At 58.8% G+C, this 55,088-nt stretch carries 58 protein-coding genes, 1 other RNA gene and 2 pseudogenes (2 of these 61 cut by a window edge); 42 read left to right on the top strand and 19 right to left on the bottom strand.

Features of this window, described 5'->3' with window-relative positions; translation table 11 throughout:
* A protein-coding gene (locus tag BVL55_RS13060; protein ID WP_075997268.1) for an FKBP-type peptidyl-prolyl cis-trans isomerase crosses the window boundary here: on the top strand, positions 1-14 show its end. It extends 421 nt beyond the left edge of the window; the window shows 14 of its 435 coding nt (coding positions 422-435); its start codon lies beyond the left edge, outside the window; it ends in the stop codon at positions 12-14.
* Here the strand turns inward: BVL55_RS13060 and BVL55_RS13055 are convergent.
* Complete coding sequence (locus BVL55_RS13055) at positions 11-1,918, bottom strand: propionyl-CoA synthetase (RefSeq protein WP_075997267.1); 1,908 nt, start codon at positions 1,916-1,918, stop codon at positions 11-13. The genes BVL55_RS13060 and BVL55_RS13055 overlap by 4 nt on opposite strands.
* Positions 1,919-2,118: 200 nt before the next feature.
* On the opposite strand from BVL55_RS13055, the gene BVL55_RS13050 reads away from it, so the two are divergent.
* Positions 2,119-2,511 carry a GFA family protein gene (locus BVL55_RS13050; protein ID WP_075997266.1) on the top strand — a complete coding sequence of 131 codons (393 nt, stop codon included), beginning with the start codon at positions 2,119-2,121 and terminating at the stop codon, positions 2,509-2,511.
* On the opposite strand, the gene BVL55_RS13045 is transcribed toward BVL55_RS13050, so the two are convergent.
* On the bottom strand, positions 2,495-3,268 hold the full coding sequence (locus BVL55_RS13045; protein WP_075998152.1) for an SGNH/GDSL hydrolase family protein: 774 nt from the start codon (positions 3,266-3,268) through the stop codon (positions 2,495-2,497). The genes BVL55_RS13050 and BVL55_RS13045 overlap by 17 nt on opposite strands.
* A gap of 131 nt (positions 3,269-3,399) precedes the next feature.
* Between BVL55_RS13045 and BVL55_RS13040 the strand changes: the two genes are divergently transcribed.
* Together BVL55_RS13040 and BVL55_RS17230 are read left to right on the top strand one after the other, a co-directional pair.
* Entirely contained in the window at positions 3,400-4,122 is a 723-nt protein-coding gene (locus BVL55_RS13040; RefSeq protein ID WP_075997265.1) for a VIT1/CCC1 transporter family protein, read from the top strand.
* Positions 4,123-4,231: 109 nt separating this feature from the next.
* Complete coding sequence (locus BVL55_RS17230) at positions 4,232-6,124, top strand: OmpA family protein (RefSeq protein ID WP_075997264.1); 1,893 nt, start codon at positions 4,232-4,234, stop codon at positions 6,122-6,124.
* Between the two features lie 92 nt (positions 6,125-6,216).
* Here BVL55_RS17230 and BVL55_RS13030 read toward each other — a convergent pair whose 3' ends face one another.
* Positions 6,217-7,245: a class I fructose-bisphosphate aldolase gene (locus tag BVL55_RS13030; protein WP_075997263.1), complete on the bottom strand. Its 1,029-nt coding sequence runs from the start codon at positions 7,243-7,245 to the stop codon at positions 6,217-6,219.
* A gap of 214 nt (positions 7,246-7,459) precedes the next feature.
* Between BVL55_RS13030 and BVL55_RS13025 the strand changes: the two genes are divergently transcribed.
* Complete coding sequence (locus tag BVL55_RS13025) at positions 7,460-8,662, top strand: cytochrome P450 (protein WP_075997262.1); 1,203 nt, start codon at positions 7,460-7,462, stop codon at positions 8,660-8,662.
* Positions 8,663-8,887: 225 nt separating this feature from the next.
* Here BVL55_RS13025 and BVL55_RS13020 read toward each other — a convergent pair whose 3' ends face one another.
* Entirely contained in the window at positions 8,888-9,583 is a 696-nt protein-coding gene (locus tag BVL55_RS13020) for an ArsR/SmtB family transcription factor (protein ID WP_075997261.1), read from the bottom strand.
* Positions 9,584-9,662: 79 nt separating this feature from the next.
* On the opposite strand from BVL55_RS13020, the pseudogene BVL55_RS13015 reads away from it, so the two are divergent.
* The 3 genes and pseudogenes from BVL55_RS13015 (at position 9,663) to BVL55_RS13005 (ending at position 11,232) form a co-directional block, all read left to right on the top strand.
* A pseudogene (locus BVL55_RS13015) lies at positions 9,663-9,991 on the top strand (NIPSNAP family protein).
* Positions 9,988-10,347, top strand: coding sequence for an antibiotic biosynthesis monooxygenase family protein (locus tag BVL55_RS13010; RefSeq protein WP_075997260.1), 360 nt, complete (start codon positions 9,988-9,990; stop codon positions 10,345-10,347). Before BVL55_RS13015 ends, BVL55_RS13010 begins: the two are co-directional and overlap by 4 nt.
* A 201-nt stretch (positions 10,348-10,548) precedes the next feature.
* The gene (locus tag BVL55_RS13005) at positions 10,549-11,232 is read left to right on the top strand and encodes a DUF2937 family protein (protein WP_075997259.1); all 684 of its coding nucleotides are present in this window, start codon (positions 10,549-10,551) and stop codon (positions 11,230-11,232) included.
* A gap of 185 nt (positions 11,233-11,417) precedes the next feature.
* Here the strand turns inward: BVL55_RS13005 and BVL55_RS13000 are convergent, their stop codons facing one another.
* The 4 genes from BVL55_RS13000 to tkt form a co-directional block, all read right to left on the bottom strand.
* Positions 11,418-12,611, bottom strand: a complete 1,194-nt coding sequence (locus BVL55_RS13000; protein ID WP_075997258.1) for a phosphoglycerate kinase — start codon at positions 12,609-12,611, stop codon at positions 11,418-11,420.
* Positions 12,612-12,620: 9 nt separating this feature from the next.
* Positions 12,621-12,833: a hypothetical protein gene (locus BVL55_RS12995; protein WP_075997257.1), complete on the bottom strand. Its 213-nt coding sequence runs from the start codon at positions 12,831-12,833 to the stop codon at positions 12,621-12,623.
* A gap of 115 nt (positions 12,834-12,948) precedes the next feature.
* On the bottom strand, positions 12,949-13,962 hold the full coding sequence (gene gap, locus BVL55_RS12990; RefSeq protein WP_075997256.1) for a type I glyceraldehyde-3-phosphate dehydrogenase: 1,014 nt from the start codon (positions 13,960-13,962) through the stop codon (positions 12,949-12,951).
* Positions 13,963-14,200: 238 nt separating this feature from the next.
* Complete coding sequence (tkt, locus tag BVL55_RS12985; RefSeq protein WP_075997255.1) at positions 14,201-16,192, bottom strand: transketolase; 1,992 nt, start codon at positions 16,190-16,192, stop codon at positions 14,201-14,203.
* Positions 16,193-16,618: 426 nt separating this feature from the next.
* Between tkt and BVL55_RS12980 the strand changes: the two genes are divergently transcribed.
* From BVL55_RS12980 to BVL55_RS12955, 6 genes are all read left to right on the top strand, one after another.
* The gene (locus BVL55_RS12980) at positions 16,619-16,903 is read left to right on the top strand and encodes a DUF4164 domain-containing protein (protein WP_075997254.1); all 285 of its coding nucleotides are present in this window, start codon (positions 16,619-16,621) and stop codon (positions 16,901-16,903) included.
* 8 nt (positions 16,904-16,911) lie between these two features.
* Positions 16,912-17,286, top strand: coding sequence for a cell division protein ZapA (locus BVL55_RS12975; protein ID WP_075997253.1), 375 nt, complete (start codon positions 16,912-16,914; stop codon positions 17,284-17,286).
* A gap of 155 nt (positions 17,287-17,441) precedes the next feature.
* Positions 17,442-17,598: non-coding RNA, 6S RNA (gene ssrS / locus BVL55_RS12970), on the top strand.
* 78 nt (positions 17,599-17,676) lie between these two features.
* Positions 17,677-18,255, top strand: a complete 579-nt coding sequence (locus BVL55_RS12965) for a 5-formyltetrahydrofolate cyclo-ligase (RefSeq protein ID WP_075997252.1) — start codon at positions 17,677-17,679, stop codon at positions 18,253-18,255.
* A gap of 56 nt (positions 18,256-18,311) precedes the next feature.
* A complete protein-coding gene (locus BVL55_RS12960; protein WP_075997251.1) occupies positions 18,312-19,133 on the top strand; it encodes a TIGR00282 family metallophosphoesterase in 822 nt (273 codons plus the stop codon).
* 111 nt (positions 19,134-19,244) lie between these two features.
* Positions 19,245-20,147: a VHL beta domain-containing protein gene (locus tag BVL55_RS12955; RefSeq protein WP_075997250.1), complete on the top strand. Its 903-nt coding sequence runs from the start codon at positions 19,245-19,247 to the stop codon at positions 20,145-20,147.
* Between the two features lie 73 nt (positions 20,148-20,220).
* Here the strand turns inward: BVL55_RS12955 and BVL55_RS12950 are convergent, their stop codons facing one another.
* The 3 genes from BVL55_RS12950 to BVL55_RS12940 all read right to left on the bottom strand — a co-directional run bounded on the left by BVL55_RS12950 (position 20,221) and on the right by BVL55_RS12940 (position 23,449).
* Positions 20,221-21,846, bottom strand: coding sequence for a BCCT family transporter (locus BVL55_RS12950; RefSeq protein WP_075997249.1), 1,626 nt, complete (start codon positions 21,844-21,846; stop codon positions 20,221-20,223).
* Between the two features lie 361 nt (positions 21,847-22,207).
* Entirely contained in the window at positions 22,208-22,897 is a 690-nt protein-coding gene (locus BVL55_RS12945; protein ID WP_156892548.1) for a thioesterase domain-containing protein, read from the bottom strand.
* A gap of 48 nt (positions 22,898-22,945) precedes the next feature.
* Positions 22,946-23,449: a GFA family protein gene (locus BVL55_RS12940; RefSeq protein WP_075997247.1), complete on the bottom strand. Its 504-nt coding sequence runs from the start codon at positions 23,447-23,449 to the stop codon at positions 22,946-22,948.
* A 193-nt stretch (positions 23,450-23,642) separates the two neighbouring features.
* Here BVL55_RS12940 and BVL55_RS12935 point away from each other — a divergent pair, with 193 nt between their 5' ends.
* Both BVL55_RS12935 and BVL55_RS12930 read left to right on the top strand, forming a co-directional pair.
* A complete protein-coding gene (locus tag BVL55_RS12935; RefSeq protein WP_075997246.1) occupies positions 23,643-24,398 on the top strand; it encodes a YebC/PmpR family DNA-binding transcriptional regulator in 756 nt (251 codons plus the stop codon).
* Between the two features lie 11 nt (positions 24,399-24,409).
* On the top strand, positions 24,410-25,324 hold the full coding sequence (locus BVL55_RS12930; RefSeq protein ID WP_075997245.1) for a DMT family transporter: 915 nt from the start codon (positions 24,410-24,412) through the stop codon (positions 25,322-25,324).
* Between the two features lie 22 nt (positions 25,325-25,346).
* Here the strand turns inward: BVL55_RS12930 and BVL55_RS12925 are convergent, their stop codons facing one another.
* On the bottom strand, positions 25,347-26,111 hold the full coding sequence (locus tag BVL55_RS12925) for a sulfite exporter TauE/SafE family protein (RefSeq protein ID WP_083649533.1): 765 nt from the start codon (positions 26,109-26,111) through the stop codon (positions 25,347-25,349).
* Between the two features lie 137 nt (positions 26,112-26,248).
* Here BVL55_RS12925 and ruvC point away from each other — a divergent pair, with 137 nt between their 5' ends.
* From ruvC to ruvB, 8 genes are all read left to right on the top strand, one after another.
* Complete coding sequence (gene ruvC / locus BVL55_RS12920) at positions 26,249-26,761, top strand: crossover junction endodeoxyribonuclease RuvC (protein ID WP_075997244.1); 513 nt, start codon at positions 26,249-26,251, stop codon at positions 26,759-26,761.
* Between the two features lie 18 nt (positions 26,762-26,779).
* The gene (locus BVL55_RS12915; RefSeq protein WP_075997243.1) at positions 26,780-27,670 is read left to right on the top strand and encodes a heme-dependent oxidative N-demethylase family protein; all 891 of its coding nucleotides are present in this window, start codon (positions 26,780-26,782) and stop codon (positions 27,668-27,670) included.
* A gap of 84 nt (positions 27,671-27,754) precedes the next feature.
* Positions 27,755-28,051 carry an AbrB/MazE/SpoVT family DNA-binding domain-containing protein gene (locus BVL55_RS16285; protein WP_083649532.1) on the top strand — a complete coding sequence of 99 codons (297 nt, stop codon included), beginning with the start codon at positions 27,755-27,757 and terminating at the stop codon, positions 28,049-28,051.
* On the top strand, positions 28,035-28,448 hold the full coding sequence (locus BVL55_RS12905; protein WP_075997242.1) for a type II toxin-antitoxin system VapC family toxin: 414 nt from the start codon (positions 28,035-28,037) through the stop codon (positions 28,446-28,448). Before BVL55_RS16285 ends, BVL55_RS12905 begins: the two co-directional genes overlap by 17 nt.
* The gene (gene ruvA / locus BVL55_RS12900; RefSeq protein ID WP_075997241.1) at positions 28,445-29,062 is read left to right on the top strand and encodes a Holliday junction branch migration protein RuvA; all 618 of its coding nucleotides are present in this window, start codon (positions 28,445-28,447) and stop codon (positions 29,060-29,062) included. The genes BVL55_RS12905 and ruvA overlap by 4 nt, the downstream gene beginning before the upstream one ends.
* Positions 29,063-29,145: 83 nt before the next feature.
* Positions 29,146-29,430 carry an AbrB/MazE/SpoVT family DNA-binding domain-containing protein gene (locus BVL55_RS12895; protein ID WP_075997240.1) on the top strand — a complete coding sequence of 95 codons (285 nt, stop codon included), beginning with the start codon at positions 29,146-29,148 and terminating at the stop codon, positions 29,428-29,430.
* 23 nt (positions 29,431-29,453) lie between these two features.
* A complete protein-coding gene (locus BVL55_RS12890; RefSeq protein WP_162841509.1) occupies positions 29,454-29,828 on the top strand; it encodes a type II toxin-antitoxin system VapC family toxin in 375 nt (124 codons plus the stop codon).
* Complete coding sequence (ruvB, locus tag BVL55_RS12885) at positions 29,825-30,892, top strand: Holliday junction branch migration DNA helicase RuvB (RefSeq protein WP_075997238.1); 1,068 nt, start codon at positions 29,825-29,827, stop codon at positions 30,890-30,892. The genes BVL55_RS12890 and ruvB overlap by 4 nt, the downstream gene beginning before the upstream one ends.
* A gap of 13 nt (positions 30,893-30,905) precedes the next feature.
* Here ruvB and BVL55_RS12880 read toward each other — a convergent pair whose 3' ends face one another.
* Complete coding sequence (locus BVL55_RS12880; protein WP_075997237.1) at positions 30,906-32,039, bottom strand: MOSC domain-containing protein; 1,134 nt, start codon at positions 32,037-32,039, stop codon at positions 30,906-30,908.
* Positions 32,040-32,094: 55 nt separating this feature from the next.
* On the opposite strand from BVL55_RS12880, the gene BVL55_RS12875 reads away from it, so the two are divergent.
* Positions 32,095-32,673, top strand: coding sequence for a YbgC/FadM family acyl-CoA thioesterase (locus tag BVL55_RS12875; RefSeq protein WP_280161409.1), 579 nt, complete (start codon positions 32,095-32,097; stop codon positions 32,671-32,673).
* Between the two features lie 19 nt (positions 32,674-32,692).
* Here BVL55_RS12875 and BVL55_RS12870 read toward each other — a convergent pair whose 3' ends face one another.
* On the bottom strand, positions 32,693-33,079 hold the full coding sequence (locus tag BVL55_RS12870; RefSeq protein ID WP_075997236.1) for a VOC family protein: 387 nt from the start codon (positions 33,077-33,079) through the stop codon (positions 32,693-32,695).
* A gap of 157 nt (positions 33,080-33,236) precedes the next feature.
* Here BVL55_RS12870 and soxR point away from each other — a divergent pair, with 157 nt between their 5' ends.
* On the top strand, positions 33,237-33,689 hold the full coding sequence (gene soxR / locus BVL55_RS12865) for a redox-sensitive transcriptional activator SoxR (RefSeq protein WP_075997235.1): 453 nt from the start codon (positions 33,237-33,239) through the stop codon (positions 33,687-33,689).
* A gap of 34 nt (positions 33,690-33,723) precedes the next feature.
* Positions 33,724-35,349: an arylsulfatase gene (locus BVL55_RS12860; RefSeq protein WP_075997234.1), complete on the top strand. Its 1,626-nt coding sequence runs from the start codon at positions 33,724-33,726 to the stop codon at positions 35,347-35,349.
* Positions 35,350-35,395: 46 nt separating this feature from the next.
* Here BVL55_RS12860 and BVL55_RS12855 read toward each other — a convergent pair whose 3' ends face one another.
* From BVL55_RS12855 to BVL55_RS12845, 3 genes are all read right to left on the bottom strand, one after another.
* Positions 35,396-36,274, bottom strand: coding sequence for a hypothetical protein (locus tag BVL55_RS12855; RefSeq protein ID WP_075997233.1), 879 nt, complete (start codon positions 36,272-36,274; stop codon positions 35,396-35,398).
* A 97-nt stretch (positions 36,275-36,371) separates the two neighbouring features.
* On the bottom strand, positions 36,372-36,677 hold the full coding sequence (locus tag BVL55_RS12850; RefSeq protein WP_075997232.1) for a DnaJ family domain-containing protein: 306 nt from the start codon (positions 36,675-36,677) through the stop codon (positions 36,372-36,374).
* A complete protein-coding gene (locus BVL55_RS12845) occupies positions 36,674-37,288 on the bottom strand; it encodes a LysE family translocator (protein ID WP_075998149.1) in 615 nt (204 codons plus the stop codon). The genes BVL55_RS12850 and BVL55_RS12845 overlap by 4 nt, the downstream gene beginning before the upstream one ends.
* Positions 37,289-37,525: 237 nt before the next feature.
* Between BVL55_RS12845 and tolQ the strand changes: the two genes are divergently transcribed.
* The 12 genes and pseudogenes from tolQ (at position 37,526) to glmM (ending at position 49,771) form a co-directional block, all read left to right on the top strand.
* The gene (tolQ, locus tag BVL55_RS12840) at positions 37,526-38,281 is read left to right on the top strand and encodes a protein TolQ (RefSeq protein ID WP_075997231.1); all 756 of its coding nucleotides are present in this window, start codon (positions 37,526-37,528) and stop codon (positions 38,279-38,281) included.
* Between the two features lie 48 nt (positions 38,282-38,329).
* On the top strand, positions 38,330-38,758 hold the full coding sequence (gene tolR / locus BVL55_RS12835) for a protein TolR (protein ID WP_075997230.1): 429 nt from the start codon (positions 38,330-38,332) through the stop codon (positions 38,756-38,758).
* 10 nt (positions 38,759-38,768) lie between these two features.
* Complete coding sequence (locus tag BVL55_RS12830) at positions 38,769-39,791, top strand: hypothetical protein (RefSeq protein WP_428977260.1); 1,023 nt, start codon at positions 38,769-38,771, stop codon at positions 39,789-39,791.
* Positions 39,792-39,918: 127 nt separating this feature from the next.
* A pseudogene (gene tolB, locus BVL55_RS12825) lies at positions 39,919-41,237 on the top strand (Tol-Pal system beta propeller repeat protein TolB).
* A 239-nt stretch (positions 41,238-41,476) separates the two neighbouring features.
* Complete coding sequence (pal, locus tag BVL55_RS12820; protein WP_075997229.1) at positions 41,477-41,977, top strand: peptidoglycan-associated lipoprotein Pal; 501 nt, start codon at positions 41,477-41,479, stop codon at positions 41,975-41,977.
* A 109-nt stretch (positions 41,978-42,086) separates the two neighbouring features.
* Complete coding sequence (locus BVL55_RS12815; RefSeq protein WP_075997228.1) at positions 42,087-42,509, top strand: PaaI family thioesterase; 423 nt, start codon at positions 42,087-42,089, stop codon at positions 42,507-42,509.
* A 99-nt stretch (positions 42,510-42,608) separates the two neighbouring features.
* On the top strand, positions 42,609-43,202 hold the full coding sequence (locus tag BVL55_RS12810) for a hypothetical protein (protein WP_075997227.1): 594 nt from the start codon (positions 42,609-42,611) through the stop codon (positions 43,200-43,202).
* Between the two features lie 171 nt (positions 43,203-43,373).
* The gene (gene ybgF / locus BVL55_RS12805; protein ID WP_083649530.1) at positions 43,374-44,456 is read left to right on the top strand and encodes a tol-pal system protein YbgF; all 1,083 of its coding nucleotides are present in this window, start codon (positions 43,374-43,376) and stop codon (positions 44,454-44,456) included.
* Positions 44,457-44,492: 36 nt separating this feature from the next.
* Complete coding sequence (tilS, locus tag BVL55_RS12800; RefSeq protein ID WP_075997226.1) at positions 44,493-45,458, top strand: tRNA lysidine(34) synthetase TilS; 966 nt, start codon at positions 44,493-44,495, stop codon at positions 45,456-45,458.
* Positions 45,455-45,934: a hypothetical protein gene (locus tag BVL55_RS12795; protein WP_156892546.1), complete on the top strand. Its 480-nt coding sequence runs from the start codon at positions 45,455-45,457 to the stop codon at positions 45,932-45,934. The genes tilS and BVL55_RS12795 overlap by 4 nt, the downstream gene beginning before the upstream one ends.
* A gap of 223 nt (positions 45,935-46,157) precedes the next feature.
* Positions 46,158-48,095, top strand: a complete 1,938-nt coding sequence (gene ftsH / locus BVL55_RS12790; protein WP_075997224.1) for an ATP-dependent zinc metalloprotease FtsH — start codon at positions 46,158-46,160, stop codon at positions 48,093-48,095.
* A 329-nt stretch (positions 48,096-48,424) separates the two neighbouring features.
* Positions 48,425-49,771: a phosphoglucosamine mutase gene (glmM, locus tag BVL55_RS12785; RefSeq protein ID WP_075997223.1), complete on the top strand. Its 1,347-nt coding sequence runs from the start codon at positions 48,425-48,427 to the stop codon at positions 49,769-49,771.
* Between the two features lie 22 nt (positions 49,772-49,793).
* Here glmM and BVL55_RS12780 read toward each other — a convergent pair whose 3' ends face one another.
* On the bottom strand, positions 49,794-50,519 hold the full coding sequence (locus BVL55_RS12780; protein ID WP_162841508.1) for an outer membrane protein: 726 nt from the start codon (positions 50,517-50,519) through the stop codon (positions 49,794-49,796).
* A 317-nt stretch (positions 50,520-50,836) separates the two neighbouring features.
* Between BVL55_RS12780 and BVL55_RS12775 the strand changes: the two genes are divergently transcribed.
* From BVL55_RS12775 to serA, 3 genes are all read left to right on the top strand, one after another.
* Positions 50,837-51,661, top strand: coding sequence for an outer membrane protein (locus BVL55_RS12775; RefSeq protein WP_075997221.1), 825 nt, complete (start codon positions 50,837-50,839; stop codon positions 51,659-51,661).
* 175 nt (positions 51,662-51,836) lie between these two features.
* Entirely contained in the window at positions 51,837-53,012 is a 1,176-nt protein-coding gene (locus BVL55_RS12770) for a phosphoserine transaminase (protein ID WP_075997220.1), read from the top strand.
* Positions 53,013-53,112: 100 nt separating this feature from the next.
* A complete protein-coding gene (gene serA, locus BVL55_RS12765; RefSeq protein WP_075998147.1) occupies positions 53,113-54,708 on the top strand; it encodes a phosphoglycerate dehydrogenase in 1,596 nt (531 codons plus the stop codon).
* 10 nt (positions 54,709-54,718) lie between these two features.
* Here serA and BVL55_RS12760 read toward each other — a convergent pair whose 3' ends face one another.
* Positions 54,719-55,088, bottom strand: partial view of a DMT family transporter gene (locus BVL55_RS12760; RefSeq protein ID WP_075997219.1) — the final stretch only. 539 nt of this gene lie beyond the right edge of the window; the window shows 370 of its 909 coding nt (coding positions 540-909); its start codon lies off the right edge, out of view — the gene reads right to left on this strand; the stop codon is at positions 54,719-54,721.

The following is a 55,088-nucleotide window of genomic DNA, read 5'->3' as shown; positions in this document are numbered from 1 at the left end:
TCGACAAAACTTAGGATGCCAGCCCGCGTTCTTTCAGCGCGTCGGTAATTTCGTCGAGGATTGCCGGATCATCGATGGTTGCCGGCATTTTCCACTCCATGCCGTCAGCAATCTTCTGCATGGTCGCGCGCAGGATTTTGCCGGAGCGTGTCTTGGGAAGCCGCGGCACCATAACCGCTGTCTTGAAGGCTGCGACCGGGCCGATTTTCTCGCGCACCAGGGCGATGATTTCCCTCTCGATTTCGGCAGGGTCACGGTCGACGCCGGCATTAAGGATGCAGAAGCCGACCGGCATCTGTCCCTTCATCTTGTCGGCAACCCCGATCACTGCGCATTCGGCAACGTCCTTGTGCCCGGCGATGACTTCCTCCATGCCGCCGGTTGAGAGGCGGTGGCCGGCCACATTGATGATGTCGTCGGTGCGGGCCATGATGAAGAGATAGCCTTCATCGTCGATAATGCCGGCATCGGCCGTTTTGTAGTAGCCGGGAATTTCCTCAAGATAGGCTTCGCGGAAGCGCTTGTCGGCATTCCACAGTGTCGGCAGGCAGCCCGGCGGCAGGGGCAGTTTGACGACGACATTGCCCAGTTCGCCTGTTTTCACGGGATGGCCGGCATCGTCAAGCACCTGGATGTCGTAGCCGGGCATGGCGACGGTCGGTGAACCGTATTTGACCGGCAGGGCACCAAGGCCAACTGGGTTTCCTGCAATGGTCCAGCCTGTCTCGGTCTGCCACCAGTGGTCGTAAACCGGGACGCTCAATTTCTGCTCGGCCCACTGGATGGTGTCGGGGTCGGCCCGCTCCCCTGCAAGAAACAGCGCCCGGAAGCCCGACATGTCATAGTCGTCGATCAGCTTGCCTTCCGGGTCTTCCTTCTTGATGGCGCGGAAGGCTGTCGGTGCGGTGAACAGCGTCGATACCTTGTGTTCGGAAATCACCCGCCAGAACGTGCCGGCATCAGGTGTTCCGACCGGCTTGCCCTCGAACAGGACCGTGGTGCAGCCATGCAGCAGCGGCGCATAGACGATGTAGGAGTGGCCCACGACCCAGCCGACATCGGAAGCTGCCCAGTAGACCTCTCCCGGCTCCACATTGTAGATTGCCTTCATCGTCCATTTGAGCGCCACCATGTGGCCGCCATTGTCGCGCACCACGCCCTTGGGCTGGCCGGTGGTGCCGGAAGTGTAGAGGATGTAGAGGGGATCGGTGGCAGCAACCGGAACGCAGGGAACTTCGGCGCCTGCCGAGCGGGCTGCACCTACTGCCTTTGCGTAGTCGATGTCGCGGCCGGGGATGAGATCGCAGCCGTGCTGCTCGCGCTGCAGAACGATGCAGGTCTCGGGCTTGGAGGCCGACATTTCGATGGCTTCGTCCAGCAGCGGCTTGTAGGCAACGACGCGGTTGGGTTCGATGCCGCAGGAGGCCGAAATGATCATTTTCGGGGTCGCATCGTCAATGCGGGTGGCAAGCTCACGGGCGGCAAATCCACCAAAAACCACGGAGTGAATGGCGCCAAGGCGGGCACAGGCAAGCATGGCAAAGGCTGCCTCCGGCACCATCGGCATGTAGATGATGACCCGATCGCCGGCGGCAACGCCCTTTTCCTGCATAACGCTGGCGAGCGCCTCGACCTCGTCTTTCAATTCCTCATAGGTAATGGTTCGCTGGCTGCCGGTGATCGGACTGTCATAGATGATGGCGGCCTGACCGGCGCGTCCACGCTCCACGTGACGGTCGACGGCATTGTAGCAGGTGTTGCAGGTCGCGCCGGTAAACCACCGGCCATAAACGCCTTCATCGGGCTCGAACACCTTGTCGAACGGTGTGAACCAGTCGATCTCGCCAGCCTGCTCTTTCCAGAAGCCTTCCGGGTCTGCTTTCCATCCCTCATAGACGTCGTGATAGGTCGAAGCCATGTGATCCTCCCGTTCCACCTTGAAATCCGCTCGCTCCCTAACTCTTACACGGGGAAAAGTGTGCAAGTCCATCCAACGAAAGGTGAGGGTATGAAGGCTCGAAATGCCCTTTCGTTGTGCAATGATGCACAGCTTTTGGGGCAACTCCGGCGAGAGCCCGGGGATTGCAGCGGCATAGGCAGGTATATAAGAATTGCCTTATGACCTACCGGCGGGCCCAGTGCAGTTGCGGCCAGTTGTTTGCCGAATGTGAAGGCGAACCGGAACGTGTTTCGCTTTGCCATTGCAGGGCGTGCAAGCAGCGTACGGGCAGCAGTTTCGGCAATGCCGCTTTTTACCGGCTTGAGAAAGCGCGCTTGCATGGTGTTTCAAAGGTCCATGTTCGGATCAGCGAAAGCGGCTATGCGGTCAAGCACCATTTTTGCCCGGAATGCGGCAGTACGGTGTATTGGTATCCGGAGAGAATGCCCGAACTCGTTGCAGTCGGTGTCGGTGCATTTTCCGATCCGGAATTTCCGGCCCCGGCACAGGAAGTTCATTGTGACAGCCGGGATGCGTGGCTGCCGGATTTCCTCTTTAGCCGCCGGGACTAGGGTCAGGATCTGCGCTGCCTGCTTCCAACTGCGCGATGTAATCGGCAAGGCCTTCGGCCCATTCCCGGTATCCCCTTGCAGAGGCGTGGAAGCCGTCAACCGCGAAATTTTCGGCAACCGGCTGCCACTCCGAAACAGGTGCCAGAGCGCCGCGCTCACGGCAGAGTATCTTGCCGTTTCTGTCGATGATGCGTGAGCGGATGCCGAGAATTCTTCCGAGCAGCACCGGCAGTGCCGGGACACTCGCCATGTCGAGCACGCCGGCCCAGATTATGGTCGCTGAAGGCCATTTCGCCTTGAGTGCATATAACAGCGTGCCGAATTCCTTGCAGAAGCGGCGGCCAGTGTGAAAATTTTTGGCGTCGTTGGTGCCGATATTGAGGCAGATATAGTCATAATCTTCCCGTGCCAGATGCGGCACGACGTAGTCGCGAATCTGGCCGGCGGTTGCCGAGTTGTTGCCGGAAATACGAACCGCCACCGGGCGATCAAGTTTTTCCGCCAGTAAGCCTGGCAATTGTCCCCCCAGGCTTTCCCCGGTGGTCAGGACGCCAACGCCGGCGGCGGATGAATCACCGATGATCAGCACTTTCACGGGGTTGCCTGAATCGGGCCCATTGCTTTCAATCCACGGTTTTGCGGGCGGCGGGGCAAACCGTGTTGAACGGCGGCGCACGCCCAGCCCCTGCCAGACATAGGCTGGAAAGGCGAGCCAGGAAAAGAGTACGTCAAAACGGGATACGGTCGGCGGTTGCATGCGGCGTGATATAGTCATGCAAACCAAAAAGCCAAGTGTGGCAGTTCGATTTGCCCGGTCTTTGTTGACGGGTCCTGCCCCAACTTGATCTGGCGCAAGGCGTAGCCTGACGTCACGGGCCATGAAGCAACATGGCTGAACTTGAACATTCCCACGACCGATTTGCAATCCGGGCGCGTCTGCGGGCGGAGGCAAAGCCTTCCTATGTGCGCGATTTCGTTTATGGCGGCATCGACGGGGCAGTCACAACGTTTGCGGTGGTTGCAGGTGTGGTGGGCGCTGAACTTTCCGCCACCATCATCATGATCCTGGGCTTTGCCAATCTGCTGGCTGACGGATTTTCGATGGCAGCGGCGAATTATTCGGGCACCAAGACGGTGATTGACGATATTGCCCGCATTCAGGCGATTGAAAAGCGTCATATAGCAGAGGCGCCGGAAGGCGAGCGCGAAGAAGTGCGGCAGATCCTGGCTTCCAAGGGGCTAGATGGAGAGGTGCTGGAAACAGCTGTTGCGCGCATTACCGCCGACCAGCGCCAATGGATCAACCTGATGGTGACGGAAGAATACGGCTTGTCCCTGACGCAGCCCGATCCGTTGAAAGCAGGTCTGGTGACCTTTTCCGCCTTTGCCCTTTGCGGGGCCATTCCGCTGCTGCCCTTTGCGTTTGGCGTTGCAGATGCCTTTGTTGTGTCGAGCGGGATGACAGCACTGACCTTCTTTGGCATCGGTGCGGTGAAAAGCCGGTGGTCGCTTTCCCACTGGGTGCGCTCCGGGCTGGAAACGCTTGCGATCGGCGGTGGTGCGGCTGCCCTTGCCTATCTTGTCGGCTATCTGCTTCGCGGGCTTGCCTGATAGGGCTTGGCCGGCGGGAACCGATCGGCGGCGCAAACGTTCTCTTTCTTCAGCTTGGGTTCATCGTGGTTTGTTTATGAATCCGGCATTGTCAATACGAGGAAGAACCATGGCCAAATCCCGTTTATATCTTGGAACTGCTCTTGCCGTCGTCATTGCCGCCTCATCCGGCGGTGGGTTGCAATCGCTGAGCACAGCCAATGCACAGGAAAGCCAGACCGGAGCGGAAGCTGTCGATTGTACGGCAGACCCTGCCGCTGAAGGATGCGCGGCAGCCGAAGAGGCACAGGCAGAAGAGAGCCAGGTTTCCGAACCTGCACCTGAACCGCAGGTGGCAGAAGAGCCTGCGCCCGAGCAGCCGGTAGAGGAGGCCGTTGAGGCCGAGCAGCCGGTAGAGGAGGCCGTTGAGGCCGAGCCGCCGCAGGAGGTTGCAGAGCCGCAAACGGCGGAACAGCCAGAGCAGCCTGCTCCGGAAGAAGGGGCGCAAGCCTCAGAAGCAGCCAGTGAAGCTGTCACCGAACCTGCTAGTGAAACGACAGGGAAGACGGCAGCGGAAACGGTAGAGGAGCTGGTGGAAGAACCGGCCGAACAAACCGTAGAAGATTCAGCGGAGGAGCCGGCGAGCGACTCGGCAAGCAGTGCCGATGATGAAACTGCTGATGAAACCGTGCAGTCTGAAACCACCGCCGATGGTGGCGAGGAGGCTGTAACTACCGGCAAGAAGCAGAAGAAGAAAAAGAAGAAGCGCAAGGCAAAGGCTGAGGAAACCGAAGCTTCACAGAGCGACAGCGCCGATGGTGGTCAGCAGGAAGAGACTGCCCCCGAAGGCGAAGAAGCTGATGAAGCTGATGAAGCTGAAACGGCTGAGACGGAAACTGGTGCTGATGACGCGGAAAGTGATGGCGGCGATACCGCCGAAGCGCCGCAACCCTCACCCGATGCGCCTGAACCCAAGGCTGTTGCCGCTGAACCGATAGAAGAACAGATCGAAAAAGCGGAAGAAACGCAGACTGCAGTGGTTCCCGAGAAAATAACCAAGGCAGAGCGCAAGAAACTGAAGAAGGCCGAGAAGAAGCGCCGCAAAAAGGCGCGCGAGCGCCGCGAGGAACTGCTTGGCGCTGCTGCCGCGGGAGCTGTGATCGGTGCTCTGATTCCCATCCTTGGCGGCAGGGTGGTTGAGGATGAAGGCGACCGGTTCGTTGTGGAACGTAATGGCGAGTACATTGTGCGCCGGGACGATAGCGCCCTGTTCCGGCATGATGCAGAACGGGTCGAAATCGAACATCTGCCGCGTGGCCGCACGAGGGAGACGGTTTACCGGCAGAACGGTTCACGCATCGTGACCCTGCGCGATGCCGGCGGATATGTGCTCATGCGCAAGCGAATCCGGCGCGATGGGCAGGAGATCGTGCTTTTCGATGCGTTTGAGGAGGATCAGCGCTTTGTCGATTATGATCGCGCCCTGCCGCCGATCCAGATCACCATTCCCCGCGATGAATATATTGTTCCTGCGCGCCGTTATGGACGCCGGCAGCTTGCGGAGATACTGGCCGCGCCGCCGGTTGAAGTGCTGCCCCAGCAATTCACCCTGCGTGAAGTGCGCGAAAACGAGCGATTGCGCCAGTATGTACGGCGTGTCGATCTCGATACGGTAACCTTCGATTCCGGCAGCTATTATGTCAGCGAGTCGCAAGTGCCTTATCTTGCGGACGTTGCCGGCGGCATGCTCGACGTTATCGATGAAAATCCAGGCGCGGTGTTCCTGGTGGAAGGCCATACCGATGCGGTCGGCCCGGATTTGTACAATCTGACCCTGTCGGACCGCCGTGCGGAAACGGTTGCCCGCATTCTGGTCGAAGCCTATGGCGTTCCGCCGGAAAACCTGGTGGTCGAAGGCTATGGCGAGCAGTTCCTCAAAATCGATACCCAGGCAGACGAGCGCCGCAACCGGCGGGTGACCGTTCGTAACATCAGCCCGCTGCTGCAGACCGCCGGGAATTGACGGCTTTGATGAGCCCGCTGCCAGTCCCCTGAACAGCAAAAAGGCCGGTTCTCAGCGAACCGGCCTTCTTTCATTCAAAGTGAGGCTGTGAGTTATGCCGCTTTTTCCAGATCAGCCTGCCAGGTGCCAAGGGCAGCCATGCCGTTCATCTTGGCGCGATGGGCAAAGGCGCGCTGGGCGGCAGCAACATTTTCCTTCTTGCCGCCCCAGGCCTTGAGTGCGGCAGCCTGCAAGGCACGGCCGTAGGAATAGGTCAGTTTCCACGGCATGTCGTACATGGCGTTCATGGCTGACAGATGTGCCGTTGCCTCTTCATCGGACTGGCCGCCCGAAAGGAAGGCGATGCCCGGTACGGAAGCCGGTACGCAGTTTTTCAACACGCGAACCGTGCGCTCGGCAACTTCCTCAACAGAGGCTTTCTTGCCGGACTTCTGCCCAGGCACGATCATGTTCGGCTTGAGCACCATGCCTTCAAGATTGACGCCTGCATAGTACAGCTCCTGGAACTGTTCCTTCAGGGCCCATTCGGTGACGGCCTGACAGCGCTCAATGTCATGGGTTGAATGTTCACCATCCATCAGCACTTCCGGCTCCACGATCGGCACGATGCCGGCTTCCTGGCAGAGGGCAGCATAGCGGGCGAGTGCGTGGGCATTGGCATGAATGCAATTGTGCGACGGCGTATTGTCGCTGATGGTGATGACGGCACGCCATTTGGCAAACCGCGCGCCGGCCTCATGGTATTTTTCCAGCCGGCCGCGCAGCCCGTCGAGCCCTTCGGTCACCTTTTCAATCGAAGTGCCGCTGAGGGCCTGTGCGCCCTTGTCGACCTTGATGCCCGGAACAGCGCCGGCCGCCTTGATGAGGTCAACCAGCGGGGTGCCGTCTTCAGCCTTTTGAAACAGGGTTTCCTCGAACAGGATGACGCCGGAGATGTAGTTCTTCATCGCCTCTTCGGCGCGGAACAGCATCTCGCGGTAGTCGCGGCGGTTCTCCTCCGTCGATTCCACATTGATGGAATCAAACCGCTTCTTGATGGTGCCGGTGGATTCGTCGGCTGCCAGAATGCCCTGGCCCTCGGCGACCATGGCGATGGCAATGTCTTCAAGGCGTTCAGTCATGTATCTTTCCTCGTGCGGTTGTCATCTGTCTGAAAATTCGGTGGCCTCCCATATCAGAGCAGGTTGCGGTTTGAAATTGGCTGGGGACATTTCGAAACGATTCAATAAAATTCAATCGTTTGAAGCCACAGGTTTTTGCGGCCAGCGTTAACGCCGCGCGGTCATTTGCTCCGGTTTGCCATATTTACAGCGTTGAATGAGGGTAGGCAGTGCCATGTTTTACAAGACGTTTCTGACCGACCCATCCTTCATGGCAGACCCGGCGCCTTATCTGGCGGACCTGCGCCAGCAAGGCCCGCTGGTGCGCACCCGACTTCCGATCATCGGCGAGATATGGATCGCCACCACCCAAGAGGCGCTGGGGCTCGTATTGAAGGATAATGAAAACTTCTCCATGCGGCGGGCAGATGGCGGTGTGACCGGCGCTCAGTGGTGGATGCCCAGAACGGTTCGCCTGCTGGCCAACAACATGCTGACAATGGACGAACCCGATCACCGGAGGCTTCGCAGCCTGGTCGATCTGGTTTTCCGCCGCGATGCGGTGATGGCACTTGAGCCGAAAATCGCCAGGCTGGCGGATGCGTTCTCAGCAGGTCTCTTTTCAAACGGGGAACCTGCCGATCTGCAAACGCGGTTTGCCCGCATCCTGCCGCTTGCGGTGATCTGCGAGATGCTTGGCATTCCAGAGAGCGACCGGGTGAAATTCAGCCGCTGGGCGGAAGGATTGACGACCGTGAACGGGATGCTGAGTTTTCTGGCTATCATGCCGGGGATCTCGAAGATGCGGCGCTATGTGGCTGGCGAGATTGCCCGTCAGCGCGAGGCGCCGGGAAACGGGCTCATCGGTGAGTTGGTCAACATGCAGGCCGAAGGCGCCGACATCAGCGATGAGGAGCTCACTGCGATGGTTTTCCTGCTGCTGGTGGCCGGTCACGAGACCACCACCCATGTGTTGACCGGCGGTGTTTACGAAATCCTTTCGAGGCCGGGTAAGGCCCGTTGGCTGATGGCGGATGAAAGCCGGATGGCGCTCGCGGTGGAAGAACTGCTGCGCATGGTATCTGCGGTACAGTTCACCAAGCCGCGCAATGTACGGCGGGATATGGAGTTGTTGGGTGCCAAGCTGAGCAAGGGTGATGTGATAATGCCGATGATCGCTGCCGCCAATTTCGATCCTGACGCAATCGATGAACCTGAAAAACTCGATCTTGAGCGGCGGCCCAACCGGCACGTTGCGTTCGGTGCCGGCATTCACTTCTGCCTCGGCCATCAGTTGGCGCGGCTGGAAATCGCCTGCGGTCTGCGGGCCCTGTTCAAGCGCTGGCCCCATCTTGCACTCGACGATCCGAACAATGTGCACTGGCGTTCGCGCGCCGGTATCCGTGCGCTGGACGGGCTGATGGTGGTACCTGGCTAGAGCGTGTCCTGGTTAGCTGGAAGCAGTTTGAATGGGCGGAAAAGACGCCACAGCCGGTGCAATACCATGTTGAATACCTTTTATTCTGCAATCGCCTGAACCTGGTTCCCGGGCCCTCGGACCGCGTTGCGAAACGCTGACAGTGCCTGCACCGCTGCGCTTTTTGCGCCTTGCCGAAGACCCGGTAACCGGCGTTCAAACGATTCCATCCAACCAGGACACGCCCTAGAGACCGGCTTGCCTGGCGCAGAACGTTTCCGCCAAGGCGGCTTCGCCTTCACGGCTGAATTCGATCACCCGGGAGTTTTTTGCCCGCCTTGCCCAGCCCAGATCGTAAAAACGGTCAAGCAGGGCGCTGCCCAGTGCGCCAGCAAGGTGCGTGCGGCGTTCACTCCAGTCGAGGCATGACTTGCACAACGGCCGCCTGCCGGTTTTCAGAGCGGTAAGATCGATGCCGAAGCCGGCCATGAGGCGGTTTCCGCTTTCACTCAGGGTGATATTCTCTCCACTCACCTCCAGGTGGCCCCCGGCCGCAAGTCCGTTGTACAGGGATACTCCAAGTTCGCCGGCAAGATGATCATAACAGATGCGGGCCTTGCGCAGTGCTTCGTCGGCCGGCCCCGTGCGGGTGCGCAACAGGCCGCGCTTTGCGGCAAATCCCATCATGGCCTCCAACAGGCTGCCGACATCGTCATCGGCGAGCGTGTAATAGCGGTGTCTGCCCTGCTTGCGCTGAAAGATCAGGCGGGCATCCTCAAGCTTGGAAAGATGAGAGCTGGCTGTTTGCAGCGTAACGCCCGCCTCACCAGCCAGTTCGCTCGCCGTCAGTGCCTTGCCCGACATCAGCGCGGTCAGGATGTTGGCCCGGGCCGGATCGCCAATCAGCGAACCAATGCGGGCTATGTCGGGGCCTTCTTTCATACTTCGATCTTAGTCGAAGCATACTCGGGGTGCAATGGCGTATCTTGACGGCATGCCAACCGGAAGGAGAAAGGCCGTCATGATTACCTGTTTTATCCGCTACCACATCGATCCGGCAAAAAAGGCGTTGTTTGAACAATATGCCCGTAACTGGGGTCAGGCGATCCCGCGGTGCGGGGCCGAACTGATCGGCTATTTTGCGCGCATGAGGGCTCCAGCACGCTTGCCTATGGTGTCTACACCATCGAAAGTCTCGCAGCCTACGAGGCTTACCGCGAGCGGCTTTCGGCCGATCCTGTTGGGCAGGAAAACTATCGTTTTGCCCAGGAGGAGAGGTTTTTGCTGCGTGAAGACCGCACTTTCCTGAAACTGGCTTCCGCGCCTCATGCCAAAAGGATTATGCCGTGATTGCCGTCATTTTCGAGGTCGAGCCTGCCGAAGGGCAGCGCGAAACCTATCTGGACATTGCTGCCAGCCTGCGAAATGAGCTGGAAAAGCTCGACGGGTTCGTTTCCGTTGAGCGGTTTCAAAGTCTTGCAGACCCCGGCAAGATACTGTCGCTTTCCTTCTTCCGCGATGAAGCGGCTGTGAAGGCCTGGCGCAATCTGCCCCATCACCGCAGTGCGCAGGCAGAAGGCCGCAACGGCGTTTTTGCCGGTTACCGGTTGCGGGTAGCGGAAGTAATCCGTGATTACGGGCTTGCCGAACGCGGTGAAGCGCCGCAAGACAGCCGTGCGGTTCATGAAGGAGATATGGGTGGGTAGTCATCAAGGCGCTGTCCGGGTGCAGCCGGCAGCGATGGATTATTTGCTGCTTGGCCTGCAATGGCGGCGCGGGCGGGAAACGCTGTAGTTGAACACGGCGCCCGCGGTATGTAGCTTTGCGCATTCGTGTTAGGGTCAAAACTCAGTGCCACTGAGTTTTGACCCTAACAGACGAGTCCTGATCCCAACGCCGCTTCATTCATGCCTGTAAAAGCAACAGCGAGAATACTGACGATCACCGGGGCACTGGCCGGTGGAGCCGTTACCTCGCAGGCGCCGGAATTTGCCCAGCAATACCGCCAGCGCATCGGCGGCGCCCTGCAGGAATTGCAGGCCGTGGTGGCCGATTTCGACAAGGACGCGGCTGCCAGCCAAATGACGCGAGAAGGAGCACTGACGCGCTATAGCCGTTCCTCCGACAAGTTCGTGCGGGACCGCGGTGCTTCCATGGACAAAGTGCTTTTGCGGTATGACCGTCTGGAGCAACAGCGGCAAGCGCTGGAAACAGCCATTCCCCTGATGAAACCCCTGCATGTCATACAATATGCCGACCCTGCCCTTGTCGAAGGCACGTGGGAGGACTTCAGGCCTGCTGTTCCGCTTACTGCCGAAGGTGGCGCTTACGCTGCCGGCGGCGCAGTGTCCGGCTGGTTGCTGATTGGCCTGGTATTCGGGTTTTTCGGGTGGATCTGGCGCGCACTGGCCGGCAGGAAGAAAAACGACATTGTGATCGAGGACCCCGCCGTCAGAATGGAGACGGGCGAGGCGGCCGGTGCCGGAATCGAGCCCGCAAACACTGTCCTGACCCCGCCGTCCGGCGTCAAATCCGCTCAGCCCACCAGCCTTCTGGAAAGGCCGCCGGCATCATCGCGGCAGGGTGAGTAGAGCGTGTCAGGTTTAAATGGAATCATTTGAACTTGGTTCCTTGCCCTTCGGGCAGCGTCGGAAAATACTAACAGTGCCTGCACTGCGTCGCATTTTCCTCCTTGCCGAAGACAAAACTCCCGGCGTTCAAACGATTCCATATGAGCGTGAAAGGCTCTAAATCCTGCATTGCGGGTTGGCTTTCTTCAGCCTTCGAGCACTTTCACGCCGGGCAGTTCCTTGCCTTCCATCCATTCAAGGAAAGCGCCGCCGGCGGTCGATATATAGGTAAAATCCTCTGCAACACCGGCATGGTTGAGCGCCGATACGGTATCACCGCCACCAGCAACGGAGATGAGCTTTCCGGCCTTTGTCAGTTCGGCTGCCTTTTTTGCGGCAGCGACCGTTGCGGTGTCGAAAGGTTGGATCTCAAAGGCGCCAAGCGGGCCGTTCCAGACCAGGGTGGCAGCTTCCTCGAAGGCCTTTTCGATCTCCACTACCGACTGGGGTCCGGTGTCCAGGATCATCGCATCGCGGGGGATGGCGCCCACCTTGGCCACATGATTTTCCGCACCGGCCTTGAACTCGCTGGCGACGACGCCGTCAACCGGCAGAAGGATGCGGCAATTCTGATTTTCCGCCTCAACGAGGATGTCGCGGGCCGTGGCGGCCAGATCGTGTTCGCAAAGCGATTTTTGCACATCATGTCCCTGGGCGGCCAGAAAGGTGTTGGCCATGCCGCCGCCGATCACCAGCGTGTCGACCCGGGCAACCAGGTTCTTCAACAGGTCGAGCTTGGTTGAGACCTTTGCGCCGCCAACAACGGCAATAACGGGATGTCTCGGATTGCCGAGCGCCTTGTTGAGGGCTTCAAGTTCGGCCTGCATGGTGCGCCCTGCAACGGCAGGCATGTGACGGGCCAGGCCCACGGTGGAAGCATGGGCGCGATGGGCAGCGGAAAAGGCATCGGACACGAAGATGTCGCCATTGGCGGCGAGCGCCGCAGCGAATTCGGGGTCATTGCTTTCTTCGCCTGCGTGAAAGCGGGTGTTTTCAAACAGCACGATCTCGCCATCGGCCATCTGCGAGACGGCGGCCTCGGCCATTGGGCCGATACAGTCGGTACAGAAGGTAATGTCACGGCCAAGCGTCGAGACGACTGCCGGAATGATCTGCGCCAGCGACATGGCAGGCTTGATCTCACCCTTGGGCCGTCCGAAATGGGCAAGCAGGATCACCTTGCCGCCCTTGTCCGCGATCTCGAGGATCGTGGGTTTGACGCGCTCAACGCGGGTCTTGTCGGTCACCGTCCCGCCGTCCATGGGCACGTTGAGATCGACGCGCACCAGTACACGCTTGCCTTTTACGTCTACATCATCAAGGGTCTTGAAATTGCTCATGGCAGTTTCCTAGGGATCGTTGAGGTCATCATCGCCACCGGAGGCCTTGTTGACGCCGATCCAGGTGGCGGTGCCGCGGCCATCGTGCGGGTTTGCGTTAAGGTCGTCATGGCGCTCGTCGCGCCGGATTGCGTTGCGGGACAAGCGGGTAATGACCAGTGCCAGCACCACAATAAGCACTGCAGCGGCGAGGAACACCGGAATAAATGCATCACCGGTCATCTTTGTTCCTGCCGCGAAGCCGTGGCCAGGCGTAAAGATAACCCAGAATGCCAATGGCCAGGATGAGCGCGGCGATATCGATCCAGGTGACCATGCCGCCGCGCTGCTCCAGAGCCTAGATCAGCTTGCTCATGGCGACGGCAGTGTCGCTCATGCGGTTTGAGAAGCCCCACTCATTGTCGTACCAGGTCAGGATCGAGCACAGATTTCCGTCCATGACCTTGGTCTGGTCCATGTGGAAGATCGAGGAACGCGGGTCGTGATTGAAGTCGATCGAGACGTTGGGATCGTTGGTGTAGCCTAGAATGCCGTTCAACGGTCCGTCCGCAGCTTCCTTGATCGCCGCGTTGATCTCCTCTGCACTGGTATTCTTCTTGGCGATGAACTTCAGATCGACAACCGAAACATTCGGCGTCGGCACGCGGACCGACATGCCGTCGAGCTTGCCGTTGAGGTCAGGGAGGACGAGTCCCACTGCCTTGGCGGCGCCGGTCGACGTCGGGATCATGCTCATGGCGGCAGCGCGCGCGCGGTAAAGATCCTTGTGCATGGTGTCGAGTGTCGGCTGGTCGCCGGTATAGGAGTGGATGGTCGTCATCATGCCTTTTTCGATGCCAATGGCATTGTGGAGCACGAAGGCTACCGGAGACAGGCAGTTGGTGGTGCAGGATGCATTGGAGACGACCATGTCGTCCTTGGTCAGCGTGTCGTGGTTGACACCATAAACGATGGTCTTGTCGGCACCGGAAGCAGGGGCTGAAACAAGCACGCGCTTGGCGCCGGCTTCCAGATGCATGGAGGCTTTCTCCTTGGAAGCGAAGATGCCGGTGCACTCCATGGCGATGTCGATGTCCATTTCCTTCCAGGGAAGGTTTTTGGGATCGCGCTCGGCCAGCACCTTGAAGCTCTCGCGCCCGATGTGAATGCGGTCGCCGGATACCGTGACCTCGCCGGGAAACTTGCCATGGACGGAGTCATAGCGCATCAGATGAGCGTTGGTTTCAACCGGGCCAAGATCGTTGATGGCGACGATATCGATATCGTCACGGCCCGACTCGAAAATTGCGCGGGCGACGTTGCGGCCAATGCGGCCAAATCCGTTGATGGCTATACGAACTTTCTTCGACATGTTCCCTCCGGTTGGAAAGCGGCGATTGAGAATAGTTGTGCGTAACAAGCACGGCACAAGGAAATCCGCGCCGTTCATAATCCTTTGTGGAAGGTAATGCCACCCGGTGTCGTGTACCTGAAACGATTTTATCGGCGCGAATCTTCACGCCGTGCACAGATGAACTGCCGCACAGGGGGAAAAGCTGCCATTCGGCCAGGAAACGGACGTTTCGCGCAAGTGATGCTTGCGGGCGTTTTCAGTTGCCCAGTTTTTCCTTCGCAGCGCCGGCAACCGCCTCGGCGGTGATGCCGAAGTGTTCGTAGAGTTCCTTGTAGGGGGCGGAGGCGCCGAAGGTGGACATGCCGACAAAGGCGCCATCGGCGCCTATAAAGCGTTCCCAGCCCTGGGAGACGGCAGCTTCCACCGCGACGCGCACCGGCGCCTGGCCCAGTACGTCCCTGCGATATTCGCCGCTCTGTGCCTCGAACAGTTCGAAACAGGGAACGGATACCACACGGGTGCCGATGCCGTCTGCCTCAAGCAGCTTCTTGGCCTCCATGGCGATCTCGACCTCGGAGCCGGAGGCAAACAGGGTGACCTGCTCCTCGCCGTCGCAGGCCGAAAGCGTATAGGCGCCCTTGGCCGACAGGTTTTCCTTGCTGAACTCCGTGCGCAGGGCAGGCAGGTTCTGGCGGGTGAGCGCCAGGATCGATGGCGTGCTTTCTGCCTCAAGCGCGGCCTGCCAGCATTCGGCTGTCTCCATCGTGTCGCAGGGGCGCATCACATACAGGTTGGGAATGGCGCGCAGCGAAGCTATCTGCTCGACCGGCTGATGGGTCGGGCCATCTTCGCCAAGCCCGATGGAATCATGTGTCATGACGTGGATGACGCGAATGCCCATCAGGGAAGCCAGGCGGATTGCCGGACGGCAATAGTCGGCAAAAGCAAGGAAGGTGCCCGAATAGGGAAGAATGCCGCCATGCAGCGCCATGCCGTTCATGGCCGCCGCCATGCCGTGTTCGCGGATGCCGAAATGGATGAAGCGGCCGGAAAAGTCGTCCGGCGTGATCGGTGGCGTGTCTTCGGTTTTGGTGTTGTTGGAGCCGGTCAGGTCTGCCGAGCCGCCCATGGTTTCCGGCACCACCTGATTGATGGTCTTCAGCACCGCCTCGGAGGATTTGCGGGTCGCCATGGTTGGTGTGTCGTTCGCAAGCTGCTGCTTGAGTTCTGCCATGGCATCGGCGAATGCGCTGGGCAGTTCACCGCGCATGCGGCGTTCGAACTGGCCCTTGATTTCGGGGTCGAGCGAGGCGAGCTTCTTGTCCCACTCCTTGCGCTGCTGGCCGGAGCGAAGGCCGGCGATGCGCCACAGATCAAGAACCTCGGTGTCGACCTTGAAAGGACCGCATTTCCAGCCCAGCGCTTCGCGGGTAGCGGCAATTTCTTCTTCGCCAAGCGGGGCACCGTGAACGCCCGAAGTGCCGGCCTTGTTGGGCGAGCCATAGCCAATCACCGTCTTGCAGGCGATCATGGTCGGCTTGGGCGATGTCTTGGCCTTTTCGATGGCCTCGGAAATATCGGCATGCTTGTGACCGTCGATGCGCAGCACGTTCCACCCGGAAGCCTTGAAACGGGCCATTTGGTCGGTCGAGTCGGAAAGGGATACCTTGCCGTCGATGGTAACATCGTTGTCGTCCCACAAGACGATCAGCTTGTTGAGCTTGAGGTGGCCGGCGAGCGAAATTGCCTCTTGTGAAATGCCCTCCATCAGACAGCCATCGCCTACCAGGCAATAGGTGTGATGGTCGACCAAATCGCTGCCGAACTCGTCTGCAAGCTTGCGTTCTGCGATCGCCATGCCCACGGCGTTGGCAATGCCCTGGCCGAGCGGGCCGGTAGTGGTTTCGATGCCGGCAGCATGGCCGTATTCGGGATGGCCTGCGGTTTTCGAGCCGAGCTGCCGGAAGTTCTTGATCTGCTTGATGTCGATGTCTTCATAGCCGAGCAGGTACAGGGCTGAATAAAGCAGCATCGAGCCGTGACCGGCCGACAGAACGAAACGGTCGCGGTCGGCCCAGTTCGGTTCCTTGGGATCGAACTTCATGTGCTCGCTGAACAGAACGGTGGCGATGTCGGCTGCGCCCATGGGCAGGCCGGGGTGGCCGGAATTGGCCTTTTGCACGGCATCCATGGAAAGGAAGCGGATTGCATTTGCCATTTCTGGCAGTTTTGCCTTGTTGTTTTTCATCGTTAACCGTCTTGTTGGAGAAAGGTCATCGGGTCGCTTCAGGTAATCGGCATCCGATCGGGTGTGGGTGGCCGGCCTTGCCGCTTCGCACTGGTTGCGCCGGCGGGCAAATGCCCCGAAATTCGCGCGGACTCATATCAGGTGCCTTGGCGGAGTCAATTGCGTGCCCGGCAAGCCCCGGGCTGTTGCGGGAAGCTTTTTTGCCCAGCGCCTTTGGGTAGTGTTCCACAGGCTGGGCGTTGTTTTTGCCGGAAGCTGGCCCCACTGATTGACGTTTTCTTTGTCCAGCGTCTAATGTTTCAGCGGTAACCGATTGTCATTGTGGCGATTCGGCGGGTTCTGGTAATGCGGACAGGCTGGCGTTGTCCTGACGGGGCGGGAAAACAGGAAAGCGGCAACGGAAGTGGCCTGTGGTAACGGGGATTGATGAGCGGCAAACTCATGCCATCGCTGGAAAAACTGGCAAGCGCCGTTTTAGCGCTTGAGGAAGCGGTTGACGCCCGTCTCGACCGCGAGGCTGCATTGACGGGTGCCGAAGCCGAAGTTCAGCGCATGGGGGCCGACCGGGCACGGCTGGCTGAATCCCTCGACAATGCAGAGGCACGGGCCCAGCAGCTTGAAGGCGCCAACCGCGAAGTCTCGCGCCGGCTGGTCGATGCGATGGAATCGATCCGCAGTGTGCTCGACCGCGGCGGCAGCAAGCAGGAGTAACGCGTTTCATGGCCAGCGTAAGCGTCACCATCAATGGCAGAAACTACCGCATGGCCTGTGAAGAGGGCCAGGAACCGCATCTTATCGAGCTGGCGGGCAAGCTGGATTCCTATGTCGGCCAGTTGAAGGGCTCTTTCGGTGAAATCGGCGACCAGCGGCTAACGGTGATGGCCGGGATCATGGTGACCGATGAACTGGTCGAGATGGAGAAGAAGATCGCCAAGCTTGAAGATGAGCTTGCCTCCTACCGCGACAAGACCTCGAATGTGGTGCAGGCAGCCAGCGCCAGCGAGGAGGAGGCGGCAAAGAAGGTCGCTGAAATCGCCGAGAAGCTCGGCGAACTTGCAAGCAAACTCTCCGGCAAGGGTAAAGCCACCGCATAACATCGTGCCACCGGCTGCCGCCCTTTCTACGCTCTTGCATTTTGTACAATCACATATCCTCCGCCAGCCTCGTTTTTGTCGTTGCGCAAACAAAATGGCGGCTTTTGCCTATTTCACTCTGGCGGCGGCGCCCTGTCCGCATTATATGTGCGGCCGGCGGGCTGCGTGGTGCGTGAGACAAACAATTCCCGGGGCCTTACCGATCTCTAAGGGAGCTGTCCCTGACCGGACCCGTGGGTTCGGATACACGGCACCCACCTACTTTGTAGGTTCCCGGGATCGAAAACGTCTCACGGCCAAGGCGGCTCGCCCCGATTTCTTTTCAGGGCAGGCCTTTCGCAATGGACGCACGGCCACTTTCGGGCGGCTGAAGGAAAGGGCGGAGGCAGAATGAACCTGGGTGAGGAAAAGGCAAAGCTGCGCCAGCAGGTGCTCGCCCGGCGCGATGCCATTGATGCAATGACGCGCATCGAATACAGCCTGAAAGCTGCAGACATTGGTGCTGCCAATCTGAAAACCCGGCCGGGCATGGTGGTTTCCGGCTTTTTCCCCATTCGCTCGGAAATTGATGCAAGGCCCCTGATGGATGCCTTGCGCCAGCGCGGCGTGCGGTTGTGCCTGCCGGTCGTGCTCGACAAGACCACCATCGTATTTCGCGAACTTGTCCGGGGCGGTGAACTGGTGCCGACAGGTTTTGGCACCAGCGGCCCGGCAGAAGACGCCCCGGTGGTTGATCCCGAACTGCTGATCATGCCGCTGTCGGTATTCGACCGAAGCGGCGGGCGGATCGGCTATGGAGCGGGACACTATGACCGGGCTATTGACCGGCTTGTTGGAAAGGGTATCACCCCCAGGCTTGAAGGGCTGGCCTTCTCCTGCCAGGAAGCGGAGGCCGTGCCGGTGGAAAAACACGACCAGCCCTTGCATGCCGTCATTACCGAGCGTGAGTATATTGTGACTGGCCGGTGATCCGGCTGGCACGATAGAATGGACATGATTGCCGGGGCGGGCGCGAAGGATATTACATGCGGTTGCTTTTTCTTGGAGACATGGTGGGCCGCACGGGTCGCATGGCGGTGTTCGAGCAACTACCGGGCCTCATCCAGTCTCTGAAGACCGATTTTGTCATCGTCAACGGTGAAAACGCCGCCAACGGCTTCGGTGTTACCCAGGCGATCTTCGATGCAACCCTGGAAGCCGGGGCCGATGTGATGACAACCGGCAATCATGTATGGGACCAGAAGGAAGCGCTTTCTTTCGCCGGTGGGGAGGAGCGGTTTCTGCGTCCGGCAAATTACCCTGCCGGTACGCCGGGACGCGGCGTTAACATCTATGAGGCGCGCAATGGCGCACGGGTGATGGTGATGAACCTGATGGGCCGGGTCTTCATGCATCCTGAACTGGACGATCCGTTTGCCTGTGGGGAAGCGATCCTTGCCGATGGACCGCTCGGCGTGGCCGCCGATGTGGTGTTCGTGGATTTTCACGCGGAAGCGACATCGGAAAAGCTGTGTTTTGCCCACTTTGCCGATGGCCGGGTCAGTGCCGTGGTCGGCACGCACACCCATGTGCCGACCGCCGACCATCAGATTCTTCCCGGCGGTACGGCCTATCTTTCCGATGCGGGGATGTGCGGTGATTACGATTCTTCCCTTGGCATGGACAAGGAAGAGCCGATCAACCGCTTTATCTCGAAGATTCCCAAGGGGCGTTTTGAGCCGGCATCGGGTGAAGCGACGCTAAGTGGTGTGGGAATGGACATTGACGAACAGACCGGGTTGGCAACCCATATTGCTCCGTTGAGGATCGGTCCCAGGCTTGAGAACACCCTGCCGTGGCGGGATTAGCTGATCATCTGAACCTGCATCACGGCGCTACCGGGGCACGGGTTGCTATGCAGGGCGATGAAAACCGTTTAGCGTGGTGATGGGGGCGATGATGCAAATGGAGTTTTTGCGATGCCCCGCTTTGCCCGTATCTGCCTTTGCCTGGCAGGCTTTTTCCTTTTCGTGATGCCGGCGTTGGCGCAGTTTCCGCCTGACATGGTCTGGTCCTACAGCCAGTACAACGATCCGGGCAATAAGGGCCGCATGACGTCTACCATTGTGATCGGGGTTCCCGAGACCGACCATGTGGTCGGCAGGGCCGATTGCTTTGCAGGCTCCACGGCCGGTCTGCCAGTGCTCGAACTTGCTGCCGAGACACGCAATGCAGCGCAGGGGGCTGTCACCGGGATCGAGTTTTTTGCCGATGCCGGGCCGATCTTTTTTGAAGGCACCGTCAAGGCGCCGCTTTCGGAAGAGGATTATCCGGGCGTGCGCATCCGGCCGGACATGGCCGATCCGATCTGGCAGGTGCTGATGCGCATGGCCACCATGACCTACCGGGTGAACGGAATTGACATCAAAATTCCGCTGAACGGCAGCCGGCAGGCGATTTCCGCCTTTTTGTCCGATTGTGCGGCCTATCACGGCCAGTTCAATCCAAACAGCAATGCGCAGGGTGGTGTCGATCAAGGCGGGCAGCAGCCGGTAATCCCTGCCAATCAGCCTTTCGATCCGCGCTGGGCAACCTGCGACCAGCTTGCAAACGAGGTTTCACGCAATTCCGACGTGCCGGTGCGCATGACCTTCATCAATCGCAGCGAGGGCTTTCGTGCGGTTTACTGGATTGGGTTTGATGGACAGCCCAGGGAATATGCAGCGCTCAATCCGGGCGAGCGATTTTCCATCGACACCTATATGACCCATCCCTGGATGTTTACCGACGGGCCCGGCAACTGCATCGAAATGTTCATGCCGCAACCGGGTGTTTCGGTTTTCAACATCACCGCGCCAAACCGTGATTTCGGTCCGGAGTAAGCAACCGGCGCAGACAAGAAAATGCCCGCCGGGGAATCCCGGCGGGCTGATTTTTTCATGAAAGCTCCAGCGTTCAACTGCCTTGCTTGCGCACCTCATTGAGTCCCAAGACCAGGCTGAATGCCATGGCAAGCAGCACAATGGTGAAGGGGAAACCGGTGGAAACCGCCATTGCCTGGAGTGCTGTCAGCGCACCTGCTCCGCCGACCAGCAGGAGGGTTGCCGCGACAACGCCTTCGAACGTGCACCAGAAAACGCGCTGGGCAACCGGGGCGTCGGTCTTGCCGCCGGCGGTGATCGTATCGATCACCAGGGAGCCGGAGTCCGACGAGGTGACGAAGAACACCAGCACCAGCACGATGCCAAGGAAGGAGGTGATACCGGCCAGCGGCAACGGCTTGAGCATCTCGAACAGTTTAAGTTCAAGTGCTGCGTCCTTAACCGGTGCAGCAGCATCCTGCATGACCTGATGAATGGCGGTGCCGCCAAAGGCACCCATCCAAACAATGCAGACTAGGGTCGGGATGACAATCACGCAGAAGACGAACTCGCGCACCGTGCGGCCGCGTGAGACGCGGGCGATGAACATGCCGACAAAGGGTGACCAGGAAATCCACCAGGCCCAGTAGAAGGCGGTCCAGCCCTGGGAGAAGTTGGCGTCTTCACGGCCAAACGGCATGGACAGGGGAAGCAGTTCCTTGGCGTAGGCAACGCCGCCCGAGACGATGGTGTCGATGATCGTGGCGGTGGGACCGACAAGGATCACAAACAGCATCAACAGGGCTGCAAGCGCGATGTTGATCTCCGACAGAACCTTGACGCCGCCATCCAGGCCGCGCAGCACCGAGATCAGCGCCAGCGCGGTAATGCCGGCGATCAATATCACCCGGGCGAGATTTCCGGTTCCCCAGCCAAACAGATAGTTGAGACCGGCCAGCGCCTGTTCTGTGCCGAAACCGAGCGAGGTTGCAAGACCGAACAGCGTGGCGAAGACCGCCAGCGTGTCGATGATGTGACCCCACCAGCCCCAGACCCGTTCACCCAGGATCGGATGAAAAGCCGAGCGCAGGGTAAGCGGCAAACCACGGTTGAAGGAAAAGAAGGCAAGCGACAGCGCCACTACCGCATAAATTGCCCAGGGATGCAGTGCCCAGTGGAAGATGGTGGCCGCCATGCCAAGGTTCCGGGCAGCTTCAGGATCTCCCGCGGCTGCACCCAGCGGCGCCCAGTCGGTGCGGGCGCCACCGTCTGCAGCAGTTCCGCCAAGGGACGAAGCATAATGGGACATCGGCTCGGATACCCCGAAGAACATCAGCCCGATGCCCATGCCGGCAGCAAACAGCATGGCAAACCAACCGATGTAACTGTAGTCGGGGGTGGCATCATCGCCACCGAGGCGAATTTTGCCGAAAGGCGTCACCATGAGGAAGATGCAGAGCAGAACGAAAATGTTCGCAGCGCCCAGGAAAAACCAGTCGAAGGTCGACGTCAGGAACGGCCGCAGCCAGCCGAAGAATTCCGTCGCTTCTGCCTGGAACATCAAGGTGACCAGTACGAAGGCGACAATCGCCAGGCCGGAAATCATGAAGACCGGGTTGTGAATGTCGAGACCAAACGGGTTGATGTTGTGTTGGCCGATCTCGAAATCGGTCTCCACCGGATGTGGCGCTTCCGCGCCAGCGGTGTCAGAATCTGCCATGCATTGTCCTCCCGGATCTGATGTTGATATGCCAGTTGTTCTGGCATTGCATTTTGGCACTTACGCAAACAGGTACGAAAGCTGTTCTTGGTGCCTGTTAGCCGTAAGGTGTAATACCATGGTTGCAGGCGCCAGTTTAGGGTGTTCGGATAACGACATCGTGGATAACTTATTTTTTTATGTAACTTGCTGATATTGTTTTATAATTTTTCAAGATTAGTGTTTTCAATGCGGCATGCTGGTTTACCGCTGCAAGGCTCATTCTCTGACTGACATCGCTGTTGGGCGACGGCGTTGCCGGCATGTTCGTGATGCAAATGGCCGAAGACCCAGACCGCCAAACCCATGTCGGCAGCGGCCTTCAGCGGCCTTCCTGCCTGAGTTCGGCTTCCTCCACCTTGATCAACTCGAAAATACGCTTGGTCATTTGACCGCGCAGGATTTCGTTTTCATCGATGTTGAAGTGGTCGATGCCCTGCAAGCGCTCCTTGACGTTGACGTTCTTGTAGGCGCCTTCGAAGTCCTTTGAGGCGGTAATCAGGTTCTGGCCGCGCCGCTTGGGCAGATAGTAGTTGATGGCGTCTTCAACGTAATTCGTCACCGGCAGGGGTTCCACGGCATCAAGCATCACCATGTACTGCACGGCAATTCCCTCTTGGCCGATCATGGTCGCCAGTTTGGGCGATGCCCCGGCACCCAGGGAGTGTCCGATGATGACAATGGGATAGGTCAATTTTCCCTTGCGGCTCTTGGCGATGAGCTGCTGGCCTATTTTGTCCCAGTCCTTGTGATTGTGCACGTAGCTGTAGACACCGTATCTCCTGAGTTCCTCCGACAATGTGTCCAGACCGAGCGAAAAGATGTTGGCCAGGCCGCGCAGGAAGATGACTTCGCCGGGCCGTTTGGGGACAAAGGACTGGTTGGCTTTGGCAGCAGGGGCTCCAAACAACACTGTGGCCAGCGCGGCCGCGATCAGGATGCCGGCAGGGCTGCGGCCAGTAAATTTTAAGCGGGCAAGTACGGTATGCAGCATGGGAGGCGGTCTCGGCATGTCAAATGGTTCCCGGCCTCCGAGTATGGACAAAATGTCAGATAGTTTTCAACCGTCATCCGGCATGGCCTGCCGGTACCGGCTGGCAAAAGCCTGGTGAAGCGGCTCGTAGCTCTCCGGTTGCCCCTCAAAACGCAAGGCTTGCGGATCGGCCCGGAAGCCTGCCTGGGCCGATTTCAGCCAGATGTGACCGACAGACTCCAGAAGGCGGATGTTGTCGAGCGAGCCGCCCTTGATGCTGACCACGGCCTCGGGGTCTTTGCGGTGGGTACCCTGGTGGAAAACCCGGGTGCCACATTGCGGGCAGAAATGGCAATTGGTGGTGTTTCCCGAGTCGGTCTGCCGCGCCCAGATTTTCAGGTCTCCGGTGAGTTCAAGCGCATTGCGCCGCGACAGCAGGGAAAGACCGTGCATGCTGGCGGACTGTTTCTGGCACTCGGTGCAATGGCATGCGTAGAGAGTCAGGGGAAAGTCCGTGAGGGTGTAACGCACCTGTCCGCACTGGCAGCCGCCGTGCCAGGGCAGGGGTGGAAGGGATTGTGAGCCGGCCAATTGTCTTCTTCCTGTTGTTGTCTGGACGCGGAACGGGTTTGGCGTTTATAAGCGCCGCGGTTTTTCATCGTGGACCGTTTGAGCTTTCAGGCAAAACGTGACAACGGTTCTGCGGACAGCTTTTGTCCCCCAAATCAGGTTTTTCGCGTTCCAGCAAACCTGAGTTGTGTAATCAAGGTCTGTGAGGTGCGCCGTGGCCGGCCATTCGAAATTCAAGAACATCATGCACAAGAAAGGGCGTGCGGATGCCGCCCGCTCGAAACTGTTTTCGCGCCTGTCGAAGGAAATCACCGTGGCGGTGAAAATGGGCGGCGGTGTGACCGACCCGGACATGAACCCGCGTCTGCGTCTGGCGATCCAGAACGCCAAGGGCCAGTCCATGCCCAAGGACAACATCCAGCGGGCCATGAACAAGGGTGCGGGCGGTGACGGCGAGGACTACAAGGAGATTCGCTATGAAGGGTACGGGCCCGGCGGCGTTGCCGTCATCGTGGAGTGCCTGACCGACAATCTCAACCGTTCAGCTTCCAATGTGCGGGCAGCCTTTACCAAGTTTGGCGGGGCGCTTGGTGAAACCGGCTCGGTCTCCTTTATGTTCGACCGCAAGGGCGAGATCAAATATCCCTTTTCTGCCGGGTCCGAGGACGCGGTGATGGAGGCGGCGATCGAGGCTGGCGCCGAGGATGTGGAAAGCGATGAGGAGGAAGGCCACACCATTCTGTGTGCTTTCGAAGATGTCGGCGACGTTTCCAAAGCGCTGGAGGAAAGCCTGGGCGAGGCCGAATCGGTCAATCTCATCTGGAAGCCGCAGAACCTGACGCCTGTTGACGGTGAAAAGGCCGGCACGCTTATGAAGCTGGTAGGGGCGCTGGAGGAAGATGACGACGTCCAGAACGTGTTTGCCAATTTCGACATTTCCGATGAGGAGATGGAAAAGCTGTCCGCGTGACCGTTGGCAGGATGCCTGAGCGTTCCCGCACACTGCTTGCCTTTGCCGCCCTGCTGGTTTTCGGCTGTGCCTGGGGTGCCACGCAGCCGCTTACAAAGGTTGCCGTTTCCACCGGTTATCAGCCTTTTGGCCTCATCTTCTGGCAGTTTTTCTATGCGGTTGTGCTGCTGGGGGCGGTTATTGCGGCAAAGCGGATCGCGGTGCCGATCGACCGGCGCCATCTGGTTTTTTATACCGGCATCGCGCTGATCGGCACTGTGCTGCCCAATTCGTTCGGCTATCTGGCGGCGGCGCGGTTGCCGGCTGGCATCATGGCGGTGGTCATCACGACCGTTCCGATGTTCTCGCTTATCATCGCGCTATTGCTGGGCAATGAACGGTTCCGCCTGTCGCGCTCGCTGGGTATCGTGCTTGGCGTCTCCGCCATGCTGCTGATTGCATTGCCGGAGGCAAGCCTGCCCGCAGCGGGGCTCGCGATCTGGGTGTTCGTCGCGCTGATTGCGCCATTTTGTTACGGCATTGAAGGCAATTACGTTGCCATGCAGGCGCCGCGGCGGCTGAATCCGCTTGCTGCGCTTTGGGGAGCGTCGGTCATCGGACTTGTTTTCATAACGCCGCTGACGGTTGTAAGCGGACAGTGGATCGATCTTTTCAAACCATGGCAGGCACCTGAATGGGCGATGCTGGGAACGGCGATTGCCCACCTTGTTGCCTATACGGGCTATATCTGGCTGGTGGGATTTGCGGGTGTGGTGTTTACAGCGCAGATTTCCTACGTGGTGACGCTGGCCGGCATTACCAATTCGATTGTGTTTTTAGGCGAGAGCTATTCGCCCTGGGTCTGGCTGGCAGTTGCGCTGATGCTTGTGGGGCTTTCGCTGGTTCAGCCGGCGGGCAAACTGCCAGATGCCGGGGAGGCGGCGTGAACAACCTTATGAGACTCCACATCTAGCGCAGCACAGTGTCAAAGGCCGGCAGGGAGGTGATGGCGGCTGCAAGGATGATGATGAAGGCAACACGGCGATAGGCAATCTCGCCCGACCTGCCGAAAAGCCGGGCACCGATAAGCAGCCCGGCAAGATAGAAGGGCATGGCGCCGGCCCCCTTGATCAGCCCGTCCACGGTGAGAATGCCAGACAGGAAGAGGCCCAGGCCCAGCGCGCAATCGGTCAGGTAGAGGAATACCATGGTGTTTGCCCGCACGATGGCAGCCTTCAGCCGAGCCGCCATCCAGTAGACGATTGCGGGCGGACCGGGCAGGCCGCAAGCGCCGCCTGTAAAGCCGGCAACGCCGCCGACAAGAACTTCGACCGTTCGGCTTCGGGGGCCTTCATAGCGCCAGCCGGACCACAAAATGGCTACTGAAAGGGAAATCAGAAAGGCCAGTGCCCAGCGCAGGGCAACAGGATCGCCGAATTTCAGCACGGCAAGGCCGACGGGCAGAATGACCAGGAAACCGGCAAAGCCGGGAAGCAGGCTTCTCCATTCAACCCGCCGGAACTCGGGAATGACGACCGGCAATGCAACCGTGGCGTCGATCAAAAACACCAGTACAACCGCTGTCTGCGGTGAATAAATGGCGGCAATGACCGGCATGAGGATCATCGATGTGCCAAAGCCGGAAAAGCCGCGAACCAGACCGGCAATCAGACAGGCCGCCAGGATGATCTGGTAACCGTAATACGCATAAAGATCGGCCAATTGCGCCATCATACGACATCAGTAGGCAGGTACGGCGCGAAGCAACATGCCCAAACAGGCAGGAAATCTGTGGCCAGATGGCGATTGGTTGTTTCTGTTTTGTTCACATTTTCGATGCAGGATGAGCTTAAAGGGGCTAAAGTGCACGAATGACGGAAACGATTCGCATTGCCGGCATTGATCCGGGGCTTCGGTTCACCGGCTGGGGCATTATTGACGTAACGGGTTCATCGCTGCGGTTTGTCGCTGCCGGCACGGTAAAATCCGATGCCAAGCTGGCGCTTGCTTCCAGACTTTGCCAATTGCATGACGGACTGTCCTCCGCCTTGCACACCTATCTGCCGCAGGAAGCGGCGGTGGAGGCGACCTTTGTCAATCGCGATGCCTCTGCCACGCTGAAACTGGGGCAGGCGCGGGGCGTAGCCATGCTGGTGCCGGCCTTGGCAGGCCTGCCGGTTTCAGAATATGCGCCGAATGCCGTCAAGAAAACGGTGATCGGCACCGGCCATGGCGACAAGCGGCAAATTCGCATGATGGTCTCCACGCTGCTTCCAAAGGCGCACTTTGACAGCGATGATGCCGCGGATGCATTGGCAATCGCCATCTGCCATGCCAATAATCGCGGTGCGGCGGCACTGGCGCGCCGGGTCGCAGCGCTGTAATTTCGGTCGAAGCATTTCATGAAGCATACCCCCTACGATGGTTCCCATCCGCTGTTTCGCATCGGGCTTGCGCCGCTCGATCTTGCGCAGTGGCTGGAAGTCGACGATCAGCTTGATGCCTATCTTGATGAAAAGGCCCGGTTGCGTGAGCGCTATCCCGGCAAGGTGTTTGCAGCCGAAAGCGATACACAGCCAGCCCAGGTGGAAGTGCTTTCGCTGTTGCTTGATCATTTGAGCGAGCATCACCGCGATACGCACATTATCAGCGATAATGAGGTTCGCGCCGGGACCCACACGGTTTTTCTTTTGGAAGACGAGCCCCCGCTGCAAACGGCATCGAAACTGGTACAGGAAGATCTGGTGCTGATGCGAAAGGGCGATGTCGGCTGGCGGCTGGCGGCAGCTTCGCTGTGTTTTCCCTCCTCCTGGTCGCTGATGGAGAAATTCGGCAAGGTGATTGCGGATGTTCATGCGCCGGTACCTGGCTTTGCTGCCGGCACGCGCAATGCCATGCTGATCGAGCGTATCTTCGATCAGTTGGTTGTCGAACAGCCGGTGCGGCGGATGAACTGGTCGGTCTATTCCGATGATGAATTGTTTCATGATGACCGGACGGCCGAGCATCTCAAAAAGCGCGATTTTGATGCCGGTATCTTTTTGCGGACGGAATATCAGACCCTGCGCAAACTGCCGCAAAGCGGCGACATTCTCTTTACCACACGGATTGATGTAGACCCGTTCGAAGCGCTTGGAAATCATCCGGAGCGTGACCGGATTTGCCAGGGGTTCATCACTTCCCTTGAGCAGCTTGATGCGGCGCAGCTTGCCTATAAGGGGCTCACGGAAAGCCGTGACCGGTTGATCGGTGAAATCCGGCTCTTGGCTGGGGAAACGAGCGCTGTCTTGTAACAAGGCAACGTTGTTTGTTCTTGACTTGTTCTATTCTCTGTGAAAGTAATACCAAGCAGGTATTACTTTGTACGGAGCACTGCCATGCGCGTAACCGAAAAGGGTCAGGTTACGATTCCAAAGCATATTCGCGAGCGCCTCGGCATTGGGCCGGGCAGTGAAGTCGAGTTTGTGGAGGAAAGCGATGCGGTGCGGCTGGAGCGCAAGACGGAAGACAAGACTGCAAAAGAACTGGCGTTTGACCGGGCAATCGAGCGGTTTCGCGATACAGGTCGAATCGGCCTGAGTACGGAAGAATATATGGCCCTCATTCGCGACCGGGATATCCCGCTTCCGATGAAAGAGACACAGCGGAGCGGTTTCAGTGAAGACGCTGATTGATTCCAACGTCATCATCGACGTGATCAACAATACCCATCACGCCGATGCTGTCATTGCCATGATGCGTAGCGAAAGCATGGCGGACCGGTCTGCCGTTAATCCGGTCGTGTGGTCGGAAGTTGCTCCGGAGTTTGCCAATGGCGACGATCAGCAACGCTTCTTCTCCGATCTTAATCTTGCGCGGGTTGATCTGCCGTTTGAAGCGGCACGGGAGGCCGGCATCGCGCACTTCAGATACCGGCGCGCCGGTGGTACACGGAGCAGAATGCTGCCAGACTTTCTGATCGGTGCGCATGCAGCGGTTGCAGGATATGCCATCCTGACTCGCGATGTTGCGGTTTACCGTCATTACTTTCCGGACGTTGAACTGCTCGTGCCTGGAGGCGAAGTTCCATGATCGGAAAACTCACCGGGATGCTCGATTCGGTCGGCGAAGATCATGTGATCATCGATGTTAACGGCGTTGGCTATGTGGCCCATTGTTCATCGCGAACGCTGCAGGGCCTGCCGGGCGTGGGCGAACCCCTGACCCTTTCGATCGAGACTTATGTGCGCGAGGACATGATCCGGCTGTACGGCTTTCGGGACGATCTGGAGCGCGACTGGTTCCGCCTGCTGCAAAGCGTGCAGGGGGTGGGGGCGAAGGTGGCGCTTGCCATTCAATCCACGCTGTCCCCATCCGATCTTGCCTCCGCCATCGCCCTGCAGGACAAGTCGATGGTTGCCCGTGCGCCGGGTGTGGGGCCGAAAGTGGCCGGGCGGATTGTTGCCGAATTAAAGGACAAGGCGCCGGCCTATTCAGGCACTGCCGCCGCTGAAATCGGTCTGCAGGCTGATATCGGGTCCGGCCATGCCTCTTCCAACGTCGCTGACGCCGTCTCCGCGCTCACCAATCTGGGCTATTCCCCGCAACAGGCTTCCGGCGCAGTAGCACGGGCACTGAAGGATGCTGGTGAGGATGCCGACAGCGCATACCTGATCCGGCTTGGGCTGAAGGAACTGGCAGGGTGATTTTCTTGCCTTGGTGAAGATTTCTTACTATGTTAAAAAGTAAGGAGTTTAACAATAAGTAAGGAATTTTGATAAGGTGGATAATGGGTGCGAGGGCAAAAATCACTGACAAGGGGCAGATCACCCTGCCCAAGGAAATACGGGATCGGCATGGGTTGAAGCCCGGCGACCATGTGGAGTTTGTTCTGATGAACGGGCACTATGTACTCTTTCCCAAAAATGTGAAGATCGGTGATCTGGCTGGCATTCTTGGGAAGCCACCTTCCGGGGAAAGTCTTACGTTGGAACAGATTGACGATGCAATCGGTGAAGCGGTTGCTGCCGACGATGAACGCATATTGCGGGAATGGCGTGAGCGCAATTCATGAAGGCTGTGGACACCAATGTATTGTTGCGCTTTTTCGTCGAGGACGAGAACCTGCAACAATCGATGCTCGCGAGGAAGCTCATGCAGGCGGCCAGCCCGTCGGATCCGGTTTTTGTTCCGGGCGTCGTGACGGCCGAAACCGTATGGGTTCTGCGCCGCCGGTTGCGTTATCCGCAAAAAGTGGTTTGTGCACTTTTGAGAACAGTACTTTCATCTGCCGGCATCTTGTTCGAGCACGGTGATGAATTGTTCCGATTGCTGACAGCAAACCCCGATTCTTCAGGAGATATTGCCGACAATCTTGTCGTCTTGTCGGCAAAAGCAGCAGGATGTTCCAGTATTTATACCTTCGACAAACGCGCCGCACGATCGGTACCCGGCATGGAGCTTCTTGAATGAGCGAGCAGGATGCCTCCGGGCGCATCATCCATGGTGAAAAGCGCGGCGAGGATGCAGCAGCCGACATCGATCTGTCGCTGCGGCCGCAATCGCTCGACGATTTTACCGGCCAGAAGCAGGCACGGGAAAACCTGAAAGTGTTCATCGAGGCCGCCAAACAGCGCGGCGAAGCGCTCGATCATGTGCTGTTTGTCGGCCCGCCGGGACTTGGCAAGACGACACTGGCGCAGATCATGGCCAGGGAATTGGGGGTCAACTTCCGCGCCACATCGGGCCCGGTGATTGCCAAGGCGGGCGACCTTGCCGCTCTGCTGACCAATCTGGAAGAGCGCGATGTGCTGTTTATCGATGAAATCCACCGGTTGAACCCCGCGGTGGAGGAAATTCTCTATCCCGCGATGGAGGACTATCAGCTCGATCTGATCATCGGAGAAGGGCCCGCGGCCCGCTCGGTGAAGATCGATCTGGCGAAGTTCACGCTCGTGGCGGCGACGACCCGGCTCGGCCTGCTGACGACCCCCCTGCGCGACCGGTTCGGTATTCCGGTTCGGCTTAATTTTTACGAGGTTGGCGAGCTTGAGCAGATCGTCACCCGGGGCGCCAGGATCATGAGCCTGCCACTATCAGCCGATGGCGCAACGGAGATCGCCCGCCGCTCACGGGGAACCCCGCGGATTGCCGGCCGGCTTTTGCGCCGGGTGCGCGATTTTGCCAATGTCGCGGGCGCTGAAATGGTCGATGCGAAAGTGGCAGACGAGGCGCTGACACGGCTTGAAGTCGATGCCATGGGCCTTGACCAGCTCGATGCGCGCTATCTCAACCAGATCGCCAGGAACTTCGGTGGCGGGCCGGTGGGCATCGAGACGATTGCCGCCGCCCTGTCAGAGCCGCGTGATGCCATCGAGGACATCATCGAACCTTATCTGATCCAGCAGGGCTTTATCCAGCGCACCCCGCGCGGGCGTATCCTCACATCCAGGGCATGGAAACATCTTGGCCTGACGGCGCCCGCCAACATGACAGCAGCGCAAATAGGGTTGTTTGATGAGGGGTCCGAAACCTGAGTGTCAATGCAGCTTAGCCCGGCCGGCCAAACGGCCCGGTCACCACCAGCCGGTCGCCAGTCTTGGCCTGCTCCAGCAAATGCGCCGTAGCCCGATCGCCGGTTTGCGAAGGGGTGACATGCAGGACGGTGGTATGATCGCGGTGGTCTGATATTTCGGCGGCGGTGTAGAGATCAGGCCCCAGATGAATGCGCAGCCGCTGGCCGGGCCTGGCCTCCGGCAAAAGCCAGGGTCCGGCCGGGCGCAGGCTCATCAAACACCCAGCTTCTTCGGCATGCTCCCCGTGAGAGCTGATATCCACAACCTCCGCCATCCTCGGCCATAGCCGGTAGTCGGGTCCTTCGGCTGCTGCCTGGTCCGGGGGCATGTGCGCTGCTCCAGAAATGTTGATGCTTTCGCCCGGCGCGATCAATCCGCCCTTTGTCACTTGGGCATACATGCCCAAAAACGCGTGTCCGAAATGGGTCTGCAGGCAGTCGGGGACTTTCAGGTCGCGAAGGGCGGTTTCGGGATTGACTGAAGTTGCGGGGCAGCGCTGAGCGGGGCGGATGATTTCCAGTTCAGCTTCGCCAATCGAAATCCGTTTTCCCAGCCAGCTGAATTCCTCCCACGGTGCCAGGCCGTCGATCAGCAAATTGCCGCGGAAGCGGCGCGGGTCGAGTTCAACACCCATGGCCTTTGACAGCATGTCCACCGACGCCAGATTGATGATCGACAGGGCGCTGTCGGTGAAATCCCAAAAGCCTGAATGGGCTCCCGGCACCTGACGCCTTTCGGCAATCATGGGCGGTATGGAGGTTTCCGGCTGGAGCGGCTCAAGCAGCGCCGGGATTGACGCATTGGCGCGTGTCTGGCTTTCCCCATCGCCGGCGGTGAAGGAAACTGCGCTGCCCTGGTGCGAGGCAATTGTCAGTTTGCCGGATGCCTCATCGAAGGTTTGGGAAAACTGCGCCAGGCCATCATGCAACGCGTTGATGAAAAAGGAGCGGCAGGGCATCCATTCTCCGTCCGGTGCCGGTTCGCTCATATTGGTCAGTGCAAAGCGCCGGTCGTGGGGCAGGCCTTCTGCGGCAGTCAGGCTGACCTTGTCCAGCCGCTCGCCGGGAAGTGCCTTGACCGGATAGCGGTAAATCTGAGCGAGCTGCATTGATCTTCCCAAAATAACGCGTGCCGGTAGAAGCTGCGCTCCCGCGGGATGGGGCTTGGCAGGCCAACCCCAACATGGCATCTACGGCGCGATGTTTGCCCGGCAGGGCAGAAATCTGGAAGATGGCGACACGAGAGCGGCTTCAAAGTCAATGACAAATGCCTCCAAAACCGTTTCCGCCCGCGAAAAGGCGGAACTTGCCAACCGGCTGATCGACGATGAGCGCGGGTTGGGTCATGAAATGGAAGTGCGGGTCTATTATGAGGACACGGATTTTTCCGGCGTTGTCTATCACTCCAATTACCTGAAATACATGGAGCGCTCGCGCACCGAATGGCTGCGGCATCTGCGGGTCTTCCATACCGATCTGGAAGCGGACAAATCGGCCTTTGCGATCCACCGGATGAATCTGCAGTTTGGCCCGCCGGCGCGCATCGACGATCTTCTGACCGTCAGGACAATCCGCAACAAGCTGACGGGTGCGCGCTCCTTTCTGCGCCAGGAGGTTTTGCGACGCGAGGCAGACGGCACCGAAACGCTACTGTGCGGTGCCGATGTAGAGGTTGCCTTCATTCACCACGGCGGTGGTGCAAAGCGGTTCCCTGACGATCTGCGGGAGAAGCTGGGAGGCTGATGCAATTCGGCCCCACGCTTTACCCGTCATAATTCACCACTTCATATTCGATGCCGTCATTGTCGTCGAAATAAAAGCGACGACCGGGTTCGTATTCTGCGTGGTTGTGCGGTTTAAACCCTTCAGTGATCACGCGCTTTTCAGCTTCAGCCAGGTCATTGACGACGATTCCCACATGGTTGAGGCCGCCAATGGCCGTGCGGGCGCCGGGTGCGCCCTTGCGGGCTTCAGGTGCTGTATAGACGGCCAGATAAACATCGTCATTGCCGACGTGAACCGTAAATCCTTCATCCTTTGAGGGGCCTTCCCAGCGGATGTGCCAGCCGAAAACACGGGACAGCCATGCGGCGGTTTTGCGGGAATCGCTAACGGTGATGTTTGCATGTTCAAGGGTGGCAGATGTCATGTTCGTCGCTCCGGTTTTGATGAGATGCTTGACAGTGTAATTTCTAAAGCTAACTTTAGATCAAGGGAAATTTCGCGATGTGCCAAAAAGTTTCCGGCCTTTCCCGCCGGCAGCAAGGGCAGGGCGGTATGGGCACACGCATGGAGGGGTTGGATGAATGCTCGATCTGTCAATCGGTGAAGTGGCTGCCCGGACCGGCCTGAGTGTTTCGGCGGTGCGTTACTACGAAAATGAGGGGCTGATACAGGCGCTGCGCAGCGAAGGCCGCCAGCGGCGTTTCCTGCGCAGTGAAATCCGCAAGCTGTCCTTCATCATTGCCGTTCAGGGACTTGGCTTTACCCTCGATCAGATCAAGGCCATGCTCGCCGGATTGCCCCACCAGCGCCCGCCCACCAAGCGGGACTGGGCAAGAATGGGCAAGGCGATCCGCGAGGAACTCAACCACCGCATTGCGATGATGGAACGGCTGCGCGACCGGCTTGACGGCTGCATCGGGTGTGGCTGCCTCTCAATGGATACCTGCAAACTTTATAATCCCGGCGATGCTGCTGCAAAATCCGGGACCGGTCCGGTGCTGGTTTATAAAGCGGGGATTGACGGGCAGGACTGATTGCGCTCCGATTGCCGCAAAACGGGAGGACAAGATGCAGCGGCAAGAGGCAGGCAAGGCAAGACCCAATGTGGTTCTGATTCTGGTTGACGACATGGGGTTCGCCGATCTCGGCATCATGGGATCGGAAATTCGCACACCCAACATCGACGCGCTGGCACGAGGCGGTGTGCTGATGACGTCGATGTATAATTGTGCCCGCTGCTGCCCGACCCGCGCCTCGCTTCTGACCGGGCTTTATCCGCACAATGCGGGCGTCGGCCATATGGGGGCCAATCTGGGCAGCCCGGCCTATCAGGGCTTTCTTCGCAATGACAGCGCGACGATTGCCGAAGTGTTGCGCGAATCGGGCTACCGCACGCTGATGGCAGGCAAATGGCATGTGGCCGGCGATTTCATGGCTCGGGAAGTCGACTCCTGGCGGGTAGGTGATGTCGATCATCCCACGCCGCGCCAGCGCGGCTTTGACCGGTTTTACGGCATTGTCGACGGGGTGACGAATTTCTTCTCGCCGCACTACATGCTGGAGAACGATTCCCGCGTCGAGGTTTTCCCCGACGACTTTTATTTTACCGATGCGATCACCGACAAGGCTATCGGCATGGTGGAAGAGGCGTCAGGCGAAGAAAAACCGTTCTTCCTCTATCTGGCCCATGCGGCACCCCATTGGCCGCTGCATGCACCGCAAGAGGATATAGCCCGTTACGACGGTGTCTACAGCGCCGGGTGGGATGCGATCCGCACCGCGCGGCATGAAGAGATGAACGGCCGGCAGCTGCTGCAAAAGAACTGGCAGATATCGCCGCGCGACAGCGAGGTGCCGCCCTGGCAGACAATCGAACACAGCGACTGGGAAGCAAGCAAGATGGCGGCCTATGCGGCCATGGTCGACCGGATGGACCAGTCGATCGGAAGGTTTGTCCAGGCGCTCAAACGCCTGGGGCAGTATGAAAACACCCTGATCCTGTTTTTGTCCGACAATGGCGGGTGCGCCGAATTCATGGCCGAGGATGGCTGGGCGAAGTTCTTTCCGGACGAAACCCATGACGGGCGCCGGATCACCATGGGCAACATTCCCGGTTTAAGGCCCGGCGGGGCCTTGACCTATCAAAGCTATGACAAGCCCTGGGCCAATGTGTCGAATGCACCTTTCCGGCTGTTCAAGCACTATGTGCACGAAGGGGGCATATCGACGCCGTTCATCGCCCATTGGCCGGCGCGTATTGCCGCACCTTCGGTATCCCATGAGGCCGCCCATGTGGTCGATGTGCTGCCAACAATACTGGAAGCGACCGGTGCGCCGCCTCTGTCGGAATTGGGCGGGCATGCGATCCAGAAACTGCAGGGCGAATCCTTCCTCCCCCTGCTGGCGGGCAAGGAATGGAGCCGTGAGCAGCCGATCTTCTTTGAACATGAAGGCAATTGCGCCATTCGCAGCGGCCAGTTCAAGCTGGTCAGAAAGCACGGTGGAAACTGGGAACTCTACGACATGGAGAAAGACCGCACCGAGCTAAACGATCTGGCCGGAAACAACCAGCCGGTGGAAGCCGATCTGCTGGCGCAATATCAAGGCTGGGCCGACAAAACCGGCGTCATGGACTGGGATGTAGCGCTGCCGATCCTGCTGGAAGCATGGCAGTTGGATAATGCAGAGGGCTAGATGTGGATACAGCCTGGGCCAAGGGCCGCACTCTGCGTCTGAGGCTTTATTCTACCTTCCCCATCTTCTGCAGTTCTCGGATTTCGGCTTTCTCCATCAGGTAGCGGTTCCAGACCCGCCCCTTGGTGATCCAGGCAATGCCGAAGGCCCACAAGGCCAGCGCTTCAAAAACAAACGTCCAGTAATCGAGGAGCCCGCCGGAAATGGTGATGCCGTTGAACCTCTCCAGCAGGAAGGAAGCAAACAGCATGGCGATGGAAACCAGAATCACCGTTCCGGAGGTGAGATAGATCGTATTGCGCAGTTTCTTGGTTTCGGTGAGTTTTCCGCTGCCGCCCTTGCGGTCCTTCCTTTCAACGCGGGTGAATACGAAGAGCGAATACCAGGCAAGGAAGGCGAACAGCACCGAAGCGGCAAAATAATGCAGATGGCCCGACCATCCGAAAAGTTCAAATGCCGGAATGCCACCCTCTTGCGGCAGGAAGAACCGGGTAACTGTAGCCTCGCCAAGGTCCATCCTGGCGAAAGCCCGGCCAGCGACCGTTGATATGGTGCAGCCGGCACCGGTGGTCGGAAACAGTGCAACGCCGAAAGTTGCAAGCCCGGCAGCGGTGGCCAATCTGCTTTCGGAAGGGTTGGTGCCACGATAGGCGATCAGAAAGGTGGCGATGACGGCCAGTGACACCACGAAGACATCGCCGAATAACCGCGAATAATAAAAATGGCTGATCGACTGGTAGAAGCAGGCATCGAAAAACGCGAAGCCCGCCATCAGTACGAAAGGCAGCAATATGGCTATGGCGCCGACGATGCTCGCAAGGATGCGCTGATTGATCTTGTAGGCCGGATTGTTGCGGTAGGTGTGTACCGGATCGTCCCGATACCGCCCGGCGCCGGTCTGGAATTGATTGAAGATCGCCTGCATGGCCCCTCACGCCAATTGCCTGCCCCCATATTGCCTGCCCTTAAGGAGGATAGCAAAATACGGCAGACAAGTCACACGCCGGTCATTTCGTTGTCGCTCAGCGGCGGCCTTCCAGCATCATGGCAAGGCGCATCTGCAGGTTCGCCAGAGTTTGCATGGCTTCCAGTTTCAGGCGCCCTGAAGGCATGGTTCGCAGGTGTTCTGTCTGACGCAGGATTTCCTTCTTGAGCTGCACTTCGGCGGGAATGGCGCCGGTCTTTGCCATCAGCTGAAAGCCGAAAGCCTCGATAGGATCGCCCAGCGGAGCTGGTGGCAAGGGGTTTCCCTGGCCGGGCAGATTTTCGAAGACGCCCCGCTCCATGGCGTTTTCAATCAATTGGTCGGCAATGCGGTGAAAATTCATCGTTCCGCCAGAGCAAGCCGCAGGCCGAGAAAGCCGAAAGCAGCGGCAAAAGAGCGTTTCATCCAGGTCATCACGGCAGGCCTCGAGATGACGAAGTCCCGGGCAAGGGATGCAAAGGCTCCATATCCAACAAAGACCACAAAGGTCATTGCCATGAAGATTGCTGCCAGCAGCACCATATCGAGGGTGGGTGAGTTGCTTCCCGCCTCGATGAATTGCGGCAGGAAGGCAAGGAAGAAAAGCGAGAGCTTCGGATTGAGTATGTTGATCAGTATGCCGTTGACAGCGATGCGCCACAGCGGGGAAGGGGCTGCGTTCTCCTTAAGGTCCAGCGCGCCGCCGCTGCGGGTGATGTTCCAGGCCATATAGAGCAGATACAGGACGCCGAGATATTTGATAATCTGGAATGCCAGGGCGCTCGTGTGCAGAATCGCGGCAAGACCGATAATGCCGGCAAGCGCCGATGGCAGGATGCCGAGCGTACAGCCGAAAGCTGCCGCGACGGAGGGGATGAAGCCGCGCCCCAAACCAATGGCGAGCGTATAGAGTACGCCGGCACCAGGCAGCAGCACCACGACCAGCGAGGTGAGCAGAAATTCGGGATTAAGCATTAGCAGCCTCATACAGGTCCGTTTTCGGGCAAGGGCGGTTTTGCCATGTTTCCGCCACGTTATCCTAACCCTTCCTTTACCTTAATCCATCATTAATGCGCCATGAATGAAGGGCATTTCCGGCATGCCTTCCTTTGACCATTTTTTTGGGGCTTTGGGACGCAGAGCAAACGGGGCGGGTGACGGGCCTGCCCGTTGCGATTCTCCAAAACCCAATCAGCGCACGGGGTAGTTCCCATGAACGGGATATCAATTCTTGCCGTCGCGGCGGCATTTGCACAGGGAGTCGAATCGGGCGGGCTGGAAGCAGCAGGGGATGTTACCCTGCTTGGCCTGTTTCTGCAGGCCGGCCTGATCGTCAAACTGGTAATGATCGGTCTGCTGGCGGCATCAATCTGGACCTGGGCGATCATCGTTGACAAGGTCATCCTTTATGCCCGCACGCGCAAGCAACTCGACCGCTTCGAGGAAGTGTTCTGGTCCGGGCGCTCCCTGGAAGAACTATACCGGTCTCTTGCCGACCGCACCCCGACGGGAATGGGCGCCCTGTTCGTTTCCGCCATGCGGGAGTGGAAGAAAAGCTATGAGCGCGGCGCAAGCTCGCCGATCGGCCTTCAGGCGCGCATTGAAAAAGTGATGGATGTTTCGCTTGCCCGCGAGATCGACCGGCTTGAGCGCCGGCTTGGATTTCTTGCGTCGGTGGGTTCGGTTGCCGTTTATGTCGGCCTGTTCGGCACGGTGATCGGTATCATGACCTCGTTTCAGGCAATTGCCGGGTCGAAATCGACCAACCTTGCCGTGGTCGCGCCTGGCATTGCCGAAGCGCTAATGGCCACCGCCCTCGGCCTGCTGGCGGCCATTCCAGCGCTGGTTGCCTACAACAAGCTTTCGAATGACGTGGCCAAGATCGCTGCCCGGCTGGAGGGCTTTGCCGATGAATTCTCCGCCATACTTTCGCGGCAGATTGATGAGAGAACCGGACGGCAGGGCTGACCCTGTCCGCCGGAACGCGAAGATTGCTGAACATGTAAAGAATGCGTGATGCGGAATTCAAGACGCCATAGACGCCACAACCGGCACAAGCCGATCAACGAGATCAACGTCACGCCGTTTGTCGATGTGATGCTGGTACTCCTGATCATCTTCATGGTGGCCGCGCCGCTGCTGACGGTCGGGGTGCCGATCGATTTGCCTGAGACGCGCGCCAATCAGCTTAACTCAGAGACCCAGCCGATCACCATCTCGGTCAACGAGGCCGGTCAGGTCTATCTCCAGGAAACCGAAATTCCCATGAATGAGCTCGTAGCCAAACTCGGCGCCATTGCCCGCAACGGTTATGAGGAGCGCATCTATGTGCGTGGAGACCGGGCAGCAGCCTATGGCAATGTCATGCGCGTGATGGGTCTGATTTCGCAGGCCGGTTACAAGCGGCTCGCCATGGTGACGCTGCAGGAACAAACCGAACAATAGGACACCTCAGGTGAAATTCGGGGTAGCGCTTTCCAGTACGGCTCATGCAGCGGTCCTCGCCTGGGGACTGTTGAGCTTTTCTGCGCCTGCGCCGCTGGAGGTCGCCGATGTGGAGGCATTGCCCATTGATATCGTGCCCATTGAGGAATTTACCCAGTCCGTCGAAGGAGACAAAAAGGCCGATCTGAGCGAAACGCCTGCTCCCAAACCGACGCAACGGCCCGATGTGGTCGAAAATGCCGAAAACATCGGGGAAAGCCAGAACGACCTGAAGTCGCAGCCGGAAGCAAAGCCTGCAGAACAGCCGGTGGAGACGGCAAAAGCCGAGACGCCGCCGCCCGCACCCAAGCCGACCCCTGCTCCTGAAATCGAGGAAGTGCCGCCAGCGCCGGAGGATACGCCTGCGCCCACGACAGAGATGTCAGCGCTGAACGATCCTGCGGTGCCGATAACCGAAGAAACGCCTGTTGAGGAAGCAGCCCCTGCCGAAAGCAGCGAGCAATTTGCCTCACTTCAGGATGTTGCAGCTGTTCCCATCAAACGGCCCGAGCCGCCAAAGCCGAAAACAGCGGAAACCACGCAACGCAAGAAACCGGACAAACCCGCCAGCACCAGGAGTGCGTCCTCCGACAAGAAGGAGGAGTCGGTGACGGATGAGATCGCCTCACTGCTCAACAAGCAGGAACCGGCCTCTTCGGGCGCAAAAACGTCGGACCAGCAAGCATCGCTGGGAACCAGCAAGCCATCGAAAAGCGGCAAACTATCCGCCAGCGAGCTGGATGCGTTGAGGGCGGCCATCGAACAGTGCTGGTCTGTGCCGGCCGGCCTTGCAGATGCCGAAGACATGCGGGTGACGGTAACGATCCGCCTAACTCCGGATGGCAACATCGAGGGCCGTCCGGACGTCCAGGCAAGCGGGGGGAAAGCGGTGCGCGGCGGGCCTTTGCGGGCAGTGCGAGACGCGCCGTGCAAAAATGTGCGCCATATTCGTTGCCCACGGAGAAGTATGATACCTGGGCGGAAGTGGTGGTGAACTTCAGCGCGGCTGAGATGTTTTAACCGGGTCAAACCGGAAAAGGGAAAAGGAAACGAGTATGCGTTTTTCAAACCACATCAGCAAAACAGAGCTGCAGCCGCTTGCAGCTGACAGCGCCGGAGAAATGGCGCGAGGGATTTCGCTTATTCTGCGCGCGCTAATTGCCTCACTGTTCATGCTGTCCGCACTGTTGGCGGCAACCCTGCCCGGACAGGCGCGGGTGGTAATCGACATCAACAAGGGGACGATTGAACCGCTGCCGATTGCGATTACCGATTTCGGCGGACAATTGGGGCCGGAGATTGCGTCGATCATCGAGGCGGATCTGAGAAACTCCGGCCTGTTCAAGCCGATCGAGAAGGCTGCCTTCATCCAGCAGCTTGCCGATCACAACCAGATTCCGAAATTCGAGGACTGGCGGGTGATTAATGCCCAGGCGCTCGTGACTGGCGCCGTTTCGACCGAGGCTGACGGGCGTCTGAAGGCCGAATTCCGCCTTTGGGACGTGTTCGGCGCCGAACAGATGATCGGCCAGCAATATTTCACCGGAGCCAACAACAAGCGGCGGCTTGCTCATATCATTGCCGATGCGATCTACAAGGAGCTCACGGGCGAAGAGGGATATTTCGACACTCGTATCGTATTTGTCGATGAATCGGGACCGAAGCAGAAACGCGTGAAACGGCTGGCCATCATGGATCAGGATGGCGCCAATCTGCGCTATCTTTCCAAGGGCGATGATCTGGTTTTGACGCCGCGGTTTTCTCCGACCCGACAGGAAATCACCTACATGTCGTTCGCAGGCGGCAATCCGAAGGTTTATCTGCGCCAGATCGAGACCGGACAGTATGATGTGGTGGGAAATTTTCCCGGCATGACCTTTTCGCCGCGGTTTTCCCCGATGGCCAGAAGGTAATCATGAGCCTCAACAATGACGGCATATCCAACATATACGCAATGGATCTGCAGTCGCGCTCGACCACGCGGCTGACCAACTCAAATGCCATCGACACCAGCCCTTCCTATTCTCCGGACGGCGCGCGCATTGTGTTTGAATCCGACCGTGGCGGGCGTCAGCAGCTCTATGTGATGGGGGCTGATGGCTCCAACCCGCAACGCATCTCCTTCGGCACCGGCAGTTATTCAACACCGGTGTGGTCACCGCGGGGGGATCTGATCGCGTTCACCAAACAACAAGGCGGCAAGTTCCTGATTGGCGTGATGAAACCGGATGGTTCGGGCGAACGTATCCTCACCGAAGGGTTTCACAATGAAGGACCAACCTGGTCGCCGAATGGCAGGGTGATCATGTTCTTCCGCGACAGCCCGGGCGAGAATGGTGGCCCGAAACTGTTTTCGGTAGACATCACCGGCTATAACGAACGCCAGATTCCCACACCCAATTTCGCTTCCGATCCGGCCTGGTCGCCGCTTTTGAACTGACGATTGCCCATCGCAGCAAGGAACGCCGCGCTTTTGCCGCTTTTACGTGGTTTTCACCCTTCAGTCAGGCAGCACACGGCCAACAAGGCCGTCGGGCGTGCTGCACTGAGTGTGACGCGAAAGCGTCACGGGAAGGGCGGCGAAACGTTTAACCGAACATTCACCATGCTCCTTGAAGCGGGCTTAACCGTTTCATGGTTATTGAGGGGTGAACAGAATTGCTAAAGGAGTAAGGAACGATGCCGCAAGCACGTTCGCTACTGAAATCGCCTGCACTTATTGTTCTGGCCGTGGGCCTTGCACTGGCAGGCTGTGCATCGAAGAAGCCGCTGCCTGACAATGCAGGCGGCCTGGGGCTCAACAATGCCGCACCAGGTTCCCAGCAGGACTTTACCGTCAATGTTGGCGACCGGGTTTTCTTTGAAACCGATTCTTCCTCGCTTACCGCGGCGGCCCGCGCTACCCTGGACAAACAGGCACAATGGCTTGGCCGTTATACAAACTATCCGGTTACCGTTGAAGGCCATGCCGACGAACGCGGTACGCGCGAATACAACATCGCGCTGGGCGCACGCCGCGCCGCTGCCACGCGGGACTATCTGGTTGCACGGGGTGTTCCACGCAGCCGCATCCAGACGATCTCCTACGGCAAGGAACGTCCGGTTGCCGTGTGTAACGATATTTCCTGCTGGTCGCAGAACCGCCGGGCGGTCACGGTTCTGGCAGCACCTTCCGGCTGACCTCCAGCAAAGCTGGGAAGATTTGATCCTGGAAAGGCCGGTATTTTCAGCCGGCCTTTTTCGTTGATGATCCACGATCTTGAACCTTTTGCAGGGAATTTGCGCGGTGATGAAACCCGAAAACCCGGATTTTGCCGAAACGGTACACGAGAGCTTTGCCCGTCAGAGCTTCATGACAACCCTCGGCGGCACGATCACGGCTGTCGAACCCGGCATGGTTTGCATCGAATACGGGCATCATGAAGGGCTTTTGCAACAGCACGGCTTTATCCATGCCGGTGTGGGCACGAGCATTCTCGACAGTGCCTGTGGCTATGCGGCGCTCAGCCTGGCGCCGGCAGGCGCCGAAGTGCTGACGGTGGAATTCAAGGTCAATTTTCTCCGCCCGGCGAAGGGCAAGCGCTTTTCAGCTTCCGGCCAGGTGCTGAAGGCAGGCAAGCGGCTGACGGTCTGCGAGGGCGAGTTGCGGGCAGACGGGACAAGTCTGATTGCCAAGATGCAGGCAACCATGTCGATCCTCGTTAAAACCTGAAAGGCTCTGTGCGGTATTTGACTGGCCACTGGCGCTGGGCGATAGTTTTGCAAGATGCGTGTAACCGCTGGGGCAGAGCCAATCGGGAGGATATCAGTCATGCTTACCAGAACCGGGGCAAAGGCATTTGCCTTTGCAAGTCTTGCCGCCGCCGGATTGTTCACAAGCCAAAACGCATATGCCGCCTGTGCGGTGGTTGAAGAAACGGCCATCGGCCCCAATGTGCAGATCGCAACCTTCATGGCGCGCCAGCAAGCCCGGCAGGCAATACGGCGCAGCGCCGGAAGCCAGGCTGCCAGGCGTGCCGACTACAACAATGCGGCCTGTGTTCCCGCAGCTGCCACAGGCAGCCGGGCGCGTTGTACGGTGCAGGCCTCCTTCTGCACTGCGCCGCCCGTGCCGGTGCCGCCACAAAATCCGGTCCAGCCTGTCACTCCGATCCAGCCTGTGCAGCCGGTATTGCCGCAGCCGCCGGTTGCCGGCGGCACGTGCTATAGCTACCGGGCAAAGGCGATCGGCAATGGAGCAGATCAGGCTCAAAATCTTGCGGCAAATGCGCTTGCTGGTTCACTGGCCAAGGTTGGTGCTCAGATCGGAGGCCCCGGTGTGACCACTTCGCCGCCTGCCTGTTATTACCTGGACAACGGCACCAATCAGGTTAATTGCGAGATCACCGCGCGGCTCTGCCGTTGAGACAGGTTGCGGCGCGCAGATCATGTTGTGCGGCAATCCGGCCTGCCCGGAATTTGCCAAGAGGACAACAAATTTCCGTCGTCTTTGACGCTATTGTGTGAACGCACCAAGCCGTGCAGATTTCCGGTGCCGGACCCAGCACCGGCCAGTTGAAACATTGAGGGACACTTTATGAAACGATCATCGAGCTTGAAGGCGGCTGCCGTGCTTGCTGCCCTTGCCTTGCCGGGACCGGCTTTCGCCGCCAGTCAGGATGGCAAACCGGGATATAGCGGAAAACCGCTTGCCGGCCTGTTGCAGGGCCTTGACGTGCGCGGCGGTGAAAAGGCCGGCGCAGCAGGGTATGAAAATCCGGTTCCCGGGGTTTCGGCGGGCAATCCTTCGGGTCAGGCAAATCCCATCGTTACGGCGCAGGCTTCTGATGCTGCTTTCCGCATCAACCAGCTTGAAGAACAGGTCCGGGTGCTCAACGGCCAGGTCGAGGAAATGAACTTTCAGCTGCTGCAATTGCAGGAACAGCTTCGCAAGATGCAGGAAGACAACGAATTCCGCTTTCAGGAGCTGGAAGACCGCAGCGATGCTTCGGGCGGTGCCAGTGCGGAGGAAAACAGCCTGGGAAAGTCCAAACCGTCTGATTCTGCTGCCGGTAACGGAGAATCAGACGGATCTGGCACGCGTAAATCGCTTACCGACCTCATTGAGGAAAACAGCGATGCTGCTCCGGCTCTGGGCGAGCCGCCCGCTTCCCTTGGCACGCTGACATTCGATGCCGACGGTAATCTGGTTGATACCAATGTTGGCAAGCCGGTCGATCTGACACAGCCGGGCCAGCAAAGTTCGCTGGCGCCGCAGGCACTTCCCGCAACGCCGGACGAACGGTTCAACCTCGGCTATCAGTATGTACAGGCCGGGGAATACGCACAGGCAGAAATGGTCTTTCGTTCGTTCATGTCGGATTTCGACGGCGACGACAAAACTTCCGATGCGGCGTTCTGGCTTGGCGAGAGTCTTTTTTCACAAGGCAAGTATGACGAGGCGGCGCGGATTTTCCTGGAAAACCACAAGGCCTATCCGCAGGCTCCGCTGGCAGCACAGAACCTGTTGAAGCTCGGCGTTTCGCTTGCAGGCCTGGAGCAGCGTGAACTTGCCTGCGCCACCTATGCGGAAGTGCCAAAAAAATATCCGCAAATGTCGAATGCGGTACGCAAGCGCGTGGCAATTGAACAGCAGGCCGCAAAGTGCAAGAACGGGTAGGAAACGAATGATCCGTTCCTCAAACCGCGAAATGCCGTGACCGTTCCCATTCTTTCCAATTCTGACCTGGCAGCCTATTCTGACGGACTGTTTGAAGGCGTGTCCACGGATGCACCGGTGATCGCCGCTGTCTCCGGCGGCAGCGACTCCATGGCGCTGTTGCAATTTGCCCATGTCTGGGCGCGAAAGCATGGCGCCGATCTGCACGCTGTGACCATCGACCACGGATTGCGGCCCGAGGCTGCTGCAGAAGCAGCCTTCGTTGCCGGCATATGTGCGGCGATGGGGGTTCCCCATCTGACGCTTGCCTGGGATGGCGCCAAGCCGGTTTTCGGTATTCAGGAGGCCGCCCGGCTGTCGCGCTACACGCTGCTTGACGATTTTGCCCAGGACATCGGTGCAGGCTGTGTCCTGACAGGGCACACCCGGGACGATCAGGCTGAAACGGTGTTCATGCGGGCGGTGCGGTCGGCGGACGGCACATCCGGGAACGCTGGCGACGGCCGTGGCCTTTCCGCCATGGCGCGGGAGACCACGTTGCTGAGCGGCACGAGCATCGTGCGGCCGCTTTTGGACTTCAGCCGGAAAAGCCTGCGTGCAATGCTTTCAGACATGGCGCAGCCGTGGATCGAGGATCCTTCCAACTTCGATGAAACCTATGAACGCGTGCGTGTGCGGCGGATGCTGGAAGAAGATGGTAAGCTTGGCGGGCAGTTGTTGCGGCTTGGCAAATTGTCGTCGCGGCTGAGAAAATGCCAGGCGGAAGCTGCTGCACGATATCTGAAAGACCATTCGGTTGCAGAACCTGGGCCGGTATTCAGGCTGGCGCTGCCGGCAGATGACGGCTTGCTGGATCATCCGGTGTTTCAACTTGCCATTCAGGTGATGATTGCGGTTGCAGGCGGGCAAAGCCATCTGGTTTCAAGGCGCCGGCTTGCGCCGGTGCGTGAGATGATTGCCGGTTTCAGGGCGGTTCGGCCAGGGGCAGGGATCCTGCGGTGACTTTGGGCGGTGCGGTCATCGGCTGCCGGGCCAAGGCCGAAAAAGGGGCCAAGCCGCACCGTTCGGCCAGCCATCTTGTGTTCATGCGCGAAAAGCGCAATCTCGGTTCACTCCTGCTGGAACCGGGAGAAGCGGCGTTGTGGGATGGTCGGCTGCATATTTCCAACGGGACTGCGGCGACGATCTTTATCGAACCGGCAGACCGCCAGCAGATCGCGGAATATGAAGCCGTTCGCGGCGGACGCTATAAGGTTGCCCTGCGCCGTGCACTGCTGTCGACGCCGGTGGTTCACACCCAGGAGACCGATCACGCCCTGCCGCGCCTGCCCCTGGTGGAGAGCGGTAACCTGCCGCGGGGTCTGGAAGTGCGGCTGGCTCCGGTGGCAATCGAGCATTTCTGCCCTGAAACCGATGTGGCGCTTAGGGACTGGGTGCGTTCGCTGGACAGCTATGCCTCTGCCAGCCTTCAGCCTTAGGCCACCTCTGGTATCAGTGCCGAGCCGTCAATTAACGCGAAATGGCGCCTGCATGCTGCGTCATATTCACCATAGCGCGACGAATTGGATGATTTCCGTGCCCGCAAACGGTAAATTGTTCGCCGTCGCCTTGGCTTTGCGGCAATTCCTACCTATTTTGAATGCAGATACCGATTGGCTGCCGCGCGGAGAGTGAGCTTCGCAGCGGGTTACGGAAAGCAACATGAACTCGAATTTCAGAAATCTCGCCCTGTGGGCCATTATCGCAGTCTTGCTGATTGCGCTCTTCAACCTGTTTCAAAGTCCGCAGCAGCGCACCAATTCGCGCGATGTGGCGTATTCGCAATTCATGCAGGAGGTCAGCGAGGGCAAAGTGCGCTCGGTGACCATTTCCGGACAGCAGATTGTCGGTACCTACACCGACAATTCCGGCCGTTTTGAAACCTATGCCCCGGAAGACCCCAATCTGGTGCCGAAACTTGAGGAAAAGGGCGTGCAGATCAACGCTGCGCCGCCGTCTGAAGGTTCTGCGCTCGGCTCATTCCTGGTGACCTGGCTGCCGATGTTCATCATTCTTGGCGTATGGATATTCTTCATGCGCCAGATGCAGGGGTCATCCGGTAAGGCGATGGGCTTTGGAAAATCCAAGGCCAAACTGCTGAACGAGGCACAGGGCAGGGTGACTTTCGAGGATGTCGCCGGTGTCGATGAGGCAAAACAGGATCTGGAGGAAATTGTCGAGTTCCTTCGCAGTCCGCAGAAGTTTCAGCGCCTGGGGGCAAAAATTCCCCATGGCGTGCTGCTTGTCGGCCCGCCGGGAACCGGCAAGACGCTGCTTGCCCGCGCCATTGCCGGGGAAGCCAATGTGCCGTTCTTCACGATTTCGGGCTCCGACTTCGTTGAGATGTTTGTCGGTGTCGGGGCCAGCCGGGTGCGCGACATGTTCGAGCAGGCCAAGAAGAATGCGCCTTGCATCATCTTTATTGACGAGATCGACGCGGTGGGCCGCCATCGCGGTGCCGGCCTTGGCGGCGGTAATGACGAGCGTGAACAAACGCTCAACCAGCTGCTGGTCGAAATGGACGGCTTTGAAGCCAATGAAGGCATAATCCTGATCGCTGCGACCAACCGGCCCGATGTGCTTGATCCGGCGCTGCTGCGGCCCGGCCGCTTTGACCGTGAGGTCACGGTTCCCAATCCGGATGTCAACGGGCGCGAGAAAATCCTGCAGGTGCATGCCCGCAAGGTGCCGCTGGCACCGAATGTCGACCTGCGCGTGCTGGCACGCGGCACACCGGGCTTTTCCGGCGCTGATCTGATGAACCTGGTCAACGAGGCGGCGCTTCTTGCCGCACGGCGCAACAAACGCCTTGTCACCATGGCGGAATTTGAAGACGCCAAGGACAAGGTGATGATGGGGGCGGAGCGCAAGTCGACCGCCATGACCCAGCAGGAAAAGGAACTGACGGCCTATCACGAGGCCGGGCATGCCATTGTCGCGCTCAACGTGCCGTCGGCTGATCCGGTGCACAAGGCGACCATCATCCCCCGTGGACGGGCGCTTGGAATGGTCATGCAATTGCCGGAAGGCGACCGCTATTCCATGAGCTACAAGTGGATGGTGTCCCGGCTTGCCATCATGATGGGCGGGCGCGTTGCCGAGGAACTGAAGTTTGGCAAGGAAAACATCACATCGGGTGCGGCATCCGATATCGAGCAGGCAACCAAGCTTGCGCGCGCGATGGTGACCCAATGGGGCTTTTCCGACAAACTCGGTCAGGTATCTTATGGTGAAAACCAGCAGGAAGTTTTCCTCGGCCATTCCGTGGCCCAGTCCAAGAACGTTTCGGAAGCAACGGCTCAGACGATCGATGCGGAAATCCGCCGCCTGATCGACGAGGCCTATGACGTTGCGACGAAAATCCTGAAGAAGAAGAAAAAGGACTGGGAAACGCTCTCGCAGGGGCTTTTGGAATACGAAACGCTGTCAGGTGAAGAGATTGCCGATCTGCTTTCGGGCAAGCCGCCACGCCGTGACCAGGGCGACGACACGCCGCCTGCGCGCGGCGGTGCGGTGCCGTCGACCGGAAAGAAGAAGTCCCGCGGACGTGGATCAAAAGGTGGCGATGAAGCCGGCGATCTGGAGCCGCAGCCGCAATAAGCCTGATTATATGTTCGGGATTTGAGATCAAAGAGGGGCTTCGGCCCCTTTTTTATCGGGAATGGGCGTTTTTTTTGTTTTCCGCAGCGTTAACCTTGTCGTTCGACGATTTGTTCAGCGAATTGCCGTATCGTGGCAGCGGGACTAAGATCGGCTCTGGTGCGGTCATGGCCGGCGTTCTGCCATTGTTGCTGATGATACAAACTGTGAAGCAACAGGCGCGCGAAATCGGCTAGAGCAATTCGGATGAGCACTTCATTTTGCGCCTTACCGGAACGCAAGGTGATCAGGGTAGGGCAGGCTTGAAGCCGGCCGGAACGGGACACTGTATGAGTACCAAGTATTTCGGAACGGATGGGATTCGCGGAACCGCCAATGCCTTTCCCATGACCGCGGAAATCGCCATGAAGGTGGGCATGGCAGCCGGTGTTGCCTTTCGCAGGGGTGATCACCGTCACCGGGTGGTCATCGGCAAGGATACACGTCTTTCAGGCTACATGATTGAGAACGCGCTGGTTGCAGGGTTTACCTCGGCCGGCATGGACGTTTTTCTGCTGGGGCCGGTGCCAACGCCGGCCGTCGCCATGCTGACCCGCTCTGTAAGGGCTGATATCGGCGTCATGATCTCCGCATCCCACAACGGTTTCCAGGACAACGGCATCAAGCTGTTCGGGCCGGACGGTTTCAAATTGTCGGACGAGTTGGAGGCGCAGATTGAATCGCTCATGGATCGCGATCTCGGTAGCGACCTTGCCGGTTCAACGGAACTTGGCAGGGCTACCCGCGTCGACGGGGTTCGCGACCGGTATATAGAGTTTGCCAAGCGCACCCTGCCGCGGGCCTTGTCGCTGGAAGGGCTGAGAGTGGTGATCGATACCGCAAATGGTGCTGCCTACAAGGTGGCGCCGGAAGCGCTTTGGGAGCTTGGTGCGGATGTGGTGACGATTGGCGATGAACCGAACGGCTACAACATCAACCGCGACTGCGGCTCAACAGATACAGCCGAACTGCGCCGCAAGGTGCATGAAACCCGCGCCGATATCGGTATTGCGCTTGACGGCGATGCCGACCGGGTGATCATCGTTGACGAAAACGCCAATGAGATCGATGGCGACCAGATTCTCGCATTGATCGGCGAATACTGGCATTCCAAATCGATGCTGTCAGGCGGCGGTGTGGTTGCGACCGTCATGTCGAACCTGGGACTTGAGCGTTTTCTCGGTGATATGGGATTGTCCCTGGCTCGCACGCCCGTGGGCGATCGCCATGTGGTGATGTACATGCGCGAACACGGCTTTAATCTGGGTGGTGAGCAGTCCGGCCACGTTGTCATGTCCGACTTTACCACGACCGGTGACGGGCTGATCGCTGCGCTGCAGGTCATGGCCGTTATGCGCGCCACCGACCGGCGGGCAAGCGAGGTGGGGCGCCGGTTCGAGCCGGTTCCGCAGATACTGAAGAACGTACGTTATAAAAACGGATTGCCGCTGGAAGAACAGCAGGTGAAGGAAGCCATTGAGGACGCAAAGTCCATGCTTGGCAATTCGGGCCGCCTGGTTATCCGTCCTTCCGGCACCGAGCCGCTGATCCGCATCATGGCGGAAGGCGACGACCAGGCCATGGTGAAGAAAATCGTCAACGGTCTTGCCGAAACCGTTTCGAAATGCGCGGCCTGAGGCAGGTTTTCATCTATCCGCTTCAAAACCTGTAGGTAATGCCAAGCCGGAAAGCTGAAGCCTGACCGTTCAGGTTGGTGCGTCTGGCTTGTCCCGTAGTAGGCGGAAAGCCCGAAAGGGTCTGTTTGTCCGAACTGGTATCGAACTCATAGTAGCGATAGGCGGCCAGAAGGGACCAGTTCTGGTCAATGGCCCATTCGATCCCGCCGCCTGCGAAAAAGCCGCCATGGCGCTCGCGGGTTTCCCGGGCCTTTGCGTTGCGGCCTCCTGGCGTGCTGTAGCCGATGCTGTAGAGTTCTGCATTGGCGTACCCGCCCTCTGCAAAGGCCAGAAGTTTGTCATTTACGAGCAGGCCCGCTTTGCCACCTATCCAAAAGACGTCCGAAATCTCCCGGCCACAGGTGCGGCGTTTGGCAGGGTTAGCCGCCGGCGCCAATCCTCTGGCGGCGCGGCAATCGGTCTCTCCATAGCCGCCGAGCGTATTGTCGTAGCCTGCATGAAGGCCGACGATCAGGGCACCCGTTGCATGATCATAACCTGTGTGAACGGCGTAGGCGTGTGTGCTGTTGTGATTTTCGTTTCGGGTTCTGTCTGCCGAAGCCTGATTGGGATCCCAGCTTGTCGCTCCGTCGCCATAGATGACCGACAGTCCGATTGAAGGACCGCTCCACCTGCCTGGGTCCCAGTCCTGGGCAAGGGCCGTCTCCCCGGTTAGCAACTGAACTGATAGACAGAGTGAACCCGCCATCGCGAAGATGGCGTTCCTTTGGACTTCGGATCGCATAGCCGCCTCTTATTCGTGGTCACTGACCAGGTTATTGCGATCATCGTCCCCCACTGCGGTGATTCGGACAATTTCCACCGTTGTACGAAATGCTGCCGGAATGCAACCAGCCAACAAAAACGTGTTTCCGGGCTGGTTCGGTTGACGGTTAACGTGCGTTAACCATTTTTTTTAACCTTAACGAGTACGGTTAAGTGCGCCTTAACCTTTCTGCGCGATCTTGCGGCCTGACAGTGAAGTCATCTGCCGTTTAGTCGGCGTAAGCAGGAAGGATGCTAGTCATGCGCAGCATTTTCAAATTTTCGGTTTTTACGGCAGGTCTGCTCGCCACGTCAGCCTTTGCGAATGCTGCAGATCTGATACCGCCGCCGGTTGTGGAGGTGGTTCCCGAGGTTCGCACAATTACCGTGGGCGGCTGGTATCTTAGAGGGGATATCGGATACTCGCACATGGCCGTGGACGGCGTGGAATATTATCAGGGATCAGCTACGCTGACCGGCGACTTTGAGAAACATGATCTTGGTTCGGCCTGGATGCTTGGCGGTGGTATTGGTTATCAGGCCACCGACTACTTCCGTATGGATGTTACGGTTGATCACCATTTCTGGGCTGAGTTCGACGGTTCTTCTGCGGTTGGCGTCACAAACTGCGGTACCGCCACCGGTGTTTGTAGCTATGAGGATACCGGTGAACTCGCGGTAACCACATTAATGGCAAATGCCTATGTGGACCTGGGCAATTTCTCCGGCTTCACACCCTATGCCGGTGCCGGTATCGGCGGTGCCATGGTGCACTGGAGTGACATCGAAAATGATGAGCGCTGTGTATCCGGTGATTGTACTGGCTCGCCTGGTGACTCCGAACACGACGGCAATGGCGAATGGCGGTTTGCCTATGCGCTGCATGCCGGTGTTTCCTACGATCTGACGAGCAATATGAAACTGGATGCGGGCTACACCTTCAAACATATTGAGGGGGGCACATGTTCAATTTTGAAGGCGGCAATGCCAACTCCGGCCAGCAGGGTTTCGATGGCGACATCAAGATCCATACGGTGCGCGCCGGCATCCGGTGGAACTTCCACTAAAACCATCCGGATTTTATGACAAACGTGACGGCTTCCTTCGGGAAGCCGTTGCTGTTTTCAGCCGCGCTTCAGCCTTTGAAGCCGCAAATTGCATGACAGACCGATTGCCAATTGACATGCGACAGCTCCTTGTCTAATCCCGCCAGTGGGCCACCCCTCCCCAACGAGGGGCTCACTATCTGGAAGGGTAGATCATGTCTGCGATACCGATGCCGGCCGTGCGTCCGGCCAATCCCCGTTTTTCATCCGGTCCCTGCACCAAGCGCCCAGGCTGGTCGCCAGAAGCGCTCGGTGATGCCTTGCTGGGCCGCTCCCACCGTTCGAAGGAAGGCAAGTCAAAGCTTGCCGAAGCCATCGCGCTGACACGGGAGGTTCTGGAAGTTCCACTTACCCACCGTATCGCCATCGTGCCGGCATCCGATACCGGCGCCGTGGAGATGGCGCTATGGTCCCTGCTGGGAGAACGCGGCGTCGACATGCTGGCCTGGGAGAGTTTCGGCAAGGGCTGGGTGACCGATGTTGCCAAGCAGCTGAAACTTGCCGATGTGCGGGTGTTCGAAGCGCCTTACGGTGAACTGCCGGATCTTGGCCTCGCCGATTTCGACCGTGACGTAGTGTTTACTTGGAACGGCACGACATCGGGCGTTCGTGTTCCCGATGGCGGGTTTATTCCCGAGAACCGCGACGGGCTGACAATCTGCGATGCGACGTCGGCTGCGTTTGCCCAAACACTCGACTATGACAAGCTCGATGTGGTGACTTTTTCCTGGCAGAAAGTGCTTGGCGGAGAGGGCGCCCACGGCATTCTTATCCTTTCTCCACGTGCCGTGGAGCGGCTCGAAACTTATGCGCCGCCCTGGCCGCTGCCGAAAATTTTTCGCCTCACCAAGAATGGCAAGCTGATCGAAGGGATTTTCTCAGGCGCGACGATCAACACGCCCTCCATGCTTTGTGTCGAGGATTATCTCGATGCACTTTCCTGGGCAAAGTCACAGGGCGGGCTTTCTGCGCTGACCAGCCGGGCCGACGGCAATTTCGCCGTTCTGAGAGATTTTGTCGAACAGACGCCATGGCTCGATTTTCTTGCTGAAGTGCCGGAGACGCGCTCCAACACCTCGGTCTGCCTTAAGATCACCGATCCGCACGTTGCGGCGTTGGGCGGCGATGAACAGGCAGCCTTTGCCAAGTCGATGGTCTCCGCGCTTGAAAAAGCCGGTGCGGCACTGGACATCGGCGCCTATCGCGATGCCCCGCCGGGCTTGCGAATCTGGACCGGCGCCACGGTCGAGCAGGCGGATATTGAAGCGTTGCTGCCCTGGCTTCAATGGGCCTTTGAAACGGCTTTGCAGGACCTTGAGGCCGCCGCCTGATTTTCTGCCCGCCCGTGTGTGGCCGGGCCTTCCCGAGATTTCCGACTATTGCGGCAAGCCGCCCGAAGGGCAGGCGCTGCATCCCATCAAGGAGAGTGTGATGACACCCCGTGTACTCGTTTCCGACAAGCTTTCTGAAACCGCTGTCGATGTTTTCCGCCGTGCAGGCATTGAAGTCGATTACCTGCCGGACGCCGGAAAGGACAAACAGAAGATGCTGGAGATCATCGGCAATTACGATGGCCTGGCAATACGCTCGGCAACCAAGGTGACGGAGAAGCTGATCAAGTCGGCAGACCGGCTGAAAGTGGTGGGCCGTGCAGGCATCGGCGTCGACAATGTCGACATTCCGGCTGCCTCGCGCAAAGGCATTGTGGTGATGAACACACCATTCGGGAATTCCATCACCACGGCCGAGCATGCCGTTTCGCTGATGCTGGCACTGGCGCGCCAGATACCGGCCGCCGACAATTCCACCCAGGCAGGCAAGTGGGAAAAATCCCGTTTCATGGGGGTGGAGATCACAGCTAAAACCCTGGGGGTTATCGGTGCCGGCAATATCGGCAGGATCGTGATCGAGCGGGCGCAAGGGTTGAAAATGCGCGTCATTGCCTATGACCCGTTTCTTTCCCAGGACAAGGCGGCAGCGATCGGCGTGGAAAAGGTTGAACTGGACGAGCTTTTCGAACGATCCGATTTTATCACGCTTCATGTGCCGCTGACCGACAAGACGCGAAACATTCTCAGCGCGGAAGCAATTGCGCAGCTCAAGCCCGGTGTGCGGATCGTTAACTGCGCCCGTGGCGGGCTGGTGGATGAGGCTGCCCTTGCGGAGGCGATCAAGGCGGGCAAGGTGGCGGGCGCCGCCTTCGATGTGTTTGCCGAGGAACCGGCGGTCAACAGCCCGCTTTTCGGTCTCGATAATGTTATCTGCACACCGCATCTTGGCGCCTCCACCCGGGAAGCGCAGGAGAATGTGGCGATCCAGGTGGCAGAGCAGATGTCGGACTATCTCGTCAAGGGAGCGGTCTCCAATGCGCTCAACATGCCATCGATCAGCGCGGAGGAAGCACCTAAGCTGACGCCTTTCGTAAAGCTGGCACAGCACCTTGGCAGCTTTGTCGGCCAGGTGACGGACGAGCCGATCAAGAAGATTGAAATCACCTATGACGGCGGTGTCGCGAAGATGAACATCAACGCAATGACGGCTGCGGCGGTCGCAGGCCTGATCAAAAGCCAGGTGCAGGACGTCAACATGGTCTCTGCGCCGGTCATGGCCAAGGAGCGTGGCATCCAGATTTCCGAAACCGTCCAGGACAAGTCCGGCGTCTTCGACAGTTATATCAAGCTGCGCATCATCACCGAAAAGCAGGAGCGCTCGGTTGCCGGAACGGTGTTCTCCGACGGCAAACCGCGCTTCATCCAGATCAAGGGTATTAATCTCGATGCGGAGATCGGGCGTTACATGATCTACACCACAAACCACGATGTGCCCGGCATTATCGGAACGCTCGGATCGGTTTTCGGCGAAGCGGGTGTGAACATCGCCAACTTCCAGCTCGGGCGGAACCGGGCAGGCGGGGATGCAATTGCGCTGCTCTATATCGACCAACCGGCACCGGAGGGTGTTTTGAAGAAGCTGCTTGATACCGGGCTCTTCCAGCGTGCCAATGCGCTGGAGTTCGAAGTCGGGTGAAAACCGCGCGTCAGGCGGCGGCAGTTTTGCGGCGGCGCTGGGACAGCCAGACGCCGCCGATCACCAGTACAAGCGCAATGGCGTGATACAGGTGGAAGCGTTCGCCGAGAATGGTGATGGCCAGGGCAGACCCGAAGACCGGCACCAGGTTTATGAAAACGCCGCCCCGGTTGGAGCCGATCAGTTCCAGGCCGCGCATCCAGAAGACCTGGCTGAGGATCGATGGAAAGATTGCGGTGTAGAGCACGACACCCCATCCCTGCAAGTCCGGCCATACCAGGGTGCCGGTCAAGGCTTCATGGGCAACGAATGGCAGGGAAGCCAGAAGGGCTGACGTACCAAGTACGCTGATAAAGCTCAGCCAGTGCATCTGCGGCTTC

The organism is Salaquimonas pukyongi, assembly GCF_001953055.1.
Lineage (GTDB): Bacteria > Pseudomonadota > Alphaproteobacteria > Rhizobiales > Rhizobiaceae > Salaquimonas > Salaquimonas pukyongi.
Note: the sequence above shows the minus strand (reverse complement) of the source record. Positions and strands in the feature narration are given on the sequence as shown.

What these genes read in the sequence shown, in the direction of transcription:
- BVL55_RS13055 (WP_075997267.1), bottom strand. Translation starts at nt 1,918, where the DNA reads ATGGCTTCGACCTATCACGACGTCTATGAGGGATGGAAAGCAGACCCG.
- BVL55_RS13050 (WP_075997266.1), top strand. Translation starts at nt 2,119, where the DNA reads ATGACCTACCGGCGGGCCCAGTGCAGTTGCGGCCAGTTGTTTGCCGAA.
- BVL55_RS13045 (WP_075998152.1), bottom strand. Translation starts at nt 3,268, where the DNA reads ATGCAACCGCCGACCGTATCCCGTTTTGACGTACTCTTTTCCTGGCTC.
- BVL55_RS13040 (WP_075997265.1), top strand. Translation starts at nt 3,400, where the DNA reads ATGGCTGAACTTGAACATTCCCACGACCGATTTGCAATCCGGGCGCGT.
- BVL55_RS17230 (WP_075997264.1), top strand. Translation starts at nt 4,232, where the DNA reads ATGGCCAAATCCCGTTTATATCTTGGAACTGCTCTTGCCGTCGTCATT.
- BVL55_RS13030 (WP_075997263.1), bottom strand. Translation starts at nt 7,245, where the DNA reads ATGACTGAACGCCTTGAAGACATTGCCATCGCCATGGTCGCCGAGGGC.
- BVL55_RS13025 (WP_075997262.1), top strand. Translation starts at nt 7,460, where the DNA reads ATGTTTTACAAGACGTTTCTGACCGACCCATCCTTCATGGCAGACCCG.
- BVL55_RS13020 (WP_075997261.1), bottom strand. Translation starts at nt 9,583, where the DNA reads ATGAAAGAAGGCCCCGACATAGCCCGCATTGGTTCGCTGATTGGCGAT.
- BVL55_RS13005 (WP_075997259.1), top strand. Translation starts at nt 10,549, where the DNA reads ATGCCTGTAAAAGCAACAGCGAGAATACTGACGATCACCGGGGCACTG.
- BVL55_RS13000 (WP_075997258.1), bottom strand. Translation starts at nt 12,611, where the DNA reads ATGAGCAATTTCAAGACCCTTGATGATGTAGACGTAAAAGGCAAGCGT.
- BVL55_RS12995 (WP_075997257.1), bottom strand. Translation starts at nt 12,833, where the DNA reads ATGACCGGTGATGCATTTATTCCGGTGTTCCTCGCCGCTGCAGTGCTT.
- gap (WP_075997256.1), bottom strand. Translation starts at nt 13,962, where the DNA reads ATGTCGAAGAAAGTTCGTATAGCCATCAACGGATTTGGCCGCATTGGC.
- tkt (WP_075997255.1), bottom strand. Translation starts at nt 16,192, where the DNA reads ATGAAAAACAACAAGGCAAAACTGCCAGAAATGGCAAATGCAATCCGC.
- BVL55_RS12980 (WP_075997254.1), top strand. Translation starts at nt 16,619, where the DNA reads ATGAGCGGCAAACTCATGCCATCGCTGGAAAAACTGGCAAGCGCCGTT.
- BVL55_RS12975 (WP_075997253.1), top strand. Translation starts at nt 16,912, where the DNA reads ATGGCCAGCGTAAGCGTCACCATCAATGGCAGAAACTACCGCATGGCC.
- BVL55_RS12965 (WP_075997252.1), top strand. Translation starts at nt 17,677, where the DNA reads ATGAACCTGGGTGAGGAAAAGGCAAAGCTGCGCCAGCAGGTGCTCGCC.
- BVL55_RS12960 (WP_075997251.1), top strand. Translation starts at nt 18,312, where the DNA reads ATGCGGTTGCTTTTTCTTGGAGACATGGTGGGCCGCACGGGTCGCATG.
- BVL55_RS12955 (WP_075997250.1), top strand. Translation starts at nt 19,245, where the DNA reads ATGCCCCGCTTTGCCCGTATCTGCCTTTGCCTGGCAGGCTTTTTCCTT.
- BVL55_RS12950 (WP_075997249.1), bottom strand. Translation starts at nt 21,846, where the DNA reads ATGGCAGATTCTGACACCGCTGGCGCGGAAGCGCCACATCCGGTGGAG.
- BVL55_RS12945 (WP_156892548.1), bottom strand. Translation starts at nt 22,897, where the DNA reads ATGCCGAGACCGCCTCCCATGCTGCATACCGTACTTGCCCGCTTAAAA.
- BVL55_RS12930 (WP_075997245.1), top strand. Translation starts at nt 24,410, where the DNA reads ATGCCTGAGCGTTCCCGCACACTGCTTGCCTTTGCCGCCCTGCTGGTT.
- BVL55_RS12925 (WP_083649533.1), bottom strand. Translation starts at nt 26,111, where the DNA reads ATGATGGCGCAATTGGCCGATCTTTATGCGTATTACGGTTACCAGATC.
- ruvC (WP_075997244.1), top strand. Translation starts at nt 26,249, where the DNA reads ATGACGGAAACGATTCGCATTGCCGGCATTGATCCGGGGCTTCGGTTC.
- BVL55_RS12915 (WP_075997243.1), top strand. Translation starts at nt 26,780, where the DNA reads ATGAAGCATACCCCCTACGATGGTTCCCATCCGCTGTTTCGCATCGGG.
- BVL55_RS16285 (WP_083649532.1), top strand. Translation starts at nt 27,755, where the DNA reads ATGCGCGTAACCGAAAAGGGTCAGGTTACGATTCCAAAGCATATTCGC.
- ruvA (WP_075997241.1), top strand. Translation starts at nt 28,445, where the DNA reads ATGATCGGAAAACTCACCGGGATGCTCGATTCGGTCGGCGAAGATCAT.
- BVL55_RS12895 (WP_075997240.1), top strand. Translation starts at nt 29,146, where the DNA reads ATGGGTGCGAGGGCAAAAATCACTGACAAGGGGCAGATCACCCTGCCC.
- ruvB (WP_075997238.1), top strand. Translation starts at nt 29,825, where the DNA reads ATGAGCGAGCAGGATGCCTCCGGGCGCATCATCCATGGTGAAAAGCGC.
- BVL55_RS12880 (WP_075997237.1), bottom strand. Translation starts at nt 32,039, where the DNA reads ATGCAGCTCGCTCAGATTTACCGCTATCCGGTCAAGGCACTTCCCGGC.
- BVL55_RS12870 (WP_075997236.1), bottom strand. Translation starts at nt 33,079, where the DNA reads ATGACATCTGCCACCCTTGAACATGCAAACATCACCGTTAGCGATTCC.
- soxR (WP_075997235.1), top strand. Translation starts at nt 33,237, where the DNA reads ATGCTCGATCTGTCAATCGGTGAAGTGGCTGCCCGGACCGGCCTGAGT.
- BVL55_RS12860 (WP_075997234.1), top strand. Translation starts at nt 33,724, where the DNA reads ATGCAGCGGCAAGAGGCAGGCAAGGCAAGACCCAATGTGGTTCTGATT.
- BVL55_RS12855 (WP_075997233.1), bottom strand. Translation starts at nt 36,274, where the DNA reads ATGCAGGCGATCTTCAATCAATTCCAGACCGGCGCCGGGCGGTATCGG.
- BVL55_RS12850 (WP_075997232.1), bottom strand. Translation starts at nt 36,677, where the DNA reads ATGAATTTTCACCGCATTGCCGACCAATTGATTGAAAACGCCATGGAG.
- BVL55_RS12845 (WP_075998149.1), bottom strand. Translation starts at nt 37,288, where the DNA reads ATGCTTAATCCCGAATTTCTGCTCACCTCGCTGGTCGTGGTGCTGCTG.
- tolQ (WP_075997231.1), top strand. Translation starts at nt 37,526, where the DNA reads ATGAACGGGATATCAATTCTTGCCGTCGCGGCGGCATTTGCACAGGGA.
- tolR (WP_075997230.1), top strand. Translation starts at nt 38,330, where the DNA reads ATGCGGAATTCAAGACGCCATAGACGCCACAACCGGCACAAGCCGATC.
- pal (WP_075997229.1), top strand. Translation starts at nt 41,477, where the DNA reads ATGCCGCAAGCACGTTCGCTACTGAAATCGCCTGCACTTATTGTTCTG.
- BVL55_RS12815 (WP_075997228.1), top strand. Translation starts at nt 42,087, where the DNA reads ATGAAACCCGAAAACCCGGATTTTGCCGAAACGGTACACGAGAGCTTT.
- BVL55_RS12810 (WP_075997227.1), top strand. Translation starts at nt 42,609, where the DNA reads ATGCTTACCAGAACCGGGGCAAAGGCATTTGCCTTTGCAAGTCTTGCC.
- ybgF (WP_083649530.1), top strand. Translation starts at nt 43,374, where the DNA reads ATGAAACGATCATCGAGCTTGAAGGCGGCTGCCGTGCTTGCTGCCCTT.
- ftsH (WP_075997224.1), top strand. Translation starts at nt 46,158, where the DNA reads ATGAACTCGAATTTCAGAAATCTCGCCCTGTGGGCCATTATCGCAGTC.
- glmM (WP_075997223.1), top strand. Translation starts at nt 48,425, where the DNA reads ATGAGTACCAAGTATTTCGGAACGGATGGGATTCGCGGAACCGCCAAT.
- BVL55_RS12780 (WP_162841508.1), bottom strand. Translation starts at nt 50,519, where the DNA reads ATGGCGGGTTCACTCTGTCTATCAGTTCAGTTGCTAACCGGGGAGACG.
- BVL55_RS12775 (WP_075997221.1), top strand. Translation starts at nt 50,837, where the DNA reads ATGCGCAGCATTTTCAAATTTTCGGTTTTTACGGCAGGTCTGCTCGCC.
- BVL55_RS12770 (WP_075997220.1), top strand. Translation starts at nt 51,837, where the DNA reads ATGTCTGCGATACCGATGCCGGCCGTGCGTCCGGCCAATCCCCGTTTT.
- serA (WP_075998147.1), top strand. Translation starts at nt 53,113, where the DNA reads ATGACACCCCGTGTACTCGTTTCCGACAAGCTTTCTGAAACCGCTGTC.